We start from the raw sequence: 55,861 nt of genomic DNA, 5'->3' as shown, positions 1-55,861 counted from the left end.
GTCCCCGCGTCCCTGTGGCGTCCCGACGAGAGCGACACCCCGTGGAACAGCGGCGAAAGACGAGAGCTCACGGTCTGGGAACACCTCATCGCCGCCGGACTGGCCCGGAAAGCCTAGACGTGATCCCTGGATGACGATCGCCGGGCAGCTGCCCCTCCGGCCGGCAGGTCGCCGGGGTGGCGAAGCTCCTCGGCATCGACGCCGGCAAGTGAGCGGATTGAACATCCTGCCCGACCGCACCAGACCCTGGCCGCGTGGCTGCACGAGTTTCCCGGGGCCGAGTACATCTGCCACAACGGTGGGATTGATGTTGCGACGGGCTGGCCCCTCGTGCCTGGCGAAGCCGAGGACTCCTCGCCTCCCTGTGGCGGGTGACCACAAGGCAGACGCCTTGACAGTGAAGTCGGTCGCCACAGATCAGAGCGACGACGTCGACTGACTTCAGTATCGAAGGACACCCCGCCGAGCGGCTCACCCCCGCCTGCGCGGGGAGGGCCGACGGGGACGCCGATCCACACGTAGACGGCGTCGTCACACCTCTAAGCGAGCCGAGGTGGCTGCCTTCGCCCCTACGTCCGGCATTACTTGGCTAGCCACATGATTGCTGTTACCTTGATTATGTGGCCAGCCACGCTTTTGGTGGCCGAAGGGAATGGAGTCATCATGAAAGCAATCGTTTTCGACCAGTTCGGCGGCCCGGACGTGCTGCACGAGGCGGACATCGAGGTCCCGCAGCCCGGCCCCGGCCAGGTCCGGGTCCGTGTGAAGGCCGCCGGGCTGAACGCGCTGGACGGCAAGATCCGCGCCGGGATGATGGAAGCCGTCCGTCCGACGACCTTCCCCGCCGTCCCCGGTGGCGAGCTCACCGGCGTGGTGGACGCCCTGGGTGAGGGCGTGAGCGACGTGCAGGTCGGTGATGAGGTGCTGGGTTGGTCGGACACCGGCTCGTACGCCCAGTACACGCTGGCCACCACCGTGGCCCCAAAGCCCGCCGGCCTCGAGTGGCAGCACGCGGTCGCGCTGCCGGTGGCCGGCGAGACGGCCGAGCGGGTCCTGGACCTGCTGGGGGTGGCCGCCGGGGAGACCGTGCTGATGCACGGCGCGTCCGGAGCGGTGGGCACCCTGGCGGTCCAGCTCGCCACGGCCCGCGGAGCACGCGTGGTTGCCACCGCGGGCCCCGCCAACCAGGACTACCTCACCTCGCTCGGCGCCACCGCGACCGTGTACGGCAAGGGCCTGGTCGAGCGGGTGCAGGCGCTGGCCCCCGACGGCGTGGACGCGGTGTTCGACCTGGCCGGGAAGGGAGCCCTGGAGGACTCCATCACCCTGCGGGGCGGCACCGACCGCATCGTCACCATCGCCGACTTCGGTGCACGTCAACTGGGCATCACCTTCTCCCAGGGGTCCCAGGAACGCTCGACCGCCCGCTTGGCCGCCCTGGCTCAGGACGCCGCGGTCGGCAAGCTCGTCACCACCGTCACCACCTACCCGCTCGACCAGGCGGCCACCGCCCAGCAGGTCAGCGACGCCGGGCACGTGCGGGGCAAGCTCGTCCTGACCATCGACTGAGCACGCCCGCCCACCGTCTCCCTACGATCACCCGCTGCCTTTTCGGTGACCGGCCGGTCACCGCCCTATCGAAGGACCCCCTCATGCTGGATTCCCTGTGGACGCCGACCACTCTTGGCGGCATATCTCTGCCGCACCGCCTGGTCATGGCCCCCATGACCCGTGACCGGTCCACACCTGAAGGCGTACCGACCGAGCTGAACGCCGAGTACTACGCCCAGCGGGCCTCGCACGCGCTCGTCATCACCGAGGGAACCCAGCCCTCCGCCGACGGCCAGGGCTACCTCCTGACCCCCGGCATCCACAATGACGAGCAGATCGCCGGGTGGCGCAAGGTCATCGACGCCGTGCACGCGGCCGACGGCCGGATCGTCATCCAGCTGATGCACACCGGACGCATCGCCCACCCCGACAACACCCCCCACGGGCGCCGGCCGGTCGCCCCTTCGGCGATCCGGCCGGCGGGCGTGATGTTCACCGCGTCCGGGCCCCAGGAGATGCCGACGCCCCGTGCTCTGTCGACGCAGGAGGTGGCGGCGACCGTCGAGGACTTCCGCCGCGCCGCAGCGGCTGCTGTCGCGGCAGGCGCCGACGGCGTGGAGATCCACGGCGCCAACGGCTACCTGGTGCACCAGTTCCTGTCCGACAACACCAATCAGCGCACCGATGGCTACGGCGGCTCGATCGAGGGCCGGATCCGCTTCGCCGTCGAGGTCGCCGCCGCGGTGGCCGACGAGATCGGCGCCGAGCGCACCGGTATGCGTATCTCCCCCGCAAACCCCTACAACGACATCGCCGAGTCCGACACCGCCGAGCTGTATCCGGCGCTCCTACACGCTCTGCGCCCCCTGGACCTGGCCTACCTCCACGTGATGCACACCGGCGACGAGGAGCTGCTGGGCACCCTGCGCGCGCTGTGGCCGACCACGGTGATCCTCAACCGGGGCGGCACCGACCTGCCCGCCCGCGCCAAGGACATCGACAACGGCACGGCCGACCTCGTCTCCGTCGGCGCCCTTGCGCTCGCCAACCCCGACCTGGTCGAGCGGCTCCGCGCCGGCGCGCCGCTGAACACCCCCGACCCGGCGACCTTCTACGGCGGCGGAGTGGCCGGCTACACCGACTACCCCACCCACACCGGCTGAGGAACCGAACCATGTCCACCCCTGAACCCCGCATCCCCACGACGGCCGGCGCAGGACCGATGAGCTACGCGATCTTCCAACTCGCCCGCGCCCACCGCGCCTACGCCGCCACCCTGTTGCGTGAGATGGACCTGCATCCCGGACAGGAACTGCTGTTGATGTACCTCCTTGACCGGGACGGCCAGTCCCAGTCCGAGCTGCTCGAATGCCTCGGCGTGGACCACTCCACCATCTCCAAGGCGCTACGCCGCATGCAGGATGTCGGCCTGGTCATCCGCGAGCCTGCCGCACATGACCGGCGCGTCATGGTGGTCCACCTCACCGACAAGGGCCGTGCCATGCGCGAGCCCATCGCGGCCCTGTGGCAGGCCCTGGAGGAGACCTCCACCCGGAATCTGTCGGAGCAGCAGGCGGAGTCCTTCGTGGAGACCGCGTACGCCATCACCGAGGCGATCAGCAGCCGTGCGCTGCCAGAGGAAGAGTCCGCGTGACTCCCCGGTGTGCACCCCATGCCCGCCTACGCCGGGGGCGGCTCACCCCCGGCGTACACGGGGAGGACCCCACCACGGACTGGAGTCGTCGCCCCGCATCCGGCTCACCCCCGCCTGCGCGGGGAGGACAGGGCCGGAAGGATGCGCTCCAGTTCAAGCCGACACCTGACTATTCCTCGGTCTGAGCCCGCAGACCAGCGCGCTTTGCATACCGAGCGGCGTCTCTCGGTCGTTGGGGTCCTCCCAGCAGGCGGGGGTGAGTCGCTCCTGTTTCTGATCCCGGGAGAGCGACGTCGACGTATCGTGACGCTGCGAAGAGAGTCCGTTGGTCCGCGATCGGCTGGTGGATGGCGTGGTGGGCGGTCGTCACAGTCGGCTTTTGGCTGCTCAGCAAGGTTACGGATCAGTCACTAGGCCTCGTAGGGTGTGCAGCCACTTCTGCGCTTGTGATCGTCTTGGGTGAGCTTGGTGACCGCCTGCGGCGACGCCGGGGGCGTAAGTTCGTCAGCTCGAACGGCTCAGCCTGTCCTCCCCTCGGAGGCGGGGGTGAGCCGTGGAACGCGGAGAGCGAGCTGCTGACCTGGTCGTCCTCCCCGCGCAGGCTGAAGTGAGCCGGGGTTGAGGCTCACCCCCGCCTGCGCGGAGAGGACAACTGGCGGCCTGGAGTGGATTCGCCAGGCCGAACAGGGCGTCTCCAAGCCCATGCAAGGCTTTGCCAGGCTTCCTTCGCCAGGACCCTTGACGCCGTCACCGCCGGCCTTACCCTCGCCTGGAGTTCCGGCGTCGTCGAGGGGTATGTGAACCGGGTGAAAACACTCAAGAGGGCGATGTATGGCCGAGCCTCGTTCGAACTCCTGCGAGCCCGCATCCTCACCCAGGCATGAAATGCGGCATGAAAACCGCCTCGTCAGCCGACAGGCTGCCGGGTACGTTCGTCTCGTGTGTTACTACGCCGAGCGGCCCTACAAACTGCATGACGTGTGCGTGCCCTGCCGCGTCGCGTTCAAGCAGCACCCCGGGCCTGGCGCACACCGATGCAACCGATGCGCCGAGTCCATGCTCTGTGCTGGCCATGACTTTGCGGCACCACGGCGCCGAGACACGAAGGCGTGGACCGTCGTGGCTGCGGTGCTGGACGCGGGACTGCGTTACGAGGGCCGCGAACCCTGCGGCTGCGGCAGGGAACCCAAGTTCCGCCCTCGTACACGGGCACAGTTGCGAGCACGTCGAATCGCGGCAGCACGAACCGGGACTCCCCTCGCCGAGATGCTCGGACGCGAAGATCCACTGACGCCTGCATGACCCGCCCATCCGGTACACACGTGACTGCCGCTGCACCCGCGAGATCATTCACGGAACTGCGGACAGAGCCTTGAGAACGGCCAGGTACGCTCGTCGCGCCACTCGATCCGGTGTTCAACGAAGTGGGGGATTCCAGCAGCGCCGGGCGTGTTGTCGACCGAGGCCGCCCGCTCGTGGAGTGCGCGAGACGAAACCTCCGGCAGACGCCATGTGCCGTGCTGCCTCGTGAGAACTCTTCCAGAGCGCGGGTCGGGCTTCAGAACGTGCGATCGGCCGTGCCCAGAACAACGAGTTCGGTGCTGCCCAGCGCCTCCGCGAGTGCCTGCGGCGCGCCGCACATGTGGCAGTAGTCCCACTGCGCGCGGCGGATCACCTGGTCCGGGTGACTGAGCGCACGCAGCACGTCCCAGTGCAGGGCCTGGGCCCAGGACGTACCCCGGCTCGCCGTCGACGTCCATGTCCTCCGCGTCGATCGGGGTGTCCGCGAGCGCGAGGCCAAGCGGTGGCTGTCAACGGGCCCGGTGGCGAAGCCCAGGAACGCAGCGGGATCCGCGCCCGAGGGTGCGTCGTTGGCGCTCTCATCGTCGCGGTCCGGCCAGGAGTCGTAGCGCTGGGCGAGAACTCCGTCCCGCCAGACCTCCAACTCCAGTCGGTCACCGTCGTACTGGAAGGCCGCCAGCACCGGGACGCCCAACTCGGCGGTGATGGGCCCGGCGAGCGCGAAGACACCATTGCCGTCGACGAACCGGTCCGGATGGGCGAGGCAGAATGTCGGCCCGGCGGGGTCGCGTAGCCGGCCGTGCAGACCTCGCGCAGGACGGGGGCCGCCTGTTCGAGCGGCACGGGAATCAAGATCGTGCCGTACGTGGTCACGGCCTCACCTCCTGGGACGCGGTGACCCCATGTGGCGGTTACGCTGCGCGGCAAACGAAATACACCCACTTCAGAAGTGCGCCTCGCGCCCGTCCGATGGCCTTTCCCCGTGGTGAGATCCATCGAGCAGGTTTGGGGGCACCCCCGAGCAGGAGGTGGCCGATTTCAAGGCTCTGACCGGATCGGCGTGAACGCTCCTGTAGGTTCTTCCGGACTCGCGTGGGCGGGCCCTCGGTGGAGGAAAAAGGGGGGTGACCGTGGCTGACGAACGGCTTGATGCCGAGTGGCTTCGCGGCTGGTGTGAGCAGGCGGGTGCGGCGCTCGCGAAGCTGATGGAGTCGTTCCAGGCACGGTTTGGCTTCGAGCCGGGAAGCAACGTGGTCGTGCACGCTTCGGAGGCGAGCCATCAGGCCACCGACGTGCTCGTGGAGCTGACGCCGATTCCCTCGGACCTGACCACGATGTACTGGGTGATCGCCGAGGTCTCCTTGCCCGATGTGGAGAACGGCTACTTCGTCCACCCGGCCTTGCTGGTCGCGGACCACTTCCGCGAGTACGGGGCCATCCAGATCGACGGGGAGGAGTCCGCCCTGGTATTCGCCAGCGACGGGGGCGGGCACCTGTTCGCACTGGCGGGCTCCGGGCGGGTCTGGAGGTCGACCACCGCCTCGTGGTTCGATCAGTTCGACCTTGCCGCGGCCAGTCTTCAGGAGTTCTTCGAGGGGCTCTCTCGGCAGATCAGCGGCCGGCTCTGACGGCTGGTCGAAGGGCGAGCCGACTCGAAGCCGGGTGAGGATTCGGATCCTCAGGAGCCGGATTTCACCCGTGCCTGGCCCTTTGCCCTGGTCGGCTTCAGACAGCACGAGACCATCCTCTACGGTGCACAGATGCGCTATTTGTTAGACGCCTTCGCCGTTGGAGCACTGAGGCGAGGTCGGTCCGTCGAGCAGTTTCTGGGCCCCACCGGCTCGCCAGAACGGCCTGGTGTCCGCTGGGTCGAGGTCAGACCAGCTTCCGGACGTTACGAGGTCTTCCTCCACACCGCCCAGGATGTCGGCCACCCGGGCTTCATGGACCTTGTCGAGTTCCCACCGCTCGACCTGGACGACGGAGAGAAAGAGTTCGGTCGTCTGGTCACCACTGCGGACGACCCGCTGACCGCCCTAGTAGGACTCCGTTAGGTCGTTCTTGATCTCGGTGTTCTGTGTGTCCTGCTGGGCAGTGGCTGTTGGCAGGTGGTGCAGATGCCGGTCTAGCACCTCAAGGTGTCCTGGATTGCATCGAGGATCTGGTAGAGGGTGAGGCCGGACCGGGTGCTTTTGGGGCCAGGCGTTGTTCGGTGAGGAAGGCGTGGGCGGCGGTCACGAGGGTGACGTGGTGGTGCCAGCCGGGCCAGGACCGGCCTTCGAAGTGTCCAGGCCCAGGCCGTGCTTGAGTTCGCGGTAGTCGTGCTTGATGCGCCAGCGGACCTTCGCCAGACGGACCAGGTCGGCGATCGCCATGTCAGCCGGCAGGTTGGACAGCCAGTAGTTGGTGGGAGCCTCGGCCCCCTCGGGCCACTCGACCAGCAGCCAGCAGTCCGGCAGGACCCCGTCCCCCCTGCCCTGCTCGGCCGAAGCAGCGGTTCGGATCGGACGCTCGACGGCCTTGCCCGCAGGGCGGATGCGCACGGCGGCGAAGCGGGACCGTAACTCTCCTCGCGAGCCGTTCCGCCAGGCGACGGTGGTGAACGCGTCCTGCGCGAGACCGGCGGCCAGGGCTGTCACTGACGGTGGGGGATGGCGGTAGCGAGGCTGTGGCCAGCACCCGACGGGCCCGTTGCGGGCCGGAGCGACGGGCTGTTCCTCGAAGGGATGGGCGGTCACGTCCGCGCGGACGGCCAGCACGTAGTCGATTCCGCGCTCTGCCAGGCCGGCCCGCAGGTGTGCGTTGGTGCCGTAGGCGGCGTCGGCCACGACGACCGGTGGCCTCATGCCCCAGCCGGCCAGGGTGTCGAGCATGTCCAGGGCCAGCCGCCACTTCTCCCGGTGCGTGACCTCGGGCGGGACGCGGGTGACGGTCCTGCGGCCGGTGTCCGACGCCCACTCCTTCGGCAGGAACAGCCGCCATTGCAGCGGACAGGAGGCAGTGTCGGTGGCGGCGTGGACGCTGACCGCGACCTGGCAGTTGGCGCGTTTTCCCAGGATCCCGCAGTACTGCGGGACCACCGCGACCGACATTCTTCCGTCCTTGGGTACCGACACATCGTCGATCACCCAGGCCGTCGGGGCGATGAGCGGCAGCATCCGTTCGCAGATCCGCCGCTGCACCGGCACCGGATCCCTGGTGGACTGGTTCACGAACTGCTGAAGGTTCTGTTCGTCGCCGTCCGGTAGCCGCGAGGCCATGGCCTGGATGGACTTGCGGCGGCCGTCCAGCATCAGTCCCCGCAGGTAGCAGTCGCGCTTGGCCCGCTGGTCCTTGCGCGGCACCGAGGCGAACACATCCGCAACGTACAACGCCAACATCGCCCGGACACGGTTCACTTCATGTGCGTCCACCCATCCAACATGCCCAGAAACAGCCCAAACCGGAAGACCTAACGGAGTCCTACTAGTGCTGGATTCCTCTTTCGGTGGGTATAGCTGCGGGTAGCGGGGCAGTTGCGGGTGTTCGGGGGCGGGTGCTGGGTAGTGGTGCTGAGGGCACGGCCGGGCCGTGACGAGGGTGAGCAAGCGGTGGTCCACCGCCTGGCGTCGGCCAGAAAGGCGCCCAAGGTTGTGGTGGAGCGCTGCCGGATGGTGGAGCTGAGCTGGGGCGGCTGGCTGGTCCCGCAGATAGCCGACGAGCTGCGGTGCGGTCAGAAGACGGTGCGCCGCTGGCTGCACCGCTTCAACCGCTTGGGGCTGGAGGGACTGGAGGATCTGGGCGGGCAGGGCCGCAGGCGAAGGATCACCGAGGCCGAGCGCTCGAGGATCGTCGGCCTGGTCAGGCTGACGCCGCCGGGTCGGCTGGAGGTGCAGCCGTCGAACGAGATGTGGGCCGCGGACGAGTTGGGGCCCTCGGAGTGGACTTTGGACACACTGGCTGCCGCGGCCCGGGACCTGGGCATCGAGGTCAGCCGCTCCCAGGTACGCCGGATCCTGCTGGCCGAGGGGGTGCGCTGGCGGCGCACGCGCTCGTGGACGCGCTCGGGAGATGTGGACTTCGAGGGAAAAGGACGCGGATCGTCGAGCTGTACACCAGCCCGCCCGACGGCGCGACGGTGGTCTGCGCCGACGAACTCGGCCCGGTGATCCCACGCACCTTCCCGCCGGCACCGGGCTGGTCACCGGACGGACACCGCATCAAAAACGAGCTCGACTACTCCCGCGGACCGGAGAAGACCTGGGTCTACGGCGCCTTACGCGTCCGGGACGGCCAGGAGCTCACGCTGACGGCCACCTCCCGTAACAGTGCCTTCTACCAGCAGTTCCTTCAGCTGGTCGAGGACGCCAACCCCGTCGGGGACATCTACGTGATCACCGACAATCTGTCCTCCCACAACAGCGTGTCCACCCGAACCTGGCTCGAGGAACATCCCCGCATCCAGCATGTGTTCATCCCAGTCGGCGCCTGCTGGCTCAACCTCCAAGAAGGCTGGTGGCGCATCTTCCGCAAGACCGCCCTGGCCGGACGCTCCTTCGGCGACCGCGACCACATCACCCACGCCACCGAAGTGGCCACAGCCCAGCTCAACGCCCGCGCCCGACCCTGGATCTGGGGCAGACCCGCACCGCCCACCAGGCGTTTACGCCGCCGCTATGTGTACTTCCTTTGAGGAATCCAGCACTAGTGCTGGATTCCTCAAACTCTGTACACATATCGGCGTCGCAGTCGTCGGGTTGGGGGTGCCGGCCTGCCCAGATCCATGGCTTTGCGCGGGAGTTGAGTTGGCTGGTCGCGAGGGTGGTGGCGTACGCGATGTCGTTGGGGTTGGCGAAGGATCGGCCGGCGAGGGCGGCCTTGCGGAAGATGCGCCACCAGCCTTCTTGGAGGTTGAGCCAGCAGGCTCCGACGGGGATGAAAGCGTGGTGGATGCGGGGGTGGCCCTCGAGCCAGGTCCGGGTGGACAGACTGTTGTGGCTGGACAGGTTGTCGGTGACGATCCAGATCTGGCCGGTCGGGTTGGCGTCCTCGACCTGTTGCAGGAACTGCTGGTAGAAGACGCTGTTCCGGGAGGACGCGGTCATGGTGAGGGCCTGGCCGTCGGCCGGCCGCAGGCCGCCGTAGACCCAGGTCTTCTCCGGTCCGCGGCTGTAGTCGAGCTCCGCTTTGATCCGGTGCCCGTCGGGTGACCAGGCGGGTGCGGGCGGGAAAGTTCGGGGGATCACGGGTCCCAGCTCGTCGGCGCAGATCACCGTCACGTCGTCGGGCGGCTGGGTGTAGAGGCCGATGATCCTTGTCCTTTTGGGACGAAGTCCGGGTCCTTCGACCGCATCCACGACCGGGTGCGACGCCACCTCACCCCCTCGGCGAGCAGGATGCGGCGCACCTGCGAGCGGCCCACCTCAATCCCTTCGACCTGTGCTGCAGCGGCCAGAGAATCCAGCGTCCACTCGGCGGGTCCCGACTCGTCGAAGGCCCACAGTTCCCCGACGGGCTCCCACCGCAGCCGCCCCGGCGGGACGGTCTTGACCAGGGAAATGATCCGGGACCGCTCCTGCTCGGTGATCCGCCGCTTGCGGCCCTGCCCGCACAGATCCTCCAGCCCCTGCAGGCCGGCGCCGTTGAAGCGGTGCAGCCAGCAGCGAGCTGTTTTCTGGCTGCAGCCCAGCTCCACAGCGATCGCCGACACCCGCAGCCCCGACCAGCTCAACTCGATCATCCGGGCCCGCATCACCACATCCCGCGGCGCCTTCCGTGCCCGCGCCAGCCGGCGGACGACAGCCCGCTCATCCTCATCATGCTCCGGCCGTGCCCATAAAACCATCGCCCAGCACCCGCCCCCGAGCACCCGCAACTACCCCGCCACCAGGACATATACCCAGCCAAAGAGGAATCCAGCACTAGGTCCTGTCTGATAAATGATCAAGCTATGGGCGGGCGAAATCGTCGGCTGCGTGGCCACAACGGCAGCGGTAGCCCTGAAGGGTCAGGCCCTTCAAACGGACGCATCGGCGCGTGAAGGGCTGAGCCGCATGACCAGTGAAGCCGATGAACTGCGTGAGCGGGCAACGCGTCTGGCAGTCGAGGCCCGCTGGTACCTGGAACTTGACTGGTCCTGCCAGGGCCGCAGCGGCACGATCCGCGTCGACGATCCCGGCGGGCCGTTCGGGACAACGGCCATCGAGGGAATGCCGCACTACTGGTACAGCAGGAACGACGTGGGCGCGCATGCCTGGGTCCCGTACGCCGGATAGTCCGTCCGCCCCGTCGGCGAGCGGACCCGCACGGATCGGGGCGGCGGGCCGTTGCCGTCGTCACCGCGGCGCCCACGGCTCCGTCGTGAGCATTTCCGGAAACAGAATGGCCTGAAATATCACGGTGCGGCATGGACGCCTCTGACTCCATGCCGCAGAATCTAGCCCGTGGTCGGTCCGTGAAGATCGCGAACTTCTTTTCCTTGGGACGCTCGCCCTGCGGCAGGCGCCTTCAGTGGCACACGTTGCGCTCGGCCGTTCTCCGCTAATCAAGCGCTGCGCTGCGGCGGTTGACCACCGTGCTCAGTCTCCCCTCTCCAGATCGAGGTTGCATGCGCACTAAAATATTGGGCTGCCTGTTCGGCGTGGCCTCGATGACCGCTGTCGCGCTGATCGGCGCCCCCGGCGCTCAGGCCGCTCCGCCCACCACCTCCCACTCGGCCCACGCGGCCACCATCAGCGTGCCGGCCGGCGAGAACAGTGCGACCATGACGGTGGGCGGAAGCACAGTGACCGTCACCAGGTCAGCACCCTCCGTCGCCGTACTCACCTGCACCGTCAGCCCCGGCAAGCCGTACCACGGCGCTGCCGGCGTGACATCCACGGTCTGGGCCTACTGCAACAGCAACGCGGCCACACTGACGTTCGGGACGGCCCTGTACTTCTACGGATCCAACGTCAGCCAGAACAATGCGACCAAACACAACTGCACATCGTGCTATGTGACCGTTACGGCGCCCTATGAGGCCGGCCAATGGAAATCGGGCGCGATTCTTGGATACTTCGACAGCAGTGGGAACGGGCAGTTCACCGATGAGGCGTACAGCGCAACGGCGAGTCTGTAAAGAGCCGTTGTCGTACCGATCATGGAGCTTGTTGATCGAACGGGAGTCGCGTTCGGGTGATCGCCATGAGGGCGGCGTATGAAGGCAGGGCCTCCTGCATAGCTCGTGGATGTCGAAGCCCGAGCAGAGGTTCGGCTCATGTCACAGCTCGATGCGCTGGGTGTCCCGCAAACGGCGTTCACGGCTCAACCGCGCAGGCGGCGAAGTCTGTTCGCCCGGTGGTCACGGCAGCCGCGTAGCCACAAGATCAGCGAACACACCTGCAGTCCCGCCTGGTAACGGGTGGCAAGTTTGTCGAACCGTGTGGCGACGGCCCGGAACTGTTTGAGCCGGTTGAAGCAGCGTTCCACGACGTTCCGGTGCTTGTATGCCTCCCGATCGAAGGCGGGGCGGCGGCCGTCGGCACTGCCCTTTCGACGCCGGTTGCCGACCTGGTCGGAGCGTTCGGGGATTGTGGCCTTGATGCCACGATGCCTGAGCGCGGCCCGGATAGCCCGGGAGGAGTACGCCTTGTCGGCCAGCACCCGGTCAGGTCGGCGTCGGGGCCTGCCCATCCCGGACCGGGGAACGTAAATGGCGTTCAGGACTGCGTCGAACATCGTGGAGTCGTTGACGTTGCCCGGTGTCAGGACGATGGACAGCGGCAGGCCTCGTCCGTCGACGGCCAGGTGGACCTTGGTGGTCAGCCCTCCCCGGGATCGGCCGAGAGCCTGCCGCGCCGCCGAGCGTTGCGAATCCTCCAATTTGTACCCGCAAGGCTCCCCTTTTTGCGGGTGCCAGCGGCGTGCTGGTGGGCACGATTGATGGTGGAGTCCACCGACACGGTCCACTCGATGCGGCCCACCGCGTTATCGCGGACCTGCGCGTGCTCGAGCAACCTGGCCCATGTGCCATCGGCTTCCCAGCGGGCGAAGCGTTCGTAGGCAGTCTGCCACGGGCCGTACCACTCGGGCAGATCTCGCCACGGAGCACCGGTTCGCAGCCGCCACAGCACCCCGTCGATCACCTGCCGGTGATCCCGCCAGGGCTTACCCCGCCCATCCATCGCAGGAAGCAGCGGTCGTATTTGCTCCCACGCCGCATCCGTCAGTTCACCTCGACCAGCCACAAGATCAATTATCAGACACGGCCTAGCCGAGGCTGCGGGTCGCGCGGGGGCGGTCAGCGGCCGATGGGTCAACACCGGCCTGGCACAAGACGAATACATCGACTTCGTACGAGCCGGGCGCCCAGCACGTGAATCCTCCGACACGCAGCCCCCGATCTGACCAACGGTCGGGTCGTCGAACCTGGAAATTCACGGAACCGCGGTCAGAGCCGTTTTCAAAGATCCTCATCATGTGATCACTGTTCGGCTCACCTCCGCCTACGCGGGGAGGACGGCCCTGCCACCAGGGGGTGTGGCTGGGCGGCTGTGGAGGCTGGCTGACGACCAGGCTCTGCACGGACAAGATCTGCCACTTCGCGCATATGCCGGATCCGGACGCTCCCGATTCCTTGTGCGTCGGACGAGCTCGAGGACATCTGGAACGGGCAGCGCCGACCACCTCTCCATCAAGGCCGCCGTGACCGACTGGATGGCCCGCCGCGGTCTCAGGGGCGAGGCCAGCATCCTGCGGGATCCGATCGGTGAGATCAGGCTGGGCGCGCAGGTCACCGCCGAGCCCAGCGGGTACGAGCCGCTGCACTTCATCCTGGACAGTTCCGCCCTTCCCGAGCCTGGGGGTTTACACGCCGGCACTGTCCTCGGACCGGGGATCGATCCGGATCCGCGCATCCTGCGCGAGCAGGGCTACGTGCACCGGGTCCGCTGTGTGCCTGACGGAGCGCACCGCAAGGTGCAGATCGGCACCGAGCACAGCAACGGCACGTTCGACTGGTACGACTTCGTCTCCGACACGGTGGGGCTCAATCCCGACGGGTTGTCCACTCCCGCGGTGGTGGAGATCCGGCGCCGGCGCAGCGACATTGTGCCGATCGGCGTGTACGCACGCGATCTGACCGCAAAGCCCACCGTCCCGTCCCCGCACTTCGCCACAGCACCGGCCCAGCCGGTCGACCACACCGCGATCGAAGCGCTGCGCAAGACCCTTGCCGACCGCGCGAGCGTGACGCGCCTGCAGCACTGCCTGGACCTGCTGGAGGCGGCCACTCGGCAGGGAGCCACGGCAGAGGCGAACGACCTCATGCGGCAGGCCTCGGATGAGCTGCTGCGGCTGCGCCGCGGCGTGGGCGCTCAGATCCCCGTACCGGCCGTACGGTCCCGTTCCCGGAAGCCGAAACGGCTCCCAGTGCCGACGTCTGCCGTCGCCTCCGCTCAAGAGTCGGGCAGCGCCGCTGTGCGGCAGGGGCGCCGCCAGGAACGGCAGTCTCGCCGTACGGCGATCCGCCAGGCGCGGAACATCCTGGACCGCCTCACCCAGCCGGTTCCGCTCACCGATGCCGAAATCCCGGAATTGGTTCAGGAGCTGACCGAAGCGGTAGACCGCGCCGGGAACGGACTGACTCTCAGCGAGCAGCGCAGGGCGCGATCCTGGATCGAAAGGCCGGCTCAGCCGGAAGCGGCCCGCACCCCCTTCGAGCGCGAAGCCCTCATGCCGGAAAGCTTGCGCTCTGCCGCCACCGCCATTCGCGGGGCACTGAAGAAGACCGCCTGCGAGCAGACCACCACTACGTGGGCCACGCTGAAGCGCCAGCTCGGCTCGGCACTGCCGCGCATGACGGCCGACGAACGCTCCCGGTCGTCGCCCGGCCGGACTACGGCAGAGGGCCGCCGGGTGCGGAGGTTCGGCGTACGCCGGGCTGCGCGAGCCAGTCAACTGGGCTGTGACGCTGACGGGTTGGGCAACCGGCCCGGTTCGCGCTCAGCGGCGTCCGTGGCGGCGCTCGGCCCGGTTGCGGGGCGGGAGCGGTCGGGCGGACTCGGCCCGCTCCTCCTGCTCGCGCACCCGGCGCTCGTAGTCCTCGCGGGCGCCGATCTCGGCGGCGGTGCGGCGCGCGAGCGTCGGGGCGGCCCAGGTGCCGATCGCCCAGGCGACGGTGGCGGGCAGGACGGGCGCGAGGAGCAGCAGCGTCCAGCGGCCGCCGGCGGCCGAGGCGGCGTTCCTGCGCTGCCGGGAACGGTGCTCCCGCCATGCCTGTTCGGGGGTGGGGATCTCCACCGGTGCGCGCCGGGTGCGCACGAAACCCGCGACGAGGCTGAGCAGGCAGGCGACCGCCGTCACCGCGTACACCGCGGTACGTACGGAGCGGGGCACCCCCACCGCTTCCCAGAACCCCGCGTAGAAGGCGGTCACGACGAGGCCGGCGAACAGCAGCAGGGCGAGCTGGAAGCAGCCATGTGCGATCCGGCGCAGCCAGTACCCGGCGCCCCGGTCGAACCAGGTCGTGCCCAGGCGCGGAATCGCCGCCGGCTCCACCTGCTCCCCGGGGACGCCGTCCACCGTACTTTTCATGTCGTCCCCACCAACATCAGAAGATCTTGTGCCACAGCGCCTTGGACTTGTCGCCGATCCAGTGGCCGGTGCCAGTCACCGTACCTTCGCCCGTGTGCCACGCCTGGGCCCCGGAGTGGCCGATGCCGTACAGCGTGCCCACGACCGCGCCGTGGTCGTCCCAGTCCTCGCTCCAGTGCTCGTGGAGCAGCTTGTCGGCGACGGTTCCCACGCCGACGACGACCGCGCCGCCGACCGCGGCCGTGGCGACCACCCCGTCCACCGGGATCGAGGCCGCGAGACCGACACCGGCACCCAGGGCCACCAGGCCGCCGCCCACGTCGACGAGCACCGAGTGGCCCCAGGACCAGCCCTCGTCGTGGACCTGCTTGGCCTCCAGACCGCCCACGGCCACCGTGGCCGCGACGTCGATGACCGGGATCTCCTTGAGGAACCGGGGAGCGCCCTCGGCGAGTTCACTGCCGCGCAGGACGTCCGCCATCTTGTAGTTGAGGTACCGGTCGTACGGCACATGGGAGCTGCCGTTCTCCAGCCCGGCCAGCCGCCCTTCCAGGCTGTCGAGTTGGTCGGCGGCGGCCTGCCACTCCCCGCGCAGCTTGAACGCCTTGGGGAGGTTCGCGTCCGCCGTCCGGAACTTGGTCTCCTCGTCCTTCAGCGCGGACAGCGCCTTGTCGTGCTCCTCCTGGGCGTACTTGATGTCGTCGGCCATGTCCAGGCCGAGGGCCCGGTCGCCCTCCGCTCCAGCGGTCCACAGGCCGCGCAGGTAGTCGGCGACCACGATCTTGTCGCCCTTCTGCACGGCTCGCTGGGGTCGATCTTGGCGTAGAGCTGGCCGATGTGCTTGGCGGCGAGGAGCCGGGCACGCTGGGCCTGGTGCATCAGCTCCGTGTAGAGGGTGGTGTAGTCGTTGTTGGACAACGTGACCGGATGGATGCCGAGGTCGACGGCGGTCTGCTTCTGTTCTTTTCCTGCCCGCACCAACGCGATGGCCCGGGCGCGGAACTCAGCGGGGTAGGCGCGGGGCATGTCCGGCAGCCTTTCGTGAAGGCCGTCAGTTAGCCAGCAGAACTGGAACCTGAGAGGCGGGGCAGGTCAACCTGTCACCCAAACCTGCACCAGACCCGTCGGTAGGTGGCTGTGTCACTTCTCGTGGAGGTCGTTTCGACACGAGTTCGGGAGTCACTCACGGCGCTCCTGCTTGATCAATGTTGATGAGAATTGATGTCGCCTAGAGCGCGACAGGAGCCCCGTACTTGTTGCCGTGTTCCCACTTGTGAGAGCCTCTGCGAGGCCATGAGGCGCCTGGCGGAGCGTGCGCCGAGCGCAGGTGATGAGTACGTCCCAAGGAGAGTGACTGGGGGCGTGTGGAGGCTGTTTCGTGTGATGGGAGGCCAGCTGACGGGTGCTCTCTCTTTCATATTCATGCTGCTGGCGCTGGAGAACAAGACTGCAATTTTTGCGTCGCGACCACGACCATATGGGCATGACCTTCGCATTCTCGGATGCCGAGACCTTCCGTGCCCTCGAAGAGCGACTTGCGCACGTGCGCTGGATCGTCGGCGGCACGGGTGCCAGCAAGAGCACGCTGACCCGGTTACTGGCCGACCGGTATGACGTTGCGGTCTACCGAGGCGATCATGCAGAACGCGGCTGGCTCGACCGGTGCACTGCGCAACGCCACCCGCACCTTGCCGCCCCGCGGAACCTGCCGCCCGGAGCCATGTGGCACGACCGCACCCCGCACCAGGTGTTCCAGGCCATGCCGAGCCTGCACGGCGAAACCGTCGGCTTCGTCGTCGACGATCTCCTCGCCCTGTCTGACGACCGCATCATTCTGGTCGACTACTTCGGGATCCTGCCTCGTCACCTGGCACCGCTGCTGCGCCAACCGGACCAGGCCGCCTTGCTCCTTCCCACTCCCGCATTCAGGGAGAACGCACTTACCAACCGCTATGCGGATCCCGCTCGGACTCGGGCCAACTGGGGCAGCGAGGATCCGACAGACACCTTCACCAAACGCCTGGCCCGCGACGCTCTGTGGGACGAGGAAGTCCGCAGGCAGGCCCCGCTCCACGGTCTCGACACGACCGTGATCGACGGGACAGCCTCTGCGTGCGAGCTGGCGGACCGTATCGCCACTCGCTTCGGGCTGGCACCTGGGCAGCGAGCCTCTTCCAGCTGAAGCCTTCCACGGCGCAGGGTTCAACCGGCGGCAGCCGTGCCCTGATTGCCCGTCTGCGGGGGCGTCATGCGAGTCGAACTGATCCAACCCGCCGCCAGCGTTGCTCTTCGACCTGTCGGACCAGATGCCCGAGGAGATTATCGCGCTCATCGACGCGTCCACCGAGGACGCGGAGATGCGGGCTCCGGGCCTGGCGGCAGCGTTCGGTGAGTGGTGCTGACTCGTCTACACGGTCTACGGAGACGTGATCGAAGTACTGGACGTCGGCTGCGCTCAGTGAGTCCCTGCTCGGTCGCCTGGCTGTCACCGCGTATCGGGGCGGGACTCGTAGTGCAGGCTGTGGAAACGACCGTCCTTCTCGCGCCTTGCGGGGTCGCCTCCCAGCGCCCGTACCGCCTCGATCGCATACCGCTGTTCCCGCTCGTCGGTGAAGAGACGCTGCGGATAGGTGTGGGTGACGTCGACGGTGGTGCTCAGACCGTGCGCGGCCAGTGCCCGGACGATCGGGTGGTACGACACGGTCCGCAGAACGAACGCGCTGACCCACACCGGCCTTCTGACACTGGACAGCAGTGCGGTGAATGTGCGGGCGGTGATATAGCTGCCGCCGCCTGTCAGGGTGATGAGACCGACCTCGGCGAGCGCGCGCCTCAGACCGGGACTGGGTGAGCTCTGTTCCAGGTCGTCGGTGAAGGCGGTGTCCAGCAGTCCCACCCCGAGCGCGTACTGCACGGCGGGTGCAGCGATGTCCAGGCCGAAGACAGGTACTGCGTCCGGTCGGCGTCGCTCGGCATAGAACTCCTTGTCCCCTGCGGCGAGCTCTGCCGTCGACATCGTCTGGCAAGCAGGGGAGGTGTACCGCTCGTACATCTCCGCCAGCGTGACGTCGTGGTTGAGCAGCGCGGCGTTGATCCCGTACGAGCAGCACACGTCCAGCATGGCCGGCCTGCCGCGGTGTCCGTCGTCGAGCGCCGTCCGGTCGGTTGCTACCTGCCGGAAGACCGGCTGGGCATGATGTGGGATCTCGTACTCAAGCGGGGCCAGCCGCTGGAAGTACGCGCGGGGGTCCGGACGGTCGTAGATGTCGTCGAACCGCGATTTGCCGCCCGCCACACCGCCGGTACCGCCAGCGCCGGATTCGGCCATTTCCTACCTCTCCCTCCCGGAACATGGATTTACGTCCATCATGTCCTGCCTTCCGTGCCGGGGACGTCCGCCGCGCACGGCGCAGCACAGAGCACACCGGGTCGCGATTCAGCCGCTGACGACACCGCAGGGGGATTCTCCGTAACACCGCGATCGCCGCTCAGGCGCAATCCCTCACACTCCACGGCATCCCATGGTCAAACCGGACATTCGCGGACTACTCCGGGGCCCTCTCCGGTGCTCACCCCGGACGGGCTCGCCACGGCGGTGGTGGACGCGGTGGAGGCCGGGGCATGGATCGTCCATCTCAGTCTGGGGGGCGACGGCCACGCGCTGGCCCGCAGCCGTCCGCTGGACGACGCCTTCGACCATGCCAGGACACGCGGTGTTCTGGTCGTGGTGGCCGCCGGCAACCACGGGCATGTGGGCCCCGCTCCCCTGCTGACCCATCCCTGGGCCCTGCCGGTCACCGCCTGCGACCCGCTCGGCGGACCACTGCCCGGCGCCAACCTCGGCATCGGCATCGGCCGCTCCGGCCTGCGCGCGCCGGGCCTGCGGGTGCTCACCACCACACCGGGCTGCGGCTACAGCCGTTCAGTGGGACCAGCGCCGCCGCCCCCTTCGTCACCGGCACGGCAGCCCTCCTGTGGTCCACCGCACCCGACCTGCCCGCCGCCCGGATCCGGGCCGCCCTCTGCCTGCCCGGGACGGCTCGTCGAAGCATCGTGCCGCCTTTGCTGAACGCGTCGGCGAGCCTGCGGGCACTGGGCCGCGCTGCCTGAACCCGCAACGGATTTGGGTGCGGCTCTTCGTACTGATGACCGCTGTGGCCGACTTCAGCTATCGCAGTCGACCTGTAACACCGCTTACGGTGGGAGGCGCTGGCCACCTGCCGGAGATCACCGTTGGTGAGCAGTCACGACTCGCTCGGCCACTGGATGTGCTGGCGGCGCGGTGGCCCCTTTCGGTGGGCCGGGCGGCCGCTGCGGGCGCGGGGAGACGCTTTTACCGTGAGGGACAATTCGCGCCGCAGCAACGAGACGGTGCACCACCATCACGTACCCGTCGGCGCCGTCCTCCACCTGGCTCATTCCGATCATGACCTGGTGGTTTTCCTTGAAGCGGGCGGAGTGGTCGACCCGGAGAACGTGCTGGATGATCCGCCGCTCGTGCAGTGGTGGGGGCGGGCGCACCAGTGGCGCTGTCGGAAGCCGGGCTTGGAGGCATGTGACAGTGTCACTGGCCAGTTTGGATGCTCCTGAGCGCGACGGCATGGCACGTGATCAACAAGTCCGTTCTCGTGGGAGTCTGCGGGGCCAGGACGATGACGTGGAGCCGGAGGTACCCCGCCCGTGGCGGCGAGCATCAATCCCACCGTCAGGAGGCGCCGCCTGGGGGCTGAGCTGGGCCGGCTCCGTAAGGCCAGTGGGCTGACGAGCGCAGAAGCGGCTGAGCGGCTGATGGTCTCCCAGTCCAAGATCAGTCGCATGGAAAACGGCCGTCGCGCCATCAGTCTCCGCGATGTGCGCGACCTGTGCGCACTCTACGGAGTGACGGACCAGCAGGTCATCGACTTGCTGATGGAGCTGGCCAGGGATTCCGGGCAGCAGGGATGGTGGCATGCCTACGGCGACATTCCGGACAGCGTCTACGTCGGCCTGGAGACGGAGGCCGCCTCGATCCATGCCTACGAGCCCCTGGTAATTCCCGGTCTGTTGCAGACCCCCGCCTACGCGCATGCGGTCATCGGCGAAGCGGTTCCCCCGCTCACGGCTGAGCAGGCCGCCGCACGCCTGAAGGTGCGGCTGCGCCGGCAGCACCGGATCTACGATCCGGCCCGCCCGCTGCGCCTGTGGGTCGTCCTGGACGAGGCGGTCCTGCGCCGTGTCGTCGGATCTCACGACGTGATGCGTGAACAGCTGGAGTACCTGAACGCGTTCGGCGCGGAGCCGCACATCACCGTGCAGGTCCTCCCCTATGCGGTCGGGGCTCACCCAGGTCTGTCGGGACAGTTCTCCATCCTCCAGTCCACCGACGGCCCTGAGGCGGGGGTGGTGTACCTGGAGCGGTTCACCAGCGGCATCTATCTGGAGAAACCGTCCGACGTGCAGCACTACAGCGTGTTGTACGACCACCTCCAGACCCAGGCTCTCGACCCCGACAGCACCCGCCGGTTCATCACCAACGCCATCAAGTCGCACATCGGTGCGGCGAGCCGTCCCTGAGGCCCGCGCCCCTCGCAGCGACCGGCCACCTCTCCGCCGCGCAGGCCCGCGCCCACGCCGTGGTGCCGCTCGGACTCGCTCACTGACGGCGGCTCAGGCACGGCCCCCGGCAGGTTGTGCCTCGAGACCCACGACCGGTCGCCGAGTGCCGACTTCTGCATGCGAATTCCGAACGGACCTCGAGCTGTCCATCTCTTGTTCTTCGCAGGGAATCCCGGCCTTGAGGCCGGGCGGGAATGCGATCCTCGGTCTGGGGGCGCGAAGCGCCGGAGTTCTCTGCGCCTTTGTGGTGAGGGTCAGGCTGGGCGCTTCTGGTCCGTACGCTCGCCAGCCTTCACGCTACTCGGCTTCCCCTGCGGTCCGTACGGCCCTCGCTCAGCCGGTGCTGTGGACCCGAGTTCAGGAACCTGTGGGCGAAGACGGGCACGCCAGCCGGTGCACCGAAAGCCACCAGGCCCGGCCCCGGCCGCTCGCTTGGCTCGAAGAACCGACAACCCGCCACCCGCTACGACGTCGGACGAGTCCTCGCCACCGGCGAGTCCTACACCCGACCCGCGCGCCACAAGCAAGGAACCAAGCCCCGGCGCACTGGCGACACGACCCGCCCGACGCCTAATCCGGGGCGCGAAGCCGTCCCCGGATCCGGCATGCTGGCCCCGTGAACAGCAAGCTCAGAAAGGACGATGCCGCGTAATCGGCCGTCCCAAGTCCGCGCCGCCGGACGTCACCCGAGGCGACAGACGCATGGAACACCAACGCCTGGGTTGCCGCGTGGCTCCGGCAAGCTTGCCGGAGCGGTTTCCCGCCTCGAACACGATCGGCTCTGGCCTGGGGCGATAGCCCAGGCCTTGCAGCAGTGGTCACGAACAGCCCACCGCCCCAGTCGTGCTCTCTCCGGCGGTTGTGGTTGTCCTTTGTGTAACCCCTTCTACACAACCGACGAGCGGGGAGTTCTGGAAGCGGCAATGCACGCTCTTCCGCCACAGGCGGCGCGTGAACTGCGGCGTCTGGTGAAACCGCTCGACGATCTCTACATCGCCAAAACCTGGCCCGACCCCTTCGCCTCGCCCGACGACGGATGGTGGGTAAGACGCTGTTGGGGATAGACCTACGTCGATCGCTGCCCAGCACCGTTGCCTGCCCAGCGGAGTCGTTAGACGGCAAACTCAAGCCTCGATGTACGCGACGACCACCACACTGCGCAGTGCGGTGACGAAGTACAGGACGCGGACGCGTTCGATCTCGTCTGTGTACTGGCGCAGTTCGGGGTGGGTGGTGTCGCCGGGGATCGGTTCGCCGATCTCGGGTCGACGGAGATGGCGACCAGGGCGCGGTCCAGGGCGTGGATCTGGTGTTCGTCGGTGAGGTTCTCCAGCTGCTTCGCGGCGGAGTCGCTGAAGGCGATCTGAGCGCGGCGCCGTCCGGGCATCAGGCCACAGCCGGGCGCTGGGCTGCGAGGCGGGCAAGGTGGGCCTCGCGCAGTTCCTCCCACGGCGTGCACTCCTTGACCGCAGGTAGTCCGGGTCAGCGATGCGGGCGGCGATCTGACTGAATCGGGAGTCCGAGGTGGACCAGGTCGACGTACGGGCCTGCTCGGCATCGAGCTGCACGGCCGAGCTGACGTGAGAGAGGGCGGGATCGGTGTGAAACTGGGCACGGAAGGGGTGATCCCCGTGTCGGACCCACCGCACGCCTCCTCCGGTCCAGACACCGCCGTCGACGAGAATCGGCTGGAAGACCTGATCATCGAGGCGCAGACTGCCCTGCCAGTCGAACTGCCCGCCCTGGCGAACCGGTGCGCCTCCGCCCTCGGCCTGGACACCGCGTTGATCTACCTCGCCGACCTGCAACAACAGCTGCTCATCCCACTCGACGAGGCTCGGGAGCCGCTGCCGGTGGACCGCTCGTCGGCCGGCTGGGCGTACCGCACGGTCTCTCCGCGGGTGGCCGAGTCCGACGACGGCTTGATCCTCTGGATGCCTCTGGTCGATGGTGCGGAGCGGCTGGGCGTGCTGGCGGTGCGGACCGCCTCGCTCGACCGGGTGCGAATGCGCCGCAGCCGGATGCTGGCCCATCTGTTCGCCATGCTGATCACCTCCAAGCGCGCCTACAGCGACTGGCTCGCCGCCCGCACCCGCACTGCGACCATGCGGTTGCCCGCCGAGATGCTGCGGGCCTTCCTGCCACCCCGCACCATCGGCAGCAGCAGATGCGTATCGACCGCGGTCCTGGAACCGGCGTACGACGTCGCCGGCGACGCTTTCGACCACTCGGTGGTCAAGGACATCCTGCACACCATGATCCTCGACGCCATGGGTCACGATCTGACCGCCGGCCTGACCACGTCGGTCGCCATGGCGGCAGCGCGCAACGCCCGCCGGAGCGGCGCCGACCTGGCCGACGTCGTCGGCTCCGTCGACCAGGCGCTCGCCCAGTGGCTGCCCGACTCTTTCTGCACCGGCGTGCTGTGCCGGCTCGACGCCGAGACCGGGGTGCTGCGCTGGGTCAACTGCGGTCACCCCCCACCGCTGCTGATCCGTGCCGAGCGGGTGGTCGCCCGGGCGCTGGACAGCCTCCCACAGCCGCCGATCGGCCTGGCCGGCCCACTCGCCCCGGCAGCCCGGCAAGTCCACGAGGCGACCCTGGAACCGGGCGATTGCGTCCTGCTCTACACCGACGGCGTCGTGGAAGCTCGCGACGCGGACGGTGCGGAGTTCGGCCTTGACCGGTTCACTGACTTCATCATCCGCTCCTCCTCCGCCGGACAGCGCCCGGCAGAGGTGCTGCGACTGCTCATCCACGCCATCCTCGAATACCAGCGCAACCAACTGCGGGACGATGCCTCCATCCTGCTCTTCGAATGGCGTCCGCAGCACCGGTGACGCGGCAGTCGGTACGGGATGTCCCGTGCAACGGCGTCGCCGCGGCCCGGACATGCCCCTCACGCCAATCTTCTGCATCAGGCGAGTGTCCATCACTTTTTGTAGATCTGGCATGCACAATAAGTGATGATCCACCTTCCTCTCCGTGGACATGTCGGTGGGAGGTGGGTTCCTGCTGCTGTGGTCACCGTGGCAGGCCAGGGCGGTCGCCTCGTCATTCCCTCACCGGGGCGACCGCCTGCCGGCCCGACCTCCCTACCAGCGCATGCCGAGAGCATCGAGTTCCGCGGCACGTTCAAGTGCCCTCGCGGGCGTGGAACTGACGAGCCGCAGCGAGATGGCCGGCCCACCGGTCGGCTTGCGTGCGCGCAGGCGGCTGCTCCGCCTCGCGGGCGGGCTCAAGTCCCAGGACGCTGTCGAGCATCCACTGCTGCGCGGGCGTCAGCGCATCCCAGCCGACCCGCTGCGCCTCGTCCAGGTCCAGACGTCCTCTCCCTGCACGAGCACCTCGCCCGCCCGCACTGGCAGGGCCCCACAGGACCGGACGTGCGCGAAAGTGAGGTGGAAGCCGCGCTGCCAGGGCGGCCGGCCGTCGTCCTCGTGAGTCTGGCGCTGACGCTCGCCGCCGCGGCCGGGGCGTCCAGCGCCGCCACCAACACGGCCGCCGGCAGCCGACAGCACCGGCTGAGCGAGGGCCGTACGGACCGCCAGGGAAAGCCGAGCAGCGTGAAAGCTGGCGAGCGTACGCGGCCTGGTCCGGCTATAACGCGACCAGCGCCTGGTCATGGTTGCGTGACGGCGGGACCATCTCCGGCGCCACCGGCACGACCCGGACCCTGACCTCGGACGACTACACCCACAAGATGGCGTGCAAGGTCACGGCCAGCAACGGTGCGGGTTCGGCCAACTCCACGTCCCCGGCCATCAGGTCGCCGTCGGCCCTGCGGCGAAGGCCGCCAAGGCGCCCTCGCTCAACGGCACCGCCAAGATCGGTTACCGGCTGACGGCCGCACACGGCACCTGGTCGCCGACGGCCACCTCGTACTCCTACACCTGGAAACGCAACGGCAAGGCCATCGCCGGTGCCTCCAAGTCCACCTACATCGTGGTGAAGGCCGACAAGGGCCAGAAGATCACCGTGACGGTGACCGCCCACCACTACGGCTGGAGCGACGGGTCGGACACCACCACCGCACCGGTCACGGCGCGCTGAGGAACGCTTCGGGCGGTCGAGGCGTCAGCCGAGAACCGGACTCCCATGGCCGGGGGCGCCACGGCCCTCCTTCTCCGATGGGTGGAGGGCCCGGATGCGGTCGTCCTCCCACCCTTCCTCCGCACGGAGGTGAAGCAGCATCTCACCCGGTTCGCTGAGAAGGGGCACGAAGACCCTCAACCATCCGGTGGTCGGCGAGCTGATCCGGACTGGGACACCCTCACCGCCAGCACCGACCCCGACCAGAACCTGACCGTCTGGACCGCCGCGCCCGGCTCCGTCACCCGTGACCGGCTGTGTATCCTCGCCTCCTGGGCCGCCGACCAGAACGTGCACGTGCCGCCATCGCCCTCCGCCAGCTGACGGACGGGCTCAGGAGGTCAGCGGTTCTGCTCCGGCTTCCGGGCGGTGTCGCCCGCCGGGACGGCGCGGAGCATGGCCCTGTAGAGGTCGTCGTGCTCGGGCGAGGCGGGAAGGGGGGCCCGGGCCGGGGCCTCGAAGGACTGGATCATCAGGGCGACGACGCGTCGCCAGGCGTCCGGAGCGGCGTCGCCGCAGGCGTTGACGACGCCGAGGTTGGCCATGTGCAGCAGTACCAGATCCGAGGGGTCGAAGTCCTCGCGCAGCCGGCCCGTGGCCTTGGCGCGGCCGATGAGCCGCACCATGCCCTCGTACGCCTCGTTCCGGCGCTTCTCCATGGCCTTGGCGGTGGGGAAGGTCATGGTCAGGACGTCGGCGAAGCCGTTGTCGGCGGCCTGCATCGCGCAGGCGGCCTCGATGTAGCCGGTGAAACCGTGCCAGGGGTCGGGGTCTTCGAGGGCGGTGGCGACCGCGTCGGCGTAGGCGTCCATGCGGTCGGAGAAGACGGCTGCGACCAGCGCTTCCTTCGTGGGGAAGTGACGGAAGACGGTGGCGATTCCGACGCCTGTCTCGCGGGCCACGGAGGCCATGGAGGCGCCCAGGCCGTCGCGTCCGAACACGGTGCGCGCGGCAGCGAGGATTCGTCCCCGGTTGCGCTCGACGTCACTGCGCACAGGCTGGGCTGCGGGGGCGTCGGAGTGTTGGTCGCCAGGGTTCATGGGGGCAGTCTAGCAATCGGAAAGCCCTATCCATTTCGTGTGCTACGGTGGTTGCAGTGAACCGGAAAGGGCTATCCGGATCTCGAAACGGATAGCCCTTTCCGTGTCTCTCCGTCTCTTCAGCGCCGCTCGTGTCTCCTCGACGGCGTTCTACGAAAGGATCGCTGTGACCAGCATCGCCATTGTCGGAGCCGGCCCCCGGTTGGGTCTGGCCATCGCCCGTACCTTCGGTTCCCAGGGCTACGACGTCGCCCTGATTTCCCGCAACCGCACCAAGCTCGACGATCTCGTGGGCACCCTCACCGCCGAGGGCATCACCGCCGCCGCGTTCCCCGCGGACGTACTGGACCGCGACGCCCTCACCCAGGCGCTCAAGGACGCCGCAGCACAATTCGGTGGGATCGACGTCCTGGAATACTCCCCAGTGGGCACGTTCGGCATCACCACGCTGACTGCTCCGGCCGGAACCGAACCGTCCCATGTGGAGTTCGAGATGAACTTCCAGCTGTACGGGGCCATCGCTGCCACCAAGGCGGTGCTGCCTGTGATGCGCGAGGCCGGCGCGGGCACCCTGCTCTACACCACCGGGGCCGGCTCGATCTGGCCTGACCCGCGGGTCGCCAACGTCAACGCCGCCGCGGCGGCGCTGCGCAACTGGGCGATGAACCTGCACAAGGAACTGGTCGGCACCGGCATCCAGGCCGCCCACGTCGGCATCGACTCGTCGATCGGCGTCTCCGTCCTCCCTGGCGTCGAGGCGGCCCGGCCCGAGCAGATCTCACCGATGTACTGGGAGCTGCACACCACCAAGCGCGACGAGGCCGAGCTCGTCTTCAAGCTCGATGCCAAGGGCTTCCCCGGCGGCTGACACCGCACCAGACCAGTCCCTCGTCGAACCCTGATCGCGCCGCGGCCCGCCACGCCGCGTCGCGATCCCAGAAGAGGGCTTCCGCTCCGATGCACGTGTGCCTGTGGATCGTGCAGAGCCTGCTGACCGTGGCCTTCGCGGCCTCCGACGTCCTCAAGACCATCAAGTCCCGTGAGCAGCTCAGCCCACAGCTGTCATGAGTGAACGATGTCTCGGCTGCGGTGGTGCGCCTGATCGGCCTGGCCGAGTTCACCGCAGCCCTCGGGCTGATCCTCCCGGCCGCCCTCAACATCGCCACCGTACTCACGCCCCTGGCCGCCACGGGGCTTACGGTCATCGTGATCCCTGGCCATGGGCTTCCATGCCCGCCGCAAGGAGCCCTCGAGCATCGCGTTCAACGCGGTCCTGTTCATCCCCGCGGCCATCGTCATGTGGGGCCGCTTCGGGCCCAGGCTTTCTGACCGGCTCATCACGGGGCGCTGGTGGCCAACGGCCCCATGGCCGGCTCCATACCCGCCTTCGGTTCTTCTCCCCTCACAAGGAAACAGACATGACCACAGCCACCCACCTGTCAGACATCGACTCGATGTCGTTCGACCCCCACGCGGCACGTCTCGCCGAGGCGTTCAGAGACGCTCTGGTCCGCATGCGCGACGGAGAGGACCTGACCGTCGAGGACCTCGACACGGCAGCCGATCTGCTGCAGATGGTGCAGGCGACCAAAGGCGAGTCTCTGGCGGCTGAAGTCATGCCGCTGTTCAGGGAGGTCTTCCAGGGAGGTCGGGACGGCGGCACCAGCCTCGGAGAGCCAACGGTCCCTCTCGCATCCAGCCCGGCAACCGGCCGATCCGTCCTGACGAAGCCGGAACCCAGGTGGTGGTGACGGTATGGCAGCAAAGACCCCCAACCCCTCTTTGAAAGACCCCCACCCCGCTTCGAAAGGATCGCTGTGACCAGCATCGCCATTGTCGGAGCCGGCCCCCGGTTGGGTCTGGCCATCGCCCGTACCTTCGGTTCCCAGGGCTACGACGTCGCCCTGATCTCCCGCAACCGCACCAAGCTCGACGATCTCGTGGGCACCCTCACCGCCGAGGGCATCACCGCCGCCGCGTTCCCCGCGGACGTACTGGACCGCGACGCCCTCACCCAGGCGCTCAAGGACGCCGCAGCACAATTCGGTGGGATCGACGTCCTGGAATACTCCCCGCTGGCCGGGCTCGACACCAGCGCGATGACCACCCCGGCCGAGACCGATCTCGTGCACGTGCAGCACGAGATCGAGTTTCACCTCTACGGCGCCATCGCCGCCACCAAGGCGGTGCTGCCCGCGATGCGCGAGGCCGGCACCGGCACGCTGCTGTTCACCACTGGCGCGGGCTCCATGAACCCCCAACCGCCGACTGTCAATATCGACACAGCCACGGCCGCGCTGCGCAACTGGGCGATCAACCTGCACAAGGAGCTTGCCCACGCCGGCATCCAGGCCGCCCACATCGGCCTCGACGTGACGATCGGCACCCCCACCTTCTACGGCCAGCCGCAGGCCCCGGCCGACCAACTCGCGCCCATCTACTGGGACTTGCACACCACCAACCGGGACCAGGCCGAGCGAATATTCAGAGGCTGACCCATGACTGATCGTCCTGCCAGGCGCACGACGCCCCAAGCCGTCCCAGCATCTGCCCGCCGAGGAGGCGCCTGTGACGTACGCGTGCGACCGCGAGATCACACCGTGGCTTTCGCCACTCCCGAGCGGGCCACGTTCCGGCGTCCGGGCACTGCGCACGCCGGGTGCGGAGTCGGTTCGCATGTCGAACCGCCTTGCCACACGCACGAGTTGGGACCGCTGTCTTGGCGAGGGCGGCCGGGACACCGCCCATGGACCCCTCCACGCCGCACGCGCACGCGCACGCGCCGAGTATGTACTCGGAGGACCCATCTCCGAGTCGGCGCTCGACCCACGCATCCTCGACATGACCGCGGCACTGCGCCACGGCCTCGGCGTATGAATCGGCCGACGCGCCGGGCCCGCGACAGCGCAGCCCGTCACGATGCGGAGACCCGTACACAGGTCGACGAGGGCATCACACGCGTCTTCCAACTCCTCGGAAAGCGCTGGAACGGCCCCATCATGTCCGTGCTGATCACGGGACCGACGTACTTCGCCGACCTGTGCCGGGCGATCCCCGGAATCAGCGAGCGCATGCTCTCCAACCGCCTGACCGAGCTTGCCGCCACGGAACTCGTCGTGCGCGAGGTGGACAAGGGTCCGCCACTGCGGGTGTCCTACCGGCTAACGGAAGCGGGCGCGGCATTGGAGCCTGCGCTCAAGGAGCTCGCGCAGTGGGCGAGGGCCCATCTGCCGGAGCCGAGTCGACCGATCGGCTGCTGAACGTCCAGGGAGGCGGGAAAGCCGTCTCGCCCTAAGGTGTCGAAGAGGGGCGGCCCGGTCGGATGGTCCCGGGCCACCCTTCCTGATCTGTTACTTACCCAGAGCCGCGAGCGGAGACCCCCTCCTCTTGCTCCTCTTGCTCCTCTTGCCCATGCTGCGCAGGAGGGTCCAGTCGATCTTCGTGCGCCTGCGCAAGCCCGGCGACTTCCGCCGTGCGGAACAGGGCAGCGCCGGCGGTGGTGTTGGTGGGGGGTGCCCTTATCTCCTTCGTCGAGCTGTCGTGATGATGGCTGGCATGACGGATGAGGTTCAGGGCTTGGGTCGTGAGAGCCGCCGGGAACGCTGCGTCCGCTGACGAGAAGAGCATCGTTGAGGCTCCTCCACCCGCTTCGCCATCATCAAGACGTACGCGACAGCGCGGCCCACGAAAGCGGCACCGGGGTCACGAAGACTGCGGTGCCTGGCGACCAGCGTGGCCTTATCGTCCTGTCGGGACGGAGACCGAGGCCGGATACGCTGGCGGGGTGATCGAGAATCTTCCTCCCTGTCCGAAGTGCTCGTGTGAGTACACCTACGAGATGAACGCCCTGGTGGTGTGCCCGGAGTGCGGCCATGAATGGGTGGCCGCCGAGGGCGGCACGGATTCCGGCGCCCCCGCGGAGCGGATCGTCAAGGATGCCGTCGGCAATGTGCTGCAGGACGGCGACTCCGTGGTCGTGGTGAAGGCGCTCAAGGTCAAGGGCAGCCCCTCGGGGATCAAGGCCGGCACGAAGGTGCGCGGCATCCGACTGGTCGACGGAGTCGACGGGCACGACATCGACTGCAAGATCGACGGTTTCGGAGCGATGCAGCTGAAGTCGAGCGTGGTCAAGAAGGGCTGACCAGCCCGCCCCAGTCGCCGGGGCGGCCCGGCAGCAGTCTGATGCTGAATTGCAAAATTTCGCAATTGGTTAGATGCTGTCATTACTATGCCTGCAGGTAGTCGCGGGCGCAGTCTTCGCTTGCCCCGGGTGGGGCGCTGTCGGGGAAGTTGAGGAGTCGTGTCCGTTCCGCTGTACCAGGCCAAGGCCGAGTTCTTCCGGATGCTGGGGCATCCCGTACGGATACGGGTGCTGGAGCTGCTGCAGGACGGGCCGATGCCGGTTCGTGAGCTGCTGGCCGAGATCGAGGTGGAGCCCGCCAGCCTGTCGCAGCAACTGGCGGTATTGCGTCGCTCGGGCATCGTCACCTCCATACGCGAAGGCTCGACGGTGGTCTACGAACTGGCCAGCGGGGATGTCGCCGACCTGATGGGGGCCGCGCGCCGCATTCTGACCGAGCTGCTGGCAGGGAAGAACGAGCTGCTGGCAGAGCTGCGGGAAACCCAGGTCGCCGGGCGATGAGGCTCTCGTTCGGCCGGATCGGGGCCCGGCTCACTGCGTTGCTGCCGGGCCGTACGGACCTGGCGGAGATGCGGCGCGACCTGCGCCGGGACCTGCTGGCCGGCCTCACGGTGGCGATCGTCGCGCTGCCGCTCGCGCTCGGTTTCGGCGTCTCCTCCGGGCTGGGCGCGGAGGCGGGTCTGGCGACCGCGGTCATCGCCGGCGCGCTGGCCGCGGTGTTCGGTGGTTCGAATCTGCAGGTGTCCGGACCGACGGGCGCGATGACGGTCGTGCTGGTGCCGATCGTTGCCGAGCACGGGCCGTCCGGGGTGCTCACCGTCGGGCTGATGGCGGGCGTGATGCTCGTCGCGCTCGCCCTGCTTCGGGCCGGGAAGTACATGCAGTACGTGCCCGCCCCGGTCGTCGAAGGCTTCACGCTCGGCATCGCCTGCGTGATCGGACTGCAGCAGATCCCGAATGCCCTCGGGGTGCCCAAGCCGGAGGGCGACCGTGTCCTCGTGGTGACCTGGCGCGCCCTGGAGGCGTTCACGAAAGACCCGAACTGGACCGCCGTCGCCTTCGCCCTCGCGGTAGCCGCCGTCATGGTCGTCGGCGCTCGCTGGCGGCCCGCGATCCCCTTCTCCATCCTCGCGGTGATCGCGGCCACCATCGTTGCCCAGGTAGCCGGCCTGCACGCGGCAAAGCCGATCGGGGACCTGCCGTCCGGCCTGCCCGCGCCGTCCCTCGCCTTCCTCGACGTCGGCGCACTCGGCTCGCTGCTCGCTCCAGCGGTCGCTGTGGCGGCGCTGGCCGCGCTGGAGTCGCTGCTGTCGGCATCGGTGGCCGATGGCATGACGGTCGGCCAGAAGCACGACCCGGACCGCGAGCTGTTCGGGCAAGGCCTGGCCAACATCGCCGCCCCGCTGTTCGGCGGGGTACCCGCGACCGGCGCGATCGCGCGGACCGCGGTCAACGTCCGTACCGGCGCCGGGTCCCGGCTGGCGGCCCTCACCCACGCCGCGATCCTCGCCGTGATCGTCTTTGCTGCCGCGCCCCTCGTCTCCAGGATCCCGCTCGCCGCGCTCGCCGGCGTGCTCCTGGCTACTGCTGTCCGGATGGTCGAGGTCGGCTCGCTCAAGGCGATGGCGAAGGCCACCCGCTCAGATGCCCTGATCCTCGTATTGACCGCCCTGGCCACCCTCGCCCTCGACCTCGTCTACGCCGTGATCCTCGGCCTGATGGTCGCGGGCACGCTCGCCCTGCGCGCCGTGGCCAAACAGGCGCGCCTGGACCAGGTTCCCCTCGACCGTGGGGACCACAGCGCGGAGGAGCACGCGCTGCTCGCCGAGCACATCGTCGCGTACCGGATCGACGGGCCGCTGTTCTTCGCCGCCGCCCACCGCTTCCTGCTGGAGCTGGCCGAGGTCGCCGACGTACGCGTCGTCATCCTGCGCATGTCCCGCGTGAGCACCATCGACGCCACCGGCGCCCTGGTCCTCAAGGACGCGGTGGAGAAGCTCAACCGGCGCGGCATCGCTGTTCTGACCTCCGGAATACGCCCCAGCCAGCGTCAGGTCCTGGACTCCGTGGGCGCATTGGAGCTGCTGCGACGGGAGGGACGCGAGTACGCCACCACGCCGGAGGCGATCCAGGGCGCGCGCACCTACCTGGAATGCGCCGGTGTCATACCGCTCCACCCCGCCCAGATGTCCTGGCCCATCAGCGAGGAAACAGAGGAAACCGTCGGATGAGCACTCCCCCCGCATCCCTGCGCATGGTCGAGGTCTCGGGTGCCGAGGCCCTGTGGTTGCTCGAGGGCAGTGCGCTGGGACGGCTGGTGTACGCGCAGCGGGACCTGACCGTCCTGCGCCCGGGCCGGCACACCTGGGAGTACGGCCGCCTGGTGGTGCGCACCCCGGCACCTGCCGCTGCGGTCCCCGCCACGGCGACCTACCAGGTGGACGAGGTCCGCGCGGCGACCGGTACCGGCTGGAGCGTCACGGTCGCCGGGCCGGTCGACGTGATCACCGAGCCTGACGAGGCCGCCCACTACCAGCGCACCCTCGCCGGCTGGAGCCACGGCCCGCACGACACCCTGCTGCGCCTGAACCCCAAGACGGTGACCGGTTTCCGCCTCGCCCGCGCGGAGGCGTGATGAGCACTCGGCTCGAAACCCTGCCCTACCGGCATGTCCTCACGCTGCCGACGATGCCGTCCGCGGTCCGCATGGCCCGGGAAACCGCCGAGCAGGCGCTGGCCGAGTGGGGTATCAGCCTGCGTCACCCCAGCGTCGATCCGGCCCTGCTGATCCTCGGTGAACTGGTCACCAACACCGTCCGGCATGCCGCCGACCTCTCCCCGCAGCTGACCGTCATCTACGCGGCGGGCAAGGACTGTCTGGCTTTCGCCGTCCATGACCGTCACCCCTACCAGCCGGCGTTGTACGGCGCGGTCACCCAAACCGGTGGCGGCGGTCTGGGCACGGTCATGGAGCTCACCCTCGGCCTGGGCGGCACGGCCGTCGTACGGAGTGATGCCGACGGCCAGGGCAAAAGCATCTGGATCACCCTCCCCCTCTGAATCGCCAGGCTGACCGCGCAAGGAAGTTGACGCACATGACCATCGAGTGGCGCTACACCGTCGAGCAGGACCTCGGCATCCTGTCCGTCTCCGGATACCTGGGCCCGGACGCCGTCCACCGCTTCACCGGTGCCGTTGGCTGGGCGCTGGCCCGGGGCACCGGTCCGGTCATCGTCGACCTCACCGGACTGCGCGGCTGGTCGGCCGAGGGGCAGCTGGCGATCACCGAGGCCGCGCGCCGTCTCGCCGCATCGGGCCGCAGCCTGGAACTGGCCGCGATCCCCGCCGACGGATCTCTCGTCCCCGGCGGAGACTGCCCGCTCATCCCCGTGCACGCCGACCTGGCTGGCGCGCTCGCCGCACACAGCACACGGCACGACGAGCCGCCGCAGGGCCGCCCCGAGTGGCAGACGACAGGGCAGCCGACCGGAGACCAGCATCGGGCCTGATCCCGCCGGGCTCAGCCGGGGGAGAAGGCTCCGTCCCCATCCCGTACGGGCACGGCAGCGCAGATGTCCCCTTCCGTGGCGATGGCCACGTCCTGGACGAAGCCTCTTGCTGCCAGCTCCCGCCCGGAGACACCGGCGGCGACCGCGCGGGTGAGATCGGCGGTGCCCTCGTAGGCCGCTCTCGCGGCGGCTGCCTCGGCGGACAGCGGTCCCGCGCCCTGGGCGTGCAGGTCGGAGATGAGGCCGCCGGCGCCCAGCAGGTCCTCCAACGCGGGGCGCAGGCTGCCGTCCGGCCATCGCTCGCCCGCTGCGATCACGGCGACCGGATGCGCGGGCGAGCCGTAGCCGCGGCCCGCGAGCCAGCTGCCGACCGCGGTGATGTTGCGCAGACAGGCGGCGACCACTCGCACGTGAGGCGGTGCGGCCGCGGCGATGGCCGCGCCGTGCGGGGACGGCAGCACCAGGCGCGCGACGAACGGGGCGCGGCCCATGTGGGCCGGTGAGAGGGACCAGGGACTGTCGGGCGTCACGGCGTGGCGGGCGACGGCCAGCCGTGCTCCGGATTGCCGCGCGTAGACGGCGGCGGCCTTCTCTGATGCGGCCCGCTCGGCCGTGGTGGCGGGGCCGTCCGGCAGCCTGAACGGGAGAACCCGGATGCCCCTCTCGGCGGCGATGCTCACCGCCGTGGTGAAGGACAGCACGTCAACGACGATCAGACAGGCAGCCTCTCCGGCGAGGCGCCCCGCGCCGGCGGGTCCCCACTCGAAGCGGATCCCGGTGCCGGACTGAACCGTCCAGTCACCCATGGTCCATCCCCCCGTGGCGGAGCCGCGTGCGGGTCAGCTCCGGCCGCCGTCCGACGCGGTGGCCCGGCCGCCGAAGGACAGCTTCAGCATGCGGGCCTCGCCGCACCGCGGGCACTGCCCGTCCGGGCCGACGGCGGTGGGCCGGCACTTGAGGCGGCAGGCGGGGCACTTGAACCAGGCGACGCCCGCGCCACGCAGCGGAATGATTCTCACGCCAGCCTCCTTCACATCACATATGGAGTTGCTAATCTTAGCAATTGCTGAGGTCGCACTGCTGGATTCGGGCGGCTCGGTTCTCGTGCGCGGATTCGGCTGGGCCGCTGTCGCACGCGAGGATGGCCACATGTGTTTGACGAGTGGGTTGATGGGATGCGCCGAGGACGGCCTGGTGCGGCCGTGCTGCCGTACCGGGGAGGCGACGACACGATGAGTACGCCGCTGTACCAACTGAAGGCCGAGTTCTTCAAGACGCTCGGCCACCCGGCGCGCATCCGGGTCCTGGAGCTGCTGAGCGAGCGCGAGCACGCGGTCGCGGAGATGCTCCCGGAGGTAGGGATCGAAGCAGCGCATCTGTCGCAGCAGCTCGCGGTGCTGCGGAGGGCGAACCTGGTGGTGACCCGTAAAGAGGGATCGACGGTGTATTACTCGCTGACCAGCCCGTATATCGCCGAGCTGCTCAGGGTCGCCCGCACCATCCTGTCCGGCGTGCTCGCCGGACAAGCCGAGCTCCTCGCCGATCTGCAGGCCGCCCAGACCCAGGCGAAACCGCCGTCGTGACGGCGACCCTCAACCGGCGGCCGCTTCCCGGGACTGACAGCGCTCTGTGGTAGCGGGAGGCGGCCGCTTCACCCCCGAGTGACGTGTCTCGCCATCCACCCCGGTCACGGCCCCCAGCCAAGCGAGAAAGTCTTCAAGCTGTGTTTCAGGGCAGTGCGCCGGATGGGAGGCAGGGGTGGCGGCGCAAGAGAAGAACGACCACCCGCCAGCTCCTTTGATCCACAGCTTCACTGTTGCACCGGTGTTCCCATAGGGCCGACCGGTCCTCAGACGAGGCGGGTCGGCCCCGTTCCGTGGGGAACGCAGCCTCTCTGATTCCTGGTCACTTGTGCGCGTGCTCGCCCAGGTAGAAGAGCAGCCACACGAACCCGGCGAACAGATGGGTGCCGAAGATGTAAAAGCCCGCCCGGATCGCGACACCGCGCTCGATCCGCCACTCCCCGTTCTTGGCCTTCCGCTCGCCCCGCTTGCTTTTCCGCCGCTCGGTCGCCTCAGCTCTACCACTCACAGTGTTGTCTCCTTGCTTCCCGCGATCTCCACATTGATACGGCCTACGACGACAGGGGGAACCGGACGAGGACTACCTTGCCGTCATGGTCGGCGGCCCGTGCCGCGCTGACGTCGCCGTCGTACTCGGCGGCCAGCTCGGCCACCAGCTGCAGCCCGCGCCCGTCGCGCCCGGTTCGAGCTCGGGCAGATGCGGCTCGGCGTCAGCGACACCTACCGCTGCTGCGGCCCGGCTTCGGCGCCACGGCCGGAACGAGCGTCCGCCCATCACGGCGCCGGCTCCGTGACACGCAGCTCATCCAGCAAATCCCGACGGCCCGCCGCCAGAACGGACAGGATCCGGCGCGCCGCGGCCAGCAGCTCGGCCACGTCCCCGCCCGCCAGCTCGTACACCACGGTGGAGCCGGTGCGGGTGGCGGTGACGATCCCCGAGCGGCGCAGAACCGCCAGCTGCTGCGAGAGGTTCGACGGCTCGACCTCGATCGCCGTCAGTAGGTCACGCACCGGCTTCGGCCCGTCCTGCAACAGCTCCAGCACCCTTATCCGCACCGGATGCCCGAGCATCCGGAAGAACTCCGCCTTCGCCTCGTGCAGCGGCACCTGCATGAAGCGCGAACGTTGCGCCGTCCCGCCCTGGCTGGTAGGCGGGCCTGAGTGTGTTGAGAGGGAGGGGTGAACGGGTGCAAAACCCTGCATCAGACGACGCCGGTACCGCCGTGTTTTACCGGGTGGCGTCCCGCCTGGCACGTCTGTGGCGGCCGGTGTCACCCGGTGGGCTTGCCTTCCCTGCCTTTGGCGCTGTCCGGGCCGGTGTCGGCGTCTACGGTCGGCGCACGCGTTCATGGGCACACGCTGGGGGAGCGGGATGAGGAATTGGGAGAGGGGGCTGTCGGTGCTGGAGGCGCTGTGGGAGCGTGGGCGGGTGGCCGGGCACGGCTGGACGCTGGATACGGAGCTCCTCCTGCCGCATCAGCAGCAGGTGAACGCCCTGGAAGCCAGGGCCTGGTGGAGCTTGCCTGCCGGGAGGCCGTGCGGAGCTGTCGGTCCTGGAGGGTCGGCCCGTGCGGTGGGCGGCCCGTTTGACGCCGTACGGCCACGACACCCTCGCGTACGGCCAGTCCCGCCCCCGGGCCGAGCCTCCGCCCGGGGAGGCGGCCCCGGACCGGCAACTGGTGGAGCTGATCCCCCTGGCAGATGGCCGCACTGCGAGTGTTCGTCGGCCTCACCGGCCGGCTCCGGGTGCCGCCGGCCGACAGGCTGGCGGAGCAGGTCCGTACGGCCTCGTGCGATCACGGGATCAAGCGGTGGCGGCTGTATCTGACACAGGAGCAGATGGATTCGGTGGCGTACGCGTTGTGGCTGCACCGGATGACCGGCTCCGCCGCGGAGGCCAACCGCCTTGCCCGCGAATACGGCGTCGCACACACCCCGTCTCCAGCCGGCCCGTACCGGCCGGCACTCGGCGCCGTCGTGACGGCGGCGCCGGGCAAGGCCGCGCCCTGTGGGCGGGGGCCGGCGGGCGCGAGTGACGTGGATGGGCTGGTCGGGGCGGTGGCTGAGGCCCTCGGTGAGCGGATGCAGGCGACGCGCTGCGCGGTGGCGCACTCCGCATTCGGTTGTGCTTCTTGGCGCGGGCCCCGGCCGGTGTGCTGATGCGTCGGCCGGGGAGTATGTGCGCAGCCATTGCCTGCTGGTGAGGGGTCACTATGTGCTCCAGCTACCGTGCCGCGTCATCCGTGGTGTTCGCCGCGGTGTTCCTGGCGGGCTGCTAGCGAATCGGCGGGTGCTACACCGTGCTCGATGGTTCGGCGCGGTCGAACACCACGAGGTCCCAACCGGTGCCGACCACGATCTCCCCGCGCGGGCCGACGCACAGCGCACCGCGGATCATGCCGGCTACGTCGAACGCGTCACGCTGCGTGCCGTTCCGCAGGTCCCAGAACCGCACCGACCCTCCACTGTCGACGGAGAGCGCGGTGGGCACGCCGTCGAGTGCGCGGCAGTCGATCGCGGCAATCGGGCGCTCGTGCCCCGCGAGGGCGTGCAGGGCGGCACCGGTCGTCAGGTCCCACACTCGGACGTACGTGTCCTGGCCGCCGGTGACCGCCACGGGACGGCCGTCGACCGATCCGCATGCCACTGCTTCCACGGTGCCGTCGTGTCCCGTCAGCGCCGCGCGCCGGGTGCCCGTGGTCAGGTCCCACACCCACGCGGTTCCGTCGTAGCCGACCGAGACCGCGAGCGGCCGCCCGCCAACGCCCGAGCACGCGATGCCGTTCACCGCGATCTCGTGCCTGGTGTGGATCTCGCGGCACACCTCGCCCGTGTCGAGCCACCAGACGAACAGCGAGTCGTGGTACGCCCCGGCGCTGACCGCCACGGGCCGTCCCGCCAGAGTCGTGCACGCGATCCCCCTGACTGGTCCCCTGTGGCCGGTGAAGGTAGACGCCGGCGTCCCGCTGGCCAGGTCCCAGACCCTCACGGTCTCGTCGTCCCCGCCGGTGATCGCTACGGGCTGTCCGGCCACGACGGCGCACGCGGCAGCATAGACGGCGCTCCTGTGCCCGGTGAGGGTGACGCGGAGGCGCCCGGTGTCGAGTTCCCACACCCGGACGACGTCGTCGTGCCCGGCGGTGACCGCCACGGCAACGCCGTCCACGACCGCGGTCGCGACCGCGCCGATGTCCGAGGTGTGGCCGGCGGCGGGCAGGCGGGCGCGCACGGACGCGGTGAGGTCCCACACCCGCACCGTGCCGTCGAGCCCGGTACTCACCGCGACCGGCTGTCCGCTGTGGACGGTGCAGGTCACCGACGACACGAAGTGCTCGTGGCCGGCCATGACCGCGCGCGACTCGCCCGTGACCAGGCCCCACACCCGGACGGTGCCGTCGATCCCGCCGGTGACCGCGACGGTCTCGCCGTCGATCACCTTGCAGTCCACCGAGGTCACCGTGTTCTCGTGACCGATGAGGGCAAGCGCCTCCTCTGCGCTGTGGAGGTCCCACACCCGGACGCTGCCATCGGTGCTGCCGGACACCGCGACCGGACGTCCATGTAGGACGGTGCAGGCCACCGCGCGGAACCCGTGACCGCCGAGGAAGTCGTCGGTGATCCTGCGTTGCGCGCCGGTGGCCAGGTCCACCACGAGGACGTTCGAGTGGGTCGCGACGACGGCCACCGGTCGGCCGTCGAGGACCGTGCACGCCAGCGCGTCGACGGAACAGGCGTAGGCGGCGACGCGGGTGCTGCTGTGGACGTCCCACACCTCGAGCGCCGGTCCGCCCACCACGGCGACGGGACGGCCGTCGAGTTCGGCGCACGCGACCGTGTTCAGGTGGCGGCCGTGGCCGGTGGGCGTGCTCCACACCGCGCCCGTGGCCGGGTTCCACACCCGCAGCTCAGCGTCGCGGCCCGCGGTCACCACGAGCGGACGCCCGTCCACGACCGTGCACGCGACCGCGTCCACCGTGTCCGTGTGACCGGTGAGCGTGGCGCGGACGGCCCCGGTGTCGAGGTCCCACAGCCGGACCACGCAGTCGTGGCCCGTGGTGACCGCGACGGGGCGACCGTCGAGGACGGTGCACGCGCTCGCCGTCACCGGCTTGTCGCCGCCGACGAGCGTCGCGCGGAGGGCGGAGCTGATCTGCTGCCCGGTCGCCCAGCGCGGGAACCACCGCAGGGGCGGCACGAGCGCCCGGTGCAGCTCGGTCGCGCCGAACCTCGCCGCGTCCGTGGCGAGCACCAGGCGGCGCCGCTGCGGCGGCAGGCGCCGGTGCACGCCGGAGGAGGCGCGGTAGACCGAGCGCACCAGGCGGGCGCCGGGCGTGGTGACGTGGTCGAGTGCGGGGAGCAACTCGTCGGGTTCCGCGTGGGCCAGGTAGCCGGGATCGGCGACGAGTTCGTCCAGTCGCCCGCACCGCGCGGCGTGCGTCGCGAGGTGCCGCAGCAGGTACGGGTGCGCTCGCGACCAGAGCCGCTCGCCGGTGTGGTCGAGCGGGACCCGCGACAGCAGCACCTCCGTGAACGCGCCGTGCGCCGCGACGGCGTCGACGCCCTCACGCAGGTGCTCGGCAAGCGCCTGGTGGTACAGGCGGTAGGCGGAGCGGTGCGCCTCGACCGCCTCGACGACGTACGAGCCGGCGTGGCGGCGCAGCCACTGCAGGTCCTCGTCGCCGTACCCCGTCCCGGCCAGCCGGGCGGCGAGCGGTGCCCATATGTCCTCCCACGGCAGGCCCTGCCCCTCGGCGAACGCCAGCGGCCGCAACAGGTCGCGCACGCGCTCGGCGTCGCCGCCGAGCCTGGTCACGAGGTCGTGGCGCATTGCTGGCCCGGGCAGCCGCGGCAGCGCCGCGCGCCACACCGGGTCGCGCCAGTCGGGGATCGCTGTGTCCGCCGCGAGGGTGCCGCTGGTGATGCGGGCGACCAGGAACGACGGGGTGGCGGCCGCCGCGACCGCCGCAGCCACGGCGGCGGTCGCGTGGGGCCGGTCCCGGTAGGGGCTCTCGGCCGCCGACTCCCGCAGGCAGCGCGCCGAGTACGCGGTCAGGGCGTCGAGGTCGGCGTAGCGGGATGCGTCGAGGTCCACGCTGCCGTCCCGCCGCAGTCCGAGGTCCGCCAGCAGGTGCGGCCGCGTGCCGACGAGCAGGCGCAGCCGGCCCGCCGCGTGGTCGGCCAGCGGGCGCAGCAGCCGCAGGACGAGGTCGTGAGGGTCGGCCGCCTCGTCGAGCGCGTCGATGAGGACGGTGACCGGCGTGGTCAGCGCGTCGAGCAGCGCACCCGGCGTCTCGGCGGGCACGCGGGCACCGGCGGCGATCCCCCGCAGCACCTGGTCGGTGGTCAGGTTCTGCGCGTACACGGCGACGTCGACCGCTCCGACGGCGGGGACGGCGTCCGGCGGCAGGCCGATCGTGTCGACGGGCACCATGGGACGCCGGTCCGGGTGGGTCAGCGTCGAGACGAGGCCGAGGACCGCGGTCTTGCCGGACCCGGGCGCGGCGGTCACCGCGAGGAGCGGTCGCGCCGGGTCGGGCTCGGCGAGCCAGCGTGCGATGTCGCGCAGGGCGGCCACCCGCCCGGAGAACCACCACCCGTCCCCGCCCTTGGCCCGGACCAGCAGGGTGGCGCGGAACTCGCCGTCCCGCCGCCGCGCCTCGGCGTCCCACTCCACGGCCTGCTGGATTGCGAGGTCCACGCCCGACGGGCGGGTGTCGCGGCGCGGGTTGGGCAGGAACGGCGGCACCTCGCCGGTGAGCGCGGCCATCGCCGAGCCGATCATCTGGAAGCGCGGCCGGGCCGGGTTGGCGTTCATCGCCTTGACCACCGTGTCCAGCGGCAGGGTGGACGGCGCGTGGCCCGCGGTTGAGACGTCCACGACGGCGTCACCCAGCAGTCGGGGGAACGCGCCGACGCTCGCCTGTTCCACGGGCTGGGCGGAGGTGATGACCACGAGCCCTGTGCCTGCCTCGCCCGCCCAGTGCCGGGTCATCCTGGTGAGCGCTGCGGCCGTCAGCTCGTTGCCGCCCTGGCCGGAGTAGCAGGTGTCGAGCATCAGCAGCAGCCGCCGCACGGGGGTGTCGAGCAGCATTCGCCGGGCCAGTTCCGCCGTGGGCAGGGCGTCGGCGACGTCGTCCGGGTCGGTGTCCGCGGTGAGCAGGACGTGGTCTTCGCTGCCCTGGAGCACCTCACCATGCGCCGCGACGTACACCGCGAGCACGTCGTCCGGCCGCCGGTCGGGGGCGCGGCAGAAGGCGCGGAGCCGGCTGGTGAGCTGCTCGCGGGTCGGGTCGAGGCCGAGGTCGTCGACGAGGGTGTAGCCGAGAGTGCCGGTGAACAGCTCGATGATCCGCTCCCGCGCGTGTACGAGGCTGGGCCGGTCCCACCGCGGCGCCTTCGCGTAGTGCGCCACCGCGGTCGCGATCAGGAACCGCCGTACCGGGTCGTCACCGTTCACCGAGCCCTCCGGCGATGGCGGCGCCGGTGAGCCGGTCGGTCAGGTACGCGGCGGCGTCGTGCGCGTGGGAGCCGTTGTGCACAACGACGTTGTGCACCCGGTCGCCGAACCGGCAGCGGAGGTCCTTCTCCAGTGCGACCACGTCGCCGCGGTCCACGACGTTCGTCCACACCAGGTCGTCCGGGCCCGGCCAGGCCCCCAGCCCGTCGATGGGCGCGGGTTCGAGCTGGTCGAAGATCAGGTTCCGGATCCCGAGCGGCGACCCGAGCGTCACCAGCGCCCTCACGCTGTGCGGCCGCGCGCACAACGCCTCGTACGCCACGAGCGTGCCCAGCGAGTGTGCGACCACCACCCGGGTGTCTGGCTCGATCAGCGCCGCCAGCCGGGACCGGGCCGCCGCCCGCAGCTCGGGATCGGCCAGGTAGCGGTGCACCTGCTTGAGGTCGAAGACCAGCGCGCGCGTCGCGATCCCGGCGAAGAACCTCGAGCGCGACAGCTGGCGCAGCGCCGCCTGCACGGACCCGGGCACGCGCGCCAGAGTGTCAGCGCCGGGTGGCGCCACCGCGGGATCGGCCTCGGCGGCCGCGCGCCACCACGCGAGGAGCTGCTCCTGCTCCCATCCCGGCTCGACATCCTGGGGTCCGAGGAGGGGGTCGCCGACGCCCAGGGATTCACCGGGCGGGCGGAACAGGTCGCCGTAGAACGCCATGGCGCCGTCGCCGGCGGCCGCCTCGTCGCCACCCGCCCTGGCCAGGCCGTCCAGCAACGTTGGCCACCAGTCCCGCAGCAGCGTGCGTTCCCCCAGCAGCTGCTTGCCCACTCCGTGCACGCAAACGACGCGAGCCACACCGCCCCCTCAGCCCTTGCGGACGCCATTGTCACACGGCCCTGCCCGCCACTCGTCGAGGTGAGCAGTCGCACCCTGGCGGCCTGCCGCCAACTGGCCGCGCGGCCCGCCGCCGCGTCCGCGCGGCGCAGGCTCCCACGACTCCGACGGCCCAACGCGCCAGCATCGTCAAGGCCTTCAATCAGGCACGGAAAGCCAGGGACAGACCTTGTTATGACCGGATCCTGTTCCGGATCACTCCGAACTCCGGATCGTCCGGGGCGCGCTGGCGGCGGCGTCCTCGCCGTCGGCTGGATCTCGACCTCGGCCCCGCGAGACTGATCCGCATCGGTGGTCTGCGGTCTGCGGTCTGCGGGAGCGGCTCGGCCGGAACTGGTCCTGTCACGTTCGGTTGCCGAGACGGCGCAGCAAGTACTGCTGCGGCCTCCGCTCCGCCGGATCGTTTCGTGGCGCGTGGCCTGGTTGTACCTGCCCGAGAACGAGACCCGGATCGGGGGCGGCCTGTTCGCCACCGCCCACCCCTGGACCCGGCAGGCCGGAGCCTCTGCTGGGGCCTGGGGCGCGGCGAGCTGTCTCGCGCGATCGTGCGGCTGCCCAGATCCGGGGGGAAGCAGGTAACGCAATGAGTTGGGCCACGTGGTTGGTCGCGGGCAGCTCGAACGCACCTCCACCCACCAGCTCTACCGGCCTCATATCACCTCCAACAGCCTGAACGCCTCACCCGACCCCGCACCAGCGCAACACCCCCACCCCCAGCCGGCCAACCACCGCCACCGCACCCGCTCTCCCCGTACGCCACCAGCGCGGGCGATGCCCCAGGCACCGAGCACAACGGCCTCACCCGGCAGCGGGTACCGTGCCTTCGCCGAAGAGCGCGACATCGGGCCACGGCGACGTCCCGGCACGGCTGGACAAAGCGAGCGGGCGCTGCCGGGCCACCGCGGTCGAATCGCAGGCGTCAAAGCGTCGTTGAGCCGTACCCCTGGGGTGGAAGGCTGGCCGCCGGAAAGAACAAGCGGGCACAGAACCGATGGAGCGGGGAGAGCGTGATGCGGGACGCTTATCACGAGGAGTTGGACTCGATCAGTGACGGTCTGGTGGAGATGGCGAGGCTGGTCGGCTCGGCGATCGGCCGGGCCACGACCGCCCTCCTCGATGCCGACCTCTCGCTTGCCGAGAGCGTCATCTCGGCCGACTCGAGGGTCGATGACCTGCAGCGCGACCTGGAAGACCGGGCGATTGCGATCCTGGCGCGGCAGCAGCCGGTCGCCACGGACCTGCGGGTCGTCGTCACCTCGCTGCGGATGAGCGCGGACCTGGAGCGTTCGGGCGACCTGGCCGAGCACGTGGCCAAGCTGGCCCGGCTGCGCTTCCCCAAGTTCGCGGTACCCGGCGACCTGCACCGTACGATCCTGGAGATGGGCCAGCTCGCGCAGCGCCTGATGGCGCAGGCCGCAGAAGTGATCACCACCAAGGACGTCGATGCGGCCCTCCGGCTGGAGGAGGACGACGACCGGATGGACGAGCTGCACCGCACGCTTTTCCAGCATCTGATGGACGACCGCTGGAAGCACGGCGTCGAGACGGCCGTCGACGTCACGCTGGTCGGCCGCTACTACGAACGGTTCGCCGACCATGCCGTGTCGGTAGCCCGGTGAGTGGTCTACCTGGTCACCGGCGAGCATGCCGACGAGCTGAGCACAGACGCGTCCATCACCCCGTGAACCCGGCCCTATGGCGGCTCGGCCCCCTACGCTCGGCGAACCGGCGCGCCCCGGGGCACCCTGCCGACGGACTGGTCACCGGCCGTCAGAGGGGCTGGGTGAAGCGCCACAGGCGGCGGGGCAGGTCCCCTTCGTCGAAGGCGTGGACCTCGTCGAGTGTCCAGCCGTCGGCAAGCATGCCGACCAGGTCGCGGGGGAGAAGCGCACCGCGAAGCCGCCGTGCTCAAAGGGGTCGTCGCCGTGGGCGGCGCCGGTGTCGTAGTGGACGTCACCGGTGTGGGGCGGTGTCGAGGAGGTCCCGCCAGGGGCGTGCGGCAGGCCACTGTGACCGTCCGTGGAGGCTGGCCGGAGGGGGCGCCGGAGCGGAGAATGGTGTTGTTGCCCCGCTCGTCGGTTGGGCGGTGGTCGGATGGACAGGCTCGGCCGGGTGGCTCCGCGCGCTGGAAACCGACCGACGCACTGTGCCTGGCGCTGCGGCGGGGCGACGTCATAGCCTTCGCCCGCCCGTGCGTCCGGGCCGAACCGCGAGAGTTCTGCGTGTGCGCGCGGCTGGCCGACGTCTGAGCGACAGGCATCAACTCGCCGGGTGTCCCGGACAGGACGTCTCGTGAGGGTCCATCTCTCGGCTCAGGCTTTCGGCCGCGAGGACTCGTGTACGAGTGTCAGCAGGTCCGGGGCCCGGCCTCCTGCGGTGTGCCGGTGCGGGAAGGCGGTGGCGCTCCATGTCGTACGTCGCCGTGAGTGCGCTGAGCCATCCCGGGCTGCTCCGCGGGCGGAACGAGGACAGCCTCGTCGTCGGACCGTGGACACTGTGCGCCACCGTGACCGAGAACCCGCAGAGCCTGGTCTTCCCGCTGGGGACGCCCCTCGTCGTCGCCGTCGCCGACGGGCTCGGCGGACATCCCGGCGGCGACGTGGCCAGCGCCCTGGCTGCCCACCGGCTCGCGTCGATCGGTCCCACTCTGAGCAGCGAGGACGCCGTCCGCGACGCCTTGAACGCTTGCAACCGCGCCCTGTACCGGGCTGCCGGCGGCACCGGAAGTGAGCTGGCCACCATGGGGACGACCGTCGCCGGCGTCGTCGTACAGCCCGGCTCGCTGCTGACGTTCAACGTGGGGGACAGCCGGGTGTTCGCGGCCTCTCGCGACGGGCTGCGCCAGGTGAGCGTCGACGACAGCCCGCCGCTCGAACCCGGGGAGCGCACCACGTCCCTCGTCACCCAGTGCCTGGGCGGTACGCCCGGCTACCGCCCCATCAGTCCTCACGTGACGGCCGCGTCGCTGTCGCCCGGCGACCGCTACCTCATCTGCACAGACGGTCTGACCGACCCGGTGACGCCGGACGAGATCGATGCGGTGATGCGGGAGCACGACGACGGCCGGGCGGCCTTCGAACTGTGGAAGGCCGCCATCGCGGCGGGCGGACCCGACAACATCACGCTGGCGGTCGTACGCGTCGGCGACGAGTAGGGGAGGCCCCTGTCGCCCTCTCGGCATGCGGTCAGACAGGGAAGACCCCCAACGCGCCAGGACGGCGATACACGGTGGGGCGGAAATCCGGGGTTACGGTGGCTACGCCGTGTTGTCCCAGTCGTACGGTCCGCCACCGCACCACTTGATCAGCTCTGGGTCGTCGACGACCCGGTCCTCGACGGGCAGGCCGGCACGGTGCAGGAAATCCAGCACGTCGAACAGGCTGTGCGCGGTGCCCGTGCACTTGCCGCGGATCATCACGCGCCGACCCCCGTCCGACTCCGGCGAAAGCACGACCACCGGGGGGCGCACGTCCATGTCACCAGCATGCGCCGGGACCGGCCGGCCCGCAGCTTCCGGTCGTCGTCGCTGAGGCTCACCGAGACGTTGTTGCCCAGGCTGTGCTCCATGCCCCGTGAGGTGTCGCGCTCATCAGGGTGAAGTCGCCCGGGGTCTTCCGCATGCCGCGCATGATCTTGTCGGCTTCGGTGTGTCCTGCCGGCCGAACACCTCATAGGTACCTGCCGGTGGTGACAGCATCGGACAGCGTGGTCGTAGCGATGCGCGTTGCGGACCGCGTTCACCGGAACACTCGACGCCACCACCGGGCACCCCACCGGGCGCACACTGGACACAGAAAGCCCATGCGTCATGAGTCGAACATGGAGGTGGGCCATGAGCACCCTCGAAGAACACGTCGACGTTGGAGTGCCGATCGACAAGGCTTGGGACGACCTCCACCGCGTGGAGAACTATCCGCGGTTCGTAGAAGGAGTGCGCGAGGTCCGTACGGAGGCGGGTGGTCGAGCGCGTCTGGACGTCGAGGCCGGCGGCCGGGCCCGGGTGTTCGAGGCCGAGATCTCCGATCGCAAGGGGGAACGCGTGATGGAGTGGCACACCACCAGCGACCCCGAACTGGTGGGTTCCTTCTCGCTGCAGCCGACCAACGAGAACCGCACCCGGGTCCAGGCACGGCTCGAGTACGACCCCGACGCGATCAGGGAGACCTTCGGCGGGCAGAGGGGATTCGCCCAGGTGCACGCGATCGAACGGCTCGTTCGCAGCGATCTGGAGCATTTCAAGGAGTGCGTGGAACAAGGGGGTTGAGCGGTAGAGAAGGCGGGTGCAGGGGGCTGTCGAGGACCGCAGCCTGCGCTCGAAGCCGCAGGCGGGCCGGGGCGCCGTAGCCGCTGCGCGCCGTTGTGTCGGAACCCGCGGTGGGGCGGAGGATCTGACGGATTTGGAATGACCCCGTTTGGAGTCGCATGCTCCGCACGCCGGTCAGGTCTCGATCACGGCATCGCAGTCGGAGCAGACCACGGATACGTACTGCACGGGGTACCAGGGAGCGCCAGGGTGTGCGGAGGGCTTCCAGCAGGCCGTCTGCATGGCGAAGGTGTCCTTGCCGCAGAGGGTCCGCGGTCCCGTCGCGGAGGGCTCCCCCGGGGCGGAGGGCGCGGCGTGCAGCTTGCGGACGGGCCGTTCCTCACCAGTCGCTATCCCCAGGGAGGAGCGCTTGGCCACTGGGTTGTCGAGCTCGTACACGACGACGATTTCGCCCATGCCCCCACAGTAGGCGGCCGGGCGCCCGACCTGCTCGCGGCATCGAGTCGGGTGGCTGTCCAGTCCCATCCACCGGTTCGATCCTGGCGACCTCGAACTCCACAATGATCTCATCAGCCAGCCGCAACGCACTCAAGAACGCGGTGTAGGGCTGGATTCCCAGGCGGATTGAATGACGGTCGCCCAGCAGCGCAACAGCCTGTCGCCATTCCCCTTCCCGTGCACCGTGACCGGGTGGGTCCGGGGGCTTTGATGGTGAGCTTTCTGGTGATCTCGAAGGTCTGCGGGGTTCCTGTGATGCGGGTGGATCGTCTGCTTGATCGGCAACGTGCCCCTGGCCGTGCTGCTGTGGAAGCGGCATGAGCTTCGGCGGCGTGACCGCCTTCATGTACGCCGACCTGTTGATCCTCCCGATCCTCAATACCTACCGGAAGTACTACGGCAGCTACCAGAAGTACTGGGCGCCCGTATGGCCGCCATTCTGCTGGTCACCTTCTTCGCCGCGATGGTGGCGCCGGTTACGTCGTCGAGTTCGCCTTCGGCGGCCTGGGACTGATCCCCAACCAGGCCGACGCCAAGATTCCCGGGGAAGGGATCACCTGGAACTGCACGACCTGGCTCGACATCGCGTTCCTGCTGCCGGACCTGTGGGCGCAGGTGGCGCGCCTCGCGCCGCTGATCGGGCCGACCCCGGTCCTGGAGAGCAAGCAGCCTCTGTACCGATTCGAGCGCGACAAAGTTCGCTGCGGCCGGGCTCACGCCGACGGCCTCCGACGTCGTACGGCCGCCTCGGGTGGCCAAGCACCCTCCAAATGGAGGCCAGGGCGATCGCGCTCACACCAGCACGGAGGGGCGGTTCTTCAGCGTCGAGACCGAGGTGATCGGTGTACACGCCGACGAGCGCATCGTCGTGCCTGGTACGTATCACCTTGATCCGGTCCTATGGAGCCCGCTGATCTACGACTTCCGCCATGGCGGCAGCGCCCTGCCGTACGTGCAAAGCCCTGAGGTGTTCCAGCAGGAGCGGCTCGTGCGCGGTCACTTTCCTCGACCTTCGGCCGCTTCGCGAGGGCCCGACGTGCGCAGTGCCTCTCGCTCTCCCTCACACCAGGACTGGCGCCACCGTCCCCCGAGCGCACACTGCCCTGGAGCCGTTGGCTATCACTGAGTTCTCTTCACCCCGCATGAAGCCATCGGCGGTGAGCAAGCGCACCCGCTCGCGCACGGCCTGACCCTGCGGAGTGAGGCCACCACCCTGCGCCGCTTCCCGAGCACACCGAACTGGGTACAGACCTCACGGGCCCGTCACCACACCGCCGATCCACCAGCGCGGACCACCCCTGTGAGTGAACGCCTCCGCTGAGCTGGGGCGATAGGGTCATAACGGAAGGTCTGGGCAGTCTCGAGGGCCGGGTCTGGCGCAGTTGTCCTTGTCATCCCAGGGGCGCGTTGCGCCCGGCACACGTCAGGGGGGCCTCTTTGCCGCCAGAGACACAACGATGCGCTCTGACGCTCCCGGGCTCCGATCGCCGAGCGACACCCGGTACGGTCACCAGCACCGACACGGCCAGGCTGACCTTCCTGTGCGACGCCGTGCGCGGTATCGGCACAACCCTGGATCTCAAGCGCCAGGCCGGCCAACTTGCCGGCCTGGCGGTGCCGGGGTTCGCCGACTTCGCTTCGGTTCATCTGTGCGATCAGGTCGTTGCGTCGGAAGATGACCTCGCGCCCCAGGGCCTGGAGGGTGCGGTGGTGATGCACCGCGTGGCGGCAGTCCACCATGAGGACTTGGACTGCCGGGAGGAACTCCGCCCAGGGAAGACCTTCGTCTACACGACCGGCACGGCCATGGCTCGATTCCTTGCGGAGATCGAACCAGTCCTCATTCCCCATGTAGGAGATGAGGTCTTGCAGCAACTTCCGGCGGAGCTCGACAGCCCGGCCGCCCGGTTGGTGCTGAAGGGCTCCTCCGTCCTGCTGGTGCATCTGGTGGCGCACGGTGGGGCCCTCGGCTTCCTGGTGTTCGGGCGCAAACCCGACCGTCCCGCTTTCGTCGCCGCGGACCTGACAGCCTGTGAGGAGGTGGCCGAGCGGGCGGCCGTGGCCCTGCACAACGCCCGGATCCACAGCGACGAAGCGACGGCCTCCGCGGTGCTGCAGCGCAGCCTGCTTCCCACGCCGCCTCCTCGCCTGCCAGGGGTGGAGATCGCCTACCGGTATCACCCCAGCAGTCACACCACGCAGGTCGGAGGCGACTGGTTTGACGTGATCCCCCTGCCGGGCCACCGAGTCGGACTCGTCATCGGCGACGTGGCAGGTCACGGCCTGCACGCAGCGGTCGTCATGGGACAGCTGCGCACGGCGGTCAGGACCCTCGCCACTTTGGACCTGCCCCCCGGGCGGCTACTTGCCCAGCTCGACGCCTTCGCACAGCACCTGGGCCATACCCAGCTGGCCACCTGTCTGTACTGCGTCTACGACCCGACGACCGGCCGCTCCATTCTCGCCAGCGCCGGCCACCTTCCGCCAGTCCTCGTGGGGCCCGACGGCAGCAATGATCTGCTGAAGGTCCCGGTCGGCGCACCCATCGGAGTGGGCAGCGTCACCTTCGACACCCTGGAACTGCTCACGGACCCCGGCAGCCTCCTCCTGCTGTGCACCGACGGCCTGGTGGAGACCCGCGGGCAGGACATCGAGGAGGCACTCCACGCGCTCGGCCGCAGACTCACCGCCCAGCACTCGTCGCTGGAGGACACCTGTGAGGCACTGATGCGGTGCCAGCATCCCGAGGGTCACCACGACGACATCACCGTCCTCATGGCCCGCCTGAACGGGATTCCATGCGATTCTCTGCGGAAGTAGCTCTGGATGCCGGGCGCCGTTCGGCGTCATGCATCGGCGTCCATGCCAGAAAGCTGTGCGCCATCCAGGTCAGGGGGTGTGCTTGGCTCGTGATGGAGCGTCAAATAGAGTGGGATTGATTCCGAAGAACGCGTTCGGTGACGGCCCATCCTCGAACGAATAGATCGGATCCATGTCGAAGCCGGCGGAGGAGTTGTCCGTCGAACGCACCAACTGGACCCAGTCGAACAGGGCCCTGTAGCCCATGCCCGGATAGTCCACCACAGCGGTGCAGCACGGGAACCCACCGGCTGAGTCGGTGGCAAGGGCCGGGGTGAGCCAAGAGCCCCGTCACCCCTCCAAATGAAGTGCAGAGAAGCCAGGGGCTGACCTGCCGATACGGACGCGACGCCCAGCTCGTGTGCCCTCGCCTGCCGGGCGAGCGAGGAGCGGGCCCCCGGAGACGCACCCGCTTCGGGTATTCGTGCGCCCCGGTCTCCATGTCCTCGCCGCGAGAAGTCCGCACCTTCATCCACTGAATGTTCGAAAAATTTACCTCATGGCGTATTCCATGCAGGGTGATTACTAGGCCACAACACCGAAAGAGCCACAAAGTCGGTGAGGACGTCTAATCGGCGGAGCGGCTTGGACAGGATGTGGTTTGGGCCCCCGGCAAGCCGGCGTGATACCGAGGCACCAGTGACGACTGAAGGCTCAGGACACGCGCAGCACTACCGGGGACTGTTTTTGCCCTCGGAGCCTTCGCGCGGGCCTGACCGCGGCGCGAAGGCTGTGTGACGCCCGCGCTCCGCGGAACCGAAGAGCGCCAAGCCTGTCCCCTGCGGCCGGATCGGTCAGTCTGCATCGATGTCGGGCTGGATCTCCACGGTGAAGGCTGCGTCCTCGGGAAGTTCGCCTTCCTCGTCCTCCCAGACGATCACGCGTACGTGCCTCTGCCCGGTGCCGAGCACCTCCCACTCGGTCATCAGGTCGGTGACGACGTAGGCGGCGACGTACTCGGCGTCCTCTTTGGGGTCGTCGGTGATGACGGTCCCTCGCCACCGCTCGGGATGGCCGCCGTAGGGGCGCCAGCCCTGCGAGCCGTGCGGCTCGTCGACCCGGTACACCCAACCCTTCTCGGTGCCCATGGCACCGATCCTTCCACTCAAGGCGCATCACGCGCCGGATCGGATCGACGTTCGCCGGGCTATAACAACTGCCCCGACGGCATCGAGCTCGAGCATATGTGGGGACTTCCTCGTGCCCCGGGCAGCTCGCTGGGGGTGGCTGCGACCGGGATGCGCGTCACGTGTTGTGGGATGACGCTGGATGCATGAAGGCCACGTGGTCCGGGATGATCCGGTTCGAGTCGGTCGCGCTGTCGATCAGGCTGTACGCCGCCACGGAGGAGCATCCCGTGCGCCTTCACGAGATCCACGCCACGGACGGCAGCCGCGTCGAGCACCGCCGCTTTTGCAAGGCCGAGAACCGGGAAATTCCGTACGAACAAGTCGGTAGGGGCTTCGCCCTGGGGGACGGGCGCATGGTGCCGCTCACGGACGAGGACCTGGCTCATCTGCCTCTGCCCACAAAGCGGACCGTCGACGTGCTTGGTTTCGTGCCCTTCGAGGACATCGACCCGATCAGTTACGGGCGGCCGTACTACGTGGGTCCCGGACCGGGCGCCGACCGCCCCTACTCCCTGCTCGTCGAGGCGCTCGCGCGCACCGGCTACGTCGCCGTCTCCAAGGTAGCCCTCCGCGGCCGGGAGCGGCTGGCGCTGCTCCGCCCTCGCCACGGCATGCTCATCCTTCAGACTCTCCTGTGGCAGGACGAGCTGCGCGACCCCGGAGACCTCGCGCCCTCGACGCCGGTCACCGACCGGGAGCTGGAGCTGGCCGAGGTGCTGATCCGGGAACTCACCGGCATCGACGTCGGCGCGGTGCACGACGAGTACGCCCACGCCCTTGAACAGCTCGTGGACGTGAAGATCACCGGCGGTGAGCTCGCCGGGCCGGCGGAGGCCGCCCCGGCGCTGGACTTGATGGCGGCACTGGAGGAGAGCGTCCGGGCCGCCAAGCGGGCGCACCGACGCCCGTCGGCCCGGCCTCGGCCATAGCCCTTGTGGCCGTACAAGCGCCGTGGACGTTCGCTGTAGCGGATGCTGTCTGGTGCGGTGCCGGGGCCCCAGCCGCGCGGGTCGGTGACGAGCCAGTGGTGCAGGTGCTGCAGGCGCCATGCGGAATCGAGGTGGTGGTGCTGGAAGGCGTCGGTGTCGGCGCCGTCGGGGATGACGGGTCTCGTGGGACACTGCGACGACGTCGAGACCCCCGCATCGGCTACCTGAGCGCAGCCGAACTGAACAAGTGGACCGGCCAGACCATAAAGTTGCTCACCGCGGACACCAGCGAGCCGGGCCCCGGGACGGACATGGCTATCGCGCTGCTGGCGATGCTCGCGCAGATGGAACGGATCTACATGCTGGAGCGTGCCGCCAGCGCGCGTGCCGCCAAGGAAGCCCGAGGACTGCCGACCTGACGGCTCGCGAAGCTCAACGCGACCACCCGCGCCGGAGCCGCCCAGTGGATTAAAGAGTGCGATCCCCGAACAGGTCGCCGCAGAGCCCGGCGTCAGCCACTCCAGGCTGTACCGAGAGCTACGCAAGCACCGCGAGAGCACCAGCCACGAAGGCTGATGAGCGCTCCAAGCCGCATCCCTGTTGGTCAGCGATATCCGTTGCTTTGACAGCGAGTACTGCCGGGACCCCAACACCTTGCGACGCGTGCTACCAGTGACGGACTCTGGTCGTAGTCGTCCACAGGCACGGGCGGAGTACACAGCTGCCCTACCTTGCTGCTTCTGTGGTCCGCGGGGTGCGAAATGAAAGTCGAACTGATCCAACAGGCTGCCAACGCGCTGTTCGGCGTCCCGGACGATGTGCATGAGGAGATCATCACGCTCATCACTGCTGTGACCCGGGCCCCGAAGCTACAGGCCCCGGAGCTGGCCGCAGTATTCGGTGAATGGTGCTGGCTTGTCTACACCAGCCACGGTGACGTGATCGAAGTGCTGGACGTCGGCTGCGCCCGGTGACATGAGCAGCGTGCGGGGCTCTTGCGTTGTGGTCTGGCGTGCTGGACCTCTGCGTGGTCTTCCTCGGGGCCGTGTTCAGCGGCATCTGGCTCGTATTCATCGGCTGGTTCGTGATCGCCTCAGCGACTGCGGAGAGCGGGCAGGCCACGCTCCAGGTACTCCTGCGGGGTGTCCCAGTGTGCGAGGCCATGACCGCCAACCCTCTCGTGGCCGCAGCCGACACCACCGTCGCCGGCTTCCTCGCCGACCCCGCTCTCCGCCACCGTCACTCGGCCTTCCCCATCACGCTTCCCCATCACGACAAAATGCCGTGGGGTGCCGACCGCATTTGGGGTGCCTCCGATCCGGTGCCGACAGACGTCCCCGCTTATGGCCCCGCAGCGAAGTCGCACGGTGCATGGAGGGTTTCGCTCCGAAGGCTGTCGTGCGGCATGATGCCGGTCGTGGGTGCTGACGGCAGCAACGGGGCGGCCAGACACCGCCGCCCGTAGCACGTGGGCGTCCCGCAGCAGCCCCGACCTGTTCCGCTGGAACGTCCCGCCAGCTCACGCTCTTGCACAGCACGTAATCGATGCTCCGCAACGCAGCCCGGTCATCCACCGGCACGCCCGGGATACCGACGCCGTCTGGCCGGCCGGACCGGCAACAGCAGGGCTATGCGCTCCCAGAGGTCATCAGGCACAAGATCAGCAGACACCCGACAGATCCTGCCGACACAACACCCGACTACCAAGCCACCATGCGGATCTCACTCTGAAATGATCAGTAAGCCTCGATTGGTGCGGCCGACCTGGCGGCCTGCTCGATCTTCGCGCAGTAGGCTGCACGGGCTTCCTCGTCGATCTGCTTCTCGAGTTCGGCGCGCAGCCCGGTCCGGCCGTCGAGGCCCTCGCGCAGGATATCGGCGTGCCCGGCATGCCGGATGGACTCGCCGAGGACATGGACCATGATGGCGAACAGGCTCGTGTCGGCATAGGGCTCCGGCCACCACGGCACGTGACCGGGGGCGTCAAGGGGAAGCTCATTGATCGTCGCGTCCGAGTGGTCCCACGTGCGCTGGTAGAACCCGATGACCTGATCGCGGGTCTCGTCCTCGGTCGCCCACAGATCGCTGCCGTTGGAGTCCTGCCACCGGGGCAGCTGTTCCGGGGAAGGGCGGTCGAAGACCTCGCCGAAGTACCTGGCTTCGACGGTGGCCACGTGTTTGACCAGGCCGAGGAGGTTGGTCCCGGTCGCTGTCAAAGGTCGGCGGGCGTCGTATTCGGACAAGCCGTCGAGTTTCCAGAGCAGCGCCTTGCGATCGCGCCGCAGTCTCTCGTGCAGGTTGCCTTTCGCGAATTCATCGATCATGCGGCATGAGCCTGCCATGGGCTACTCGTGGTCTCAAGATCCCGCACGTGGTCCGCGACGACTGGCAGAGCCGAGGCCTGGCCATGGCCGCCGCCCTGATCTGCTACAAGAAGCTCGCGAAACTTGCCACGTGAGACGACCTCTTGGACGTCGTCTCATTTGGTGAGTCGGCGGTAGCAAATGAGGGTGCAGGCGATGGCGGTGAGGGCCAGGAAGTGTTCGGCCTTGCGCTCGTAGCGGCGGTGGAGCCGACGGCAGCCGGCGAGCCGGGCCATGGTGTGCTCGATCGTCCAGCGGTGGCGGCCCGGCCGTGTGGAGGATTCGATGCCGTTGCGTGCGATGCGGTGGGTGATGCCGCGCTTGCGCAGCCATCGACGCAGGTGGTCGTAGTCGTAGCCCTTGTCGGCGTGCAGCTTGGCGGGCTTACGTCGGCGTGGGCCGCGGCGGGAGCGGATCGGCGGGATCCCGCGCACGAGTGGCTCCAGCGCCTGACTGTCGTGCAGGTTGGCGGCCGAGATACCGACGGAGAGGGGTAAACCGGTCCGCTCCGTGATCAGGTGGATCTTCGAGCCTTTCTTGCCCCGGTCGACAGGATTCGGACCTGTCAGATCCCCCCTCTCAGGGCCCGCATGTTCACCGAGTCGATCGCGCACCTCGACCAGTCCAGGTTCCCGCGGGCGCCGAGTTCGTCCAGCACCAGGCGGTGCAGCTTGGCCCAGACCCGCGCCCTGCTCCACTCGCCGAACCGGCGGTGCGCGGTCGGCCCCGACGGGCCGAACGACGGCGGCAGTTGCTTCCAGGTGCACCCCGACGTGGCCACGAACACAATCGCGGCCAGCACCTCACGATCCCCGTACCGCCGCCGGCCACCGCCCTGAGGCCGCGTCGGAGCGGGCGGCACCACCCGCTCGAACAACTCCCACAACTCATCCGGCACCAGACGCTCCACGATGTCCACAAGCGCAGACCACCGACCGAGCCAAATGAGATGGCCTCTTAGGCGATCTGATGACCTGCATCGTCGCCGGGTTGTTGCGGACTGGCATCTTCGCTTTGTGTGTCAGGCGCGCGATGAGCGCGACCTGTTTGGGGAGTGTGTGGTCCTGGGGTTCTGAGGCGTCGGTGTCCTCGGGCGGAGTCGGTGGTCTTTTCGGTGGTCGCGGATTCCATCTGCGCTGGTGTGTTGCCGAGCCTGTCCGCTTGTTGCGGGCGCTTGGCCGGGTTTCTGAAGTGGGACTGGGTCGGCCTCTTGGCGGGTTCAACTGGGTGAGGAGTGTCGTGTCGTCATGTTCGGGCTTTTCCAGCAGTTGCAGCGGCTCGGCTCGCTGAACTGGGCTCGTTCAGTTGTGGATGCCTTTATGGATCGATGCGTTCACCTCGGTGCGGATCGTCGGGGTCATCTTGGTGTGGATCTTGGAGGTCATCTTGCGGGAAGTGGAGAGCCTTGGCTGTTCGAGTCTGGCCTCCAGGACCTTCGGGTGCGATGTTGATGG

56 protein-coding genes and 8 pseudogenes (1 of these 64 cut by a window edge) are annotated in these 55,861 nt (G+C 69.0%); 41 read left to right on the top strand and 23 right to left on the bottom strand.

Features of this window, described 5'->3' with window-relative positions; translation table 11 throughout:
- The 5 genes from AAFF41_RS00310 to AAFF41_RS00290 all read left to right on the top strand — a co-directional run.
- Positions 1–117: the end of an SAM-dependent methyltransferase gene (locus tag AAFF41_RS00310; RefSeq protein ID WP_343323187.1), read on the top strand. It extends 711 nt beyond the left edge of the window; the window shows 117 of its 828 coding nt (coding positions 712–828); its start codon lies beyond the left edge, outside the window; the stop codon is at positions 115–117.
- 546 nt (positions 118–663) lie between these two features.
- On the top strand, positions 664–1,569 hold the full coding sequence (locus AAFF41_RS00305) for an NADP-dependent oxidoreductase (RefSeq protein ID WP_343323186.1): 906 nt from the start codon (positions 664–666) through the stop codon (positions 1,567–1,569).
- Positions 1,570–1,652: 83 nt separating this feature from the next.
- Complete coding sequence (locus AAFF41_RS00300) at positions 1,653–2,714, top strand: alkene reductase (protein WP_319752553.1); 1,062 nt, start codon at positions 1,653–1,655, stop codon at positions 2,712–2,714.
- Between the two features lie 11 nt (positions 2,715–2,725).
- On the top strand, positions 2,726–3,205 hold the full coding sequence (locus AAFF41_RS00295) for a MarR family winged helix-turn-helix transcriptional regulator (protein ID WP_343323185.1): 480 nt from the start codon (positions 2,726–2,728) through the stop codon (positions 3,203–3,205).
- 665 nt (positions 3,206–3,870) lie between these two features.
- Positions 3,871–4,089: a transposase gene (locus tag AAFF41_RS00290; RefSeq protein WP_343323184.1), complete on the top strand. Its 219-nt coding sequence runs from the start codon at positions 3,871–3,873 to the stop codon at positions 4,087–4,089.
- Between the two features lie 674 nt (positions 4,090–4,763).
- Here AAFF41_RS00290 and AAFF41_RS00285 read toward each other — a convergent pair.
- Positions 4,764–5,201: a hypothetical protein gene (locus tag AAFF41_RS00285; protein ID WP_343323183.1), complete on the bottom strand. Its 438-nt coding sequence runs from the start codon at positions 5,199–5,201 to the stop codon at positions 4,764–4,766.
- A 436-nt stretch (positions 5,202–5,637) separates the two neighbouring features.
- Between AAFF41_RS00285 and AAFF41_RS00280 the strand changes: the two genes are divergently transcribed.
- Both AAFF41_RS00280 and AAFF41_RS00275 read left to right on the top strand, forming a co-directional pair.
- A complete protein-coding gene (locus tag AAFF41_RS00280; protein WP_319752550.1) occupies positions 5,638–6,135 on the top strand; it encodes a hypothetical protein in 498 nt (165 codons plus the stop codon).
- Between the two features lie 132 nt (positions 6,136–6,267).
- A complete protein-coding gene (locus AAFF41_RS00275; RefSeq protein WP_343323182.1) occupies positions 6,268–6,561 on the top strand; it encodes a hypothetical protein in 294 nt (97 codons plus the stop codon).
- Positions 6,562–6,640: 79 nt separating this feature from the next.
- Here the strand turns inward: AAFF41_RS00275 and AAFF41_RS00270 are convergent.
- Positions 6,641–7,920: pseudogene (locus AAFF41_RS00270) on the bottom strand (IS701 family transposase).
- 108 nt (positions 7,921–8,028) lie between these two features.
- Here AAFF41_RS00270 and AAFF41_RS00265 point away from each other — a divergent pair.
- Positions 8,029–8,655 carry a helix-turn-helix domain-containing protein gene (locus AAFF41_RS00265; RefSeq protein ID WP_343323181.1) on the top strand — a complete coding sequence of 209 codons (627 nt, stop codon included), beginning with the start codon at positions 8,029–8,031 and terminating at the stop codon, positions 8,653–8,655.
- Positions 8,625–9,179 (top strand): transposase, encoded by a 555-nt coding sequence (locus AAFF41_RS00260; RefSeq protein ID WP_343323180.1) that lies wholly within the window; start codon positions 8,625–8,627, stop codon positions 9,177–9,179. The genes AAFF41_RS00265 and AAFF41_RS00260 overlap by 31 nt, the downstream gene beginning before the upstream one ends.
- Here AAFF41_RS00260 and AAFF41_RS00255 read toward each other — a convergent pair.
- Positions 9,094–9,732: a transposase gene (locus AAFF41_RS00255; protein WP_343323179.1), complete on the bottom strand. Its 639-nt coding sequence runs from the start codon at positions 9,730–9,732 to the stop codon at positions 9,094–9,096. The genes AAFF41_RS00260 and AAFF41_RS00255 overlap by 86 nt on opposite strands.
- A 29-nt stretch (positions 9,733–9,761) precedes the next feature.
- Positions 9,762–10,238, bottom strand: coding sequence for a helix-turn-helix domain-containing protein (locus AAFF41_RS00250; RefSeq protein WP_343323178.1), 477 nt, complete (start codon positions 10,236–10,238; stop codon positions 9,762–9,764).
- 187 nt (positions 10,239–10,425) lie between these two features.
- Between AAFF41_RS00250 and AAFF41_RS51285 the strand changes: the two genes are divergently transcribed.
- Entirely contained in the window at positions 10,426–10,761 is a 336-nt protein-coding gene (locus tag AAFF41_RS51285) for a hypothetical protein (RefSeq protein ID WP_425526085.1), read from the top strand.
- A 290-nt stretch (positions 10,762–11,051) separates the two neighbouring features.
- Entirely contained in the window at positions 11,052–11,606 is a 555-nt protein-coding gene (locus AAFF41_RS00240) for a hypothetical protein (RefSeq protein ID WP_343323177.1), read from the top strand.
- A 185-nt stretch (positions 11,607–11,791) separates the two neighbouring features.
- Here AAFF41_RS00240 and AAFF41_RS00235 read toward each other — a convergent pair.
- The 4 genes and pseudogenes from AAFF41_RS00235 to AAFF41_RS51280 form a co-directional block, all read right to left on the bottom strand.
- A protein-coding gene (locus AAFF41_RS00235) for an IS5 family transposase (protein ID WP_343323176.1) occupies positions 11,792–12,714 on the bottom strand; the annotation gives its coding sequence in 2 pieces (ribosomal slippage) (positions 11,792–12,354 and positions 12,354–12,714; 924 coding nt in all).
- A gap of 1,756 nt (positions 12,715–14,470) precedes the next feature.
- Positions 14,471–15,061, bottom strand: a complete 591-nt coding sequence (locus tag AAFF41_RS00230; protein ID WP_343323175.1) for a hypothetical protein — start codon at positions 15,059–15,061, stop codon at positions 14,471–14,473.
- 16 nt (positions 15,062–15,077) lie between these two features.
- On the bottom strand, positions 15,078–15,860 hold the full coding sequence (locus tag AAFF41_RS00225; RefSeq protein ID WP_343323174.1) for a hypothetical protein: 783 nt from the start codon (positions 15,858–15,860) through the stop codon (positions 15,078–15,080).
- 110 nt (positions 15,861–15,970) lie between these two features.
- Positions 15,971–16,087: pseudogene (locus tag AAFF41_RS51280) on the bottom strand (IS3-like element ISAar24 family transposase); the annotation flags it as partial.
- Between the two features lie 457 nt (positions 16,088–16,544).
- Here AAFF41_RS51280 and AAFF41_RS00220 point away from each other — a divergent pair.
- Complete coding sequence (locus AAFF41_RS00220; RefSeq protein WP_343323173.1) at positions 16,545–17,243, top strand: hypothetical protein; 699 nt, start codon at positions 16,545–16,547, stop codon at positions 17,241–17,243.
- A 303-nt stretch (positions 17,244–17,546) separates the two neighbouring features.
- On the opposite strand, the gene AAFF41_RS00215 is transcribed toward AAFF41_RS00220, so the two are convergent.
- The gene (locus AAFF41_RS00215) at positions 17,547–18,389 is read right to left on the bottom strand and encodes a hypothetical protein (RefSeq protein ID WP_319752543.1); all 843 of its coding nucleotides are present in this window, start codon (positions 18,387–18,389) and stop codon (positions 17,547–17,549) included.
- Between the two features lie 293 nt (positions 18,390–18,682).
- Here AAFF41_RS00215 and AAFF41_RS00210 point away from each other — a divergent pair, with 293 nt between their 5' ends.
- From AAFF41_RS00210 to AAFF41_RS00200, 3 genes and pseudogenes are all read left to right on the top strand, one after another.
- Positions 18,683–19,171, top strand: a complete 489-nt coding sequence (locus AAFF41_RS00210) for a S8 family serine peptidase (RefSeq protein ID WP_351523700.1) — start codon at positions 18,683–18,685, stop codon at positions 19,169–19,171.
- Between the two features lie 570 nt (positions 19,172–19,741).
- Positions 19,742–20,614 carry a helix-turn-helix domain-containing protein gene (locus AAFF41_RS00205; protein ID WP_343323172.1) on the top strand — a complete coding sequence of 291 codons (873 nt, stop codon included), beginning with the start codon at positions 19,742–19,744 and terminating at the stop codon, positions 20,612–20,614.
- Between the two features lie 398 nt (positions 20,615–21,012).
- Positions 21,013–21,276 (top strand): annotated as a pseudogene (locus tag AAFF41_RS00200) (hypothetical protein); the annotation flags it as partial.
- A gap of 504 nt (positions 21,277–21,780) precedes the next feature.
- On the opposite strand, the pseudogene AAFF41_RS00195 reads toward AAFF41_RS00200, so the two are convergent.
- Positions 21,781–22,043, bottom strand: a pseudogene (locus AAFF41_RS00195) (hypothetical protein).
- Positions 22,043–22,305, bottom strand: a pseudogene (locus AAFF41_RS51275) (hypothetical protein). The pseudogenes AAFF41_RS00195 and AAFF41_RS51275 overlap by 1 nt, the downstream one beginning before the upstream one ends.
- Between AAFF41_RS51275 and AAFF41_RS00190 the strand changes: the two are divergent.
- The 3 genes and pseudogenes from AAFF41_RS00190 to AAFF41_RS00180 all read left to right on the top strand — a co-directional run.
- Positions 22,279–23,496 carry a PP2C family protein-serine/threonine phosphatase gene (locus AAFF41_RS00190; RefSeq protein WP_415925987.1) on the top strand — a complete coding sequence of 406 codons (1,218 nt, stop codon included), beginning with the start codon at positions 22,279–22,281 and terminating at the stop codon, positions 23,494–23,496. The pseudogene AAFF41_RS51275 and the gene AAFF41_RS00190 overlap by 27 nt on opposite strands.
- 868 nt (positions 23,497–24,364) lie before the next feature.
- Complete coding sequence (locus tag AAFF41_RS00185; RefSeq protein ID WP_319752539.1) at positions 24,365–24,709, top strand: hypothetical protein; 345 nt, start codon at positions 24,365–24,367, stop codon at positions 24,707–24,709.
- A gap of 163 nt (positions 24,710–24,872) precedes the next feature.
- Positions 24,873–25,072: pseudogene (locus tag AAFF41_RS00180) on the top strand (MmyB family transcriptional regulator); the annotation flags it as partial.
- Positions 25,073–25,089: 17 nt separating this feature from the next.
- On the opposite strand, the gene AAFF41_RS00175 reads toward AAFF41_RS00180, so the two are convergent.
- Positions 25,090–25,788, bottom strand: coding sequence for a TetR/AcrR family transcriptional regulator (locus AAFF41_RS00175; RefSeq protein WP_060896725.1), 699 nt, complete (start codon positions 25,786–25,788; stop codon positions 25,090–25,092).
- A gap of 166 nt (positions 25,789–25,954) precedes the next feature.
- On the opposite strand from AAFF41_RS00175, the gene AAFF41_RS00170 reads away from it, so the two are divergent.
- From AAFF41_RS00170 to AAFF41_RS00115, 12 genes are all read left to right on the top strand, one after another.
- Positions 25,955–26,656: an SDR family NAD(P)-dependent oxidoreductase gene (locus AAFF41_RS00170; RefSeq protein ID WP_343323171.1), complete on the top strand. Its 702-nt coding sequence runs from the start codon at positions 25,955–25,957 to the stop codon at positions 26,654–26,656.
- A gap of 200 nt (positions 26,657–26,856) precedes the next feature.
- On the top strand, positions 26,857–27,117 hold the full coding sequence (locus AAFF41_RS00165) for a DoxX family protein (RefSeq protein WP_343323170.1): 261 nt from the start codon (positions 26,857–26,859) through the stop codon (positions 27,115–27,117).
- A gap of 89 nt (positions 27,118–27,206) precedes the next feature.
- Positions 27,207–27,539, top strand: coding sequence for a hypothetical protein (locus AAFF41_RS00160; protein ID WP_343323169.1), 333 nt, complete (start codon positions 27,207–27,209; stop codon positions 27,537–27,539).
- A gap of 66 nt (positions 27,540–27,605) precedes the next feature.
- A complete protein-coding gene (locus tag AAFF41_RS00155) occupies positions 27,606–28,283 on the top strand; it encodes an SDR family NAD(P)-dependent oxidoreductase (RefSeq protein WP_343323168.1) in 678 nt (225 codons plus the stop codon).
- A gap of 181 nt (positions 28,284–28,464) precedes the next feature.
- Entirely contained in the window at positions 28,465–28,665 is a 201-nt protein-coding gene (locus tag AAFF41_RS00150) for a hypothetical protein (RefSeq protein WP_319752534.1), read from the top strand.
- On the top strand, positions 28,662–29,048 hold the full coding sequence (locus tag AAFF41_RS00145; RefSeq protein WP_343323167.1) for a winged helix-turn-helix transcriptional regulator: 387 nt from the start codon (positions 28,662–28,664) through the stop codon (positions 29,046–29,048). Before AAFF41_RS00150 ends, AAFF41_RS00145 begins: the two co-directional genes overlap by 4 nt.
- A 524-nt stretch (positions 29,049–29,572) precedes the next feature.
- Positions 29,573–29,929 carry a zinc ribbon domain-containing protein YjdM gene (locus AAFF41_RS00140; RefSeq protein ID WP_319752532.1) on the top strand — a complete coding sequence of 119 codons (357 nt, stop codon included), beginning with the start codon at positions 29,573–29,575 and terminating at the stop codon, positions 29,927–29,929.
- Between the two features lie 159 nt (positions 29,930–30,088).
- On the top strand, positions 30,089–30,430 hold the full coding sequence (locus tag AAFF41_RS00135) for an ArsR/SmtB family transcription factor (RefSeq protein ID WP_319752531.1): 342 nt from the start codon (positions 30,089–30,091) through the stop codon (positions 30,428–30,430).
- A complete protein-coding gene (locus tag AAFF41_RS00130; RefSeq protein ID WP_343323166.1) occupies positions 30,427–32,160 on the top strand; it encodes a SulP family inorganic anion transporter in 1,734 nt (577 codons plus the stop codon). Before AAFF41_RS00135 ends, AAFF41_RS00130 begins: the two co-directional genes overlap by 4 nt.
- Positions 32,157–32,564 (top strand): pyridoxamine 5'-phosphate oxidase family protein, encoded by a 408-nt coding sequence (locus tag AAFF41_RS00125; protein WP_319752529.1) that lies wholly within the window; start codon positions 32,157–32,159, stop codon positions 32,562–32,564. The genes AAFF41_RS00130 and AAFF41_RS00125 overlap by 4 nt, the downstream gene beginning before the upstream one ends.
- Positions 32,564–32,989, top strand: coding sequence for an ATP-binding protein (locus AAFF41_RS00120; RefSeq protein WP_054237178.1), 426 nt, complete (start codon positions 32,564–32,566; stop codon positions 32,987–32,989). Before AAFF41_RS00125 ends, AAFF41_RS00120 begins: the two co-directional genes overlap by 1 nt.
- Positions 32,990–33,024: 35 nt before the next feature.
- The gene (locus AAFF41_RS00115) at positions 33,025–33,438 is read left to right on the top strand and encodes an STAS domain-containing protein (RefSeq protein WP_319752528.1); all 414 of its coding nucleotides are present in this window, start codon (positions 33,025–33,027) and stop codon (positions 33,436–33,438) included.
- 11 nt (positions 33,439–33,449) lie between these two features.
- Here AAFF41_RS00115 and AAFF41_RS00110 read toward each other — a convergent pair whose 3' ends face one another.
- Both AAFF41_RS00110 and AAFF41_RS00105 read right to left on the bottom strand, forming a co-directional pair.
- The gene (locus AAFF41_RS00110; protein WP_343323165.1) at positions 33,450–34,244 is read right to left on the bottom strand and encodes a 2-phosphosulfolactate phosphatase; all 795 of its coding nucleotides are present in this window, start codon (positions 34,242–34,244) and stop codon (positions 33,450–33,452) included.
- 33 nt (positions 34,245–34,277) lie between these two features.
- Positions 34,278–34,457: a hypothetical protein gene (locus tag AAFF41_RS00105; RefSeq protein WP_097288518.1), complete on the bottom strand. Its 180-nt coding sequence runs from the start codon at positions 34,455–34,457 to the stop codon at positions 34,278–34,280.
- 213 nt (positions 34,458–34,670) lie between these two features.
- Here AAFF41_RS00105 and AAFF41_RS00100 point away from each other — a divergent pair, with 213 nt between their 5' ends.
- Positions 34,671–35,021: an ArsR/SmtB family transcription factor gene (locus AAFF41_RS00100; protein WP_054228650.1), complete on the top strand. Its 351-nt coding sequence runs from the start codon at positions 34,671–34,673 to the stop codon at positions 35,019–35,021.
- 322 nt (positions 35,022–35,343) lie between these two features.
- Here AAFF41_RS00100 and AAFF41_RS00095 read toward each other — a convergent pair whose 3' ends face one another.
- Together AAFF41_RS00095 and AAFF41_RS00090 are read right to left on the bottom strand one after the other, a co-directional pair.
- Positions 35,344–35,529 carry a DUF6126 family protein gene (locus tag AAFF41_RS00095; protein WP_319752525.1) on the bottom strand — a complete coding sequence of 62 codons (186 nt, stop codon included), beginning with the start codon at positions 35,527–35,529 and terminating at the stop codon, positions 35,344–35,346.
- A gap of 266 nt (positions 35,530–35,795) precedes the next feature.
- Positions 35,796–36,134, bottom strand: a complete 339-nt coding sequence (locus tag AAFF41_RS00090; RefSeq protein ID WP_343323164.1) for an ArsR/SmtB family transcription factor — start codon at positions 36,132–36,134, stop codon at positions 35,796–35,798.
- Positions 36,135–36,722: 588 nt separating this feature from the next.
- On the opposite strand from AAFF41_RS00090, the gene AAFF41_RS00085 reads away from it, so the two are divergent.
- Positions 36,723–37,181, top strand: a complete 459-nt coding sequence (locus AAFF41_RS00085; RefSeq protein ID WP_319752523.1) for a DUF6417 family protein — start codon at positions 36,723–36,725, stop codon at positions 37,179–37,181.
- Between the two features lie 133 nt (positions 37,182–37,314).
- Here the strand turns inward: AAFF41_RS00085 and AAFF41_RS00080 are convergent, their stop codons facing one another.
- Together AAFF41_RS00080 and AAFF41_RS00075 are read right to left on the bottom strand one after the other, a co-directional pair.
- Positions 37,315–41,478 (bottom strand): caspase family protein, encoded by a 4,164-nt coding sequence (locus tag AAFF41_RS00080; protein ID WP_343323163.1) that lies wholly within the window; start codon positions 41,476–41,478, stop codon positions 37,315–37,317.
- On the bottom strand, positions 41,468–42,325 hold the full coding sequence (locus tag AAFF41_RS00075; protein ID WP_319752521.1) for a lipase family protein: 858 nt from the start codon (positions 42,323–42,325) through the stop codon (positions 41,468–41,470). Before AAFF41_RS00075 ends, AAFF41_RS00080 begins: the two co-directional genes overlap by 11 nt.
- Before the next feature lie 1,049 nt (positions 42,326–43,374).
- On the opposite strand from AAFF41_RS00075, the pseudogene phoU reads away from it, so the two are divergent.
- Both phoU and AAFF41_RS00065 read left to right on the top strand, forming a co-directional pair.
- Positions 43,375–43,980: pseudogene (gene phoU / locus AAFF41_RS00070) on the top strand (phosphate signaling complex protein PhoU); the annotation flags it as partial.
- A 791-nt stretch (positions 43,981–44,771) separates the two neighbouring features.
- Positions 44,772–45,518 (top strand): PP2C family protein-serine/threonine phosphatase, encoded by a 747-nt coding sequence (locus tag AAFF41_RS00065; RefSeq protein WP_319754609.1) that lies wholly within the window; start codon positions 44,772–44,774, stop codon positions 45,516–45,518.
- 102 nt (positions 45,519–45,620) lie between these two features.
- Here the strand turns inward: AAFF41_RS00065 and AAFF41_RS00060 are convergent, their stop codons facing one another.
- Positions 45,621–45,839, bottom strand: coding sequence for a hypothetical protein (locus AAFF41_RS00060; RefSeq protein ID WP_319754610.1), 219 nt, complete (start codon positions 45,837–45,839; stop codon positions 45,621–45,623).
- Positions 45,840–46,196: 357 nt separating this feature from the next.
- Here AAFF41_RS00060 and AAFF41_RS00055 point away from each other — a divergent pair, with 357 nt between their 5' ends.
- A complete protein-coding gene (locus AAFF41_RS00055) occupies positions 46,197–46,628 on the top strand; it encodes an SRPBCC family protein (protein ID WP_343323162.1) in 432 nt (143 codons plus the stop codon).
- 174 nt (positions 46,629–46,802) lie between these two features.
- On the opposite strand, the gene AAFF41_RS00050 is transcribed toward AAFF41_RS00055, so the two are convergent.
- Positions 46,803–47,084: a hypothetical protein gene (locus AAFF41_RS00050; RefSeq protein WP_343323161.1), complete on the bottom strand. Its 282-nt coding sequence runs from the start codon at positions 47,082–47,084 to the stop codon at positions 46,803–46,805.
- A 310-nt stretch (positions 47,085–47,394) separates the two neighbouring features.
- Between AAFF41_RS00050 and AAFF41_RS00045 the strand changes: the two are divergent.
- Both AAFF41_RS00045 and AAFF41_RS00040 read left to right on the top strand, forming a co-directional pair.
- Positions 47,395–47,723: pseudogene (locus AAFF41_RS00045) on the top strand (permease); the annotation flags it as partial.
- Positions 47,724–48,992: 1,269 nt separating this feature from the next.
- Entirely contained in the window at positions 48,993–49,946 is a 954-nt protein-coding gene (locus tag AAFF41_RS00040) for a PP2C family protein-serine/threonine phosphatase (protein WP_319754613.1), read from the top strand.
- A gap of 833 nt (positions 49,947–50,779) precedes the next feature.
- On the opposite strand, the gene AAFF41_RS00035 is transcribed toward AAFF41_RS00040, so the two are convergent.
- Positions 50,780–51,073, bottom strand: a complete 294-nt coding sequence (locus AAFF41_RS00035; protein WP_319754614.1) for a hypothetical protein — start codon at positions 51,071–51,073, stop codon at positions 50,780–50,782.
- A 185-nt stretch (positions 51,074–51,258) separates the two neighbouring features.
- Here AAFF41_RS00035 and ku point away from each other — a divergent pair, with 185 nt between their 5' ends.
- The 3 genes from ku (at position 51,259) to AAFF41_RS00020 (ending at position 53,018) form a co-directional block, all read left to right on the top strand.
- Entirely contained in the window at positions 51,259–52,044 is a 786-nt protein-coding gene (gene ku, locus AAFF41_RS00030; RefSeq protein WP_343323160.1) for a non-homologous end joining protein Ku, read from the top strand.
- Between the two features lie 98 nt (positions 52,045–52,142).
- Positions 52,143–52,463 carry a hypothetical protein gene (locus tag AAFF41_RS00025; protein ID WP_343323159.1) on the top strand — a complete coding sequence of 107 codons (321 nt, stop codon included), beginning with the start codon at positions 52,143–52,145 and terminating at the stop codon, positions 52,461–52,463.
- A 342-nt stretch (positions 52,464–52,805) separates the two neighbouring features.
- Positions 52,806–53,018 (top strand): hypothetical protein, encoded by a 213-nt coding sequence (locus AAFF41_RS00020; protein WP_319754617.1) that lies wholly within the window; start codon positions 52,806–52,808, stop codon positions 53,016–53,018.
- Positions 53,019–53,780: 762 nt separating this feature from the next.
- Here AAFF41_RS00020 and AAFF41_RS00015 read toward each other — a convergent pair.
- Positions 53,781–54,368 (bottom strand): DinB family protein, encoded by a 588-nt coding sequence (locus AAFF41_RS00015; protein ID WP_319754618.1) that lies wholly within the window; start codon positions 54,366–54,368, stop codon positions 53,781–53,783.
- Between the two features lie 5 nt (positions 54,369–54,373).
- On the opposite strand from AAFF41_RS00015, the gene AAFF41_RS00010 reads away from it, so the two are divergent.
- Complete coding sequence (locus tag AAFF41_RS00010; protein ID WP_319754619.1) at positions 54,374–54,502, top strand: hypothetical protein; 129 nt, start codon at positions 54,374–54,376, stop codon at positions 54,500–54,502.
- A 21-nt stretch (positions 54,503–54,523) separates the two neighbouring features.
- On the opposite strand, the gene AAFF41_RS00005 is transcribed toward AAFF41_RS00010, so the two are convergent.
- A protein-coding gene (locus AAFF41_RS00005) for an IS5 family transposase (protein ID WP_425526223.1) occupies positions 54,524–55,317 on the bottom strand; the annotation gives its coding sequence in 2 pieces (ribosomal slippage) (positions 54,524–54,985 and positions 54,988–55,317; 792 coding nt in all).
- Between the last annotated feature and the right edge of the window lie 544 nt (positions 55,318–55,861).

This window comes from Streptomyces mirabilis (assembly GCF_039503195.1).
GTDB classification, from domain to species: Bacteria; Actinomycetota; Actinomycetes; order Streptomycetales; family Streptomycetaceae; genus Streptomyces; species Streptomyces mirabilis_D.
Note: the sequence above shows the minus strand (reverse complement) of the source record. Positions and strands in the feature narration are given on the sequence as shown.

Coding starts and splice junctions, on each gene's coding strand:
- AAFF41_RS00305 (WP_343323186.1), top strand. CDS start 664: ATGAAAGCAATCGTTTTCGACCAGTTCGGCGGCCCGGACGTGCTGCAC.
- AAFF41_RS00300 (WP_319752553.1), top strand. CDS start 1,653: ATGCTGGATTCCCTGTGGACGCCGACCACTCTTGGCGGCATATCTCTG.
- AAFF41_RS00295 (WP_343323185.1), top strand. CDS start 2,726: ATGTCCACCCCTGAACCCCGCATCCCCACGACGGCCGGCGCAGGACCG.
- AAFF41_RS00275 (WP_343323182.1), top strand. CDS start 6,268: ATGCGCTATTTGTTAGACGCCTTCGCCGTTGGAGCACTGAGGCGAGGT.
- AAFF41_RS00250 (WP_343323178.1), bottom strand. CDS start 10,238: ATGCGGGCCCGGATGATCGAGTTGAGCTGGTCGGGGCTGCGGGTGTCG.
- AAFF41_RS51285 (WP_425526085.1), top strand. CDS start 10,426: ATGATCAAGCTATGGGCGGGCGAAATCGTCGGCTGCGTGGCCACAACG.
- AAFF41_RS00230 (WP_343323175.1), bottom strand. CDS start 15,061: ATGAAAAGTACGGTGGACGGCGTCCCCGGGGAGCAGGTGGAGCCGGCG.
- AAFF41_RS00220 (WP_343323173.1), top strand. CDS start 16,545: ATGACCTTCGCATTCTCGGATGCCGAGACCTTCCGTGCCCTCGAAGAG.
- AAFF41_RS00215 (WP_319752543.1), bottom strand. CDS start 18,389: ATGGCCGAATCCGGCGCTGGCGGTACCGGCGGTGTGGCGGGCGGCAAA.
- AAFF41_RS00210 (WP_351523700.1), top strand. CDS start 18,683: ATGGATCGTCCATCTCAGTCTGGGGGGCGACGGCCACGCGCTGGCCCG.
- AAFF41_RS00175 (WP_060896725.1), bottom strand. CDS start 25,788: ATGAACCCTGGCGACCAACACTCCGACGCCCCCGCAGCCCAGCCTGTG.
- AAFF41_RS00160 (WP_343323169.1), top strand. CDS start 27,207: ATGACCACAGCCACCCACCTGTCAGACATCGACTCGATGTCGTTCGAC.
- AAFF41_RS00150 (WP_319752534.1), top strand. CDS start 28,465: ATGTCGAACCGCCTTGCCACACGCACGAGTTGGGACCGCTGTCTTGGC.
- AAFF41_RS00145 (WP_343323167.1), top strand. CDS start 28,662: ATGAATCGGCCGACGCGCCGGGCCCGCGACAGCGCAGCCCGTCACGAT.
- AAFF41_RS00130 (WP_343323166.1), top strand. CDS start 30,427: ATGAGGCTCTCGTTCGGCCGGATCGGGGCCCGGCTCACTGCGTTGCTG.
- AAFF41_RS00125 (WP_319752529.1), top strand. CDS start 32,157: ATGAGCACTCCCCCCGCATCCCTGCGCATGGTCGAGGTCTCGGGTGCC.
- AAFF41_RS00120 (WP_054237178.1), top strand. CDS start 32,564: ATGAGCACTCGGCTCGAAACCCTGCCCTACCGGCATGTCCTCACGCTG.
- AAFF41_RS00115 (WP_319752528.1), top strand. CDS start 33,025: ATGACCATCGAGTGGCGCTACACCGTCGAGCAGGACCTCGGCATCCTG.
- AAFF41_RS00110 (WP_343323165.1), bottom strand. CDS start 34,244: ATGGGTGACTGGACGGTTCAGTCCGGCACCGGGATCCGCTTCGAGTGG.
- AAFF41_RS00100 (WP_054228650.1), top strand. CDS start 34,671: ATGAGTACGCCGCTGTACCAACTGAAGGCCGAGTTCTTCAAGACGCTC.
- AAFF41_RS00090 (WP_343323164.1), bottom strand. CDS start 36,134: ATGCAGGTGCCGCTGCACGAGGCGAAGGCGGAGTTCTTCCGGATGCTC.
- AAFF41_RS00085 (WP_319752523.1), top strand. CDS start 36,723: ATGGCCGCACTGCGAGTGTTCGTCGGCCTCACCGGCCGGCTCCGGGTG.
- AAFF41_RS00065 (WP_319754609.1), top strand. CDS start 44,772: ATGTCGTACGTCGCCGTGAGTGCGCTGAGCCATCCCGGGCTGCTCCGC.
- AAFF41_RS00060 (WP_319754610.1), bottom strand. CDS start 45,839: ATGGACGTGCGCCCCCCGGTGGTCGTGCTTTCGCCGGAGTCGGACGGG.
- AAFF41_RS00055 (WP_343323162.1), top strand. CDS start 46,197: ATGAGCACCCTCGAAGAACACGTCGACGTTGGAGTGCCGATCGACAAG.
- AAFF41_RS00050 (WP_343323161.1), bottom strand. CDS start 47,084: ATGGGCGAAATCGTCGTCGTGTACGAGCTCGACAACCCAGTGGCCAAG.
- AAFF41_RS00035 (WP_319754614.1), bottom strand. CDS start 51,073: ATGGGCACCGAGAAGGGTTGGGTGTACCGGGTCGACGAGCCGCACGGC.
- ku (WP_343323160.1), top strand. CDS start 51,259: ATGAAGGCCACGTGGTCCGGGATGATCCGGTTCGAGTCGGTCGCGCTG.
- AAFF41_RS00020 (WP_319754617.1), top strand. CDS start 52,806: ATGAAAGTCGAACTGATCCAACAGGCTGCCAACGCGCTGTTCGGCGTC.
- AAFF41_RS00015 (WP_319754618.1), bottom strand. CDS start 54,368: ATGATCGATGAATTCGCGAAAGGCAACCTGCACGAGAGACTGCGGCGC.
- AAFF41_RS00010 (WP_319754619.1), top strand. CDS start 54,374: ATGAGCCTGCCATGGGCTACTCGTGGTCTCAAGATCCCGCACGTGGTC.